Origin of the sequence: Actinokineospora sp. NBRC 105648, from assembly GCF_030269645.1 — a bacterium.
In the GTDB taxonomy this organism is placed as follows: Bacteria; Actinomycetota; Actinomycetes; order Mycobacteriales; family Pseudonocardiaceae; genus Actinokineospora.
The window spans coordinates 1-57,671 of sequence record NZ_BSTR01000006.1; the positions used below are offsets into that span (position 1 = coordinate 1).

Annotated in this window: 32 protein-coding genes (1 of these 32 running past the window's edge); 20 read left to right on the forward strand and 12 right to left on the reverse strand. The window is 73.3% G+C overall.

Annotated elements, in window-relative coordinates:
- Positions 1–339: 339 nt before the first annotated feature.
- The 5 genes from QSK30_RS07790 to QSK30_RS07810 are packed head-to-tail and all read right to left on the reverse strand — an operon-like array spanning position 340 to position 6,069.
- Entirely contained in the window at positions 340–693 is a 354-nt protein-coding gene (locus QSK30_RS07790) for a hypothetical protein (protein ID WP_285500807.1), read from the reverse strand.
- 3 nt (positions 694–696) lie between these two features.
- Positions 697–936 (reverse strand): hypothetical protein, encoded by a 240-nt coding sequence (locus QSK30_RS07795; protein WP_285500809.1) that lies wholly within the window; start codon positions 934–936, stop codon positions 697–699.
- Positions 923–1,447, reverse strand: a complete 525-nt coding sequence (locus tag QSK30_RS07800; protein ID WP_285500810.1) for a tRNase toxin domain-containing protein — start codon at positions 1,445–1,447, stop codon at positions 923–925. The genes QSK30_RS07795 and QSK30_RS07800 overlap by 14 nt, the downstream gene beginning before the upstream one ends.
- Entirely contained in the window at positions 1,444–4,209 is a 2,766-nt protein-coding gene (locus QSK30_RS07805; RefSeq protein ID WP_285500811.1) for an ATP-binding protein, read from the reverse strand. Before QSK30_RS07805 ends, QSK30_RS07800 begins: the two co-directional genes overlap by 4 nt.
- A 3-nt stretch (positions 4,210–4,212) precedes the next feature.
- A complete protein-coding gene (locus QSK30_RS07810) occupies positions 4,213–6,069 on the reverse strand; it encodes a hypothetical protein (RefSeq protein ID WP_285500813.1) in 1,857 nt (618 codons plus the stop codon).
- Between the two features lie 342 nt (positions 6,070–6,411).
- Between QSK30_RS07810 and QSK30_RS07815 the strand changes: the two genes are divergently transcribed.
- Positions 6,412–7,014: a hypothetical protein gene (locus QSK30_RS07815; RefSeq protein ID WP_285501181.1), complete on the forward strand. Its 603-nt coding sequence runs from the start codon at positions 6,412–6,414 to the stop codon at positions 7,012–7,014.
- 36 nt (positions 7,015–7,050) lie between these two features.
- Here the strand turns inward: QSK30_RS07815 and QSK30_RS07820 are convergent, their stop codons facing one another.
- A complete protein-coding gene (locus QSK30_RS07820; RefSeq protein ID WP_285500815.1) occupies positions 7,051–7,512 on the reverse strand; it encodes a VOC family protein in 462 nt (153 codons plus the stop codon).
- Between the two features lie 222 nt (positions 7,513–7,734).
- The gene (locus tag QSK30_RS07825) at positions 7,735–9,840 is read right to left on the reverse strand and encodes a M6 family metalloprotease domain-containing protein (protein WP_285500817.1); all 2,106 of its coding nucleotides are present in this window, start codon (positions 9,838–9,840) and stop codon (positions 7,735–7,737) included.
- A gap of 287 nt (positions 9,841–10,127) precedes the next feature.
- On the opposite strand from QSK30_RS07825, the gene QSK30_RS07830 reads away from it, so the two are divergent.
- Positions 10,128–10,478: a hypothetical protein gene (locus QSK30_RS07830; protein WP_285500819.1), complete on the forward strand. Its 351-nt coding sequence runs from the start codon at positions 10,128–10,130 to the stop codon at positions 10,476–10,478.
- A gap of 394 nt (positions 10,479–10,872) precedes the next feature.
- Here QSK30_RS07830 and QSK30_RS07835 read toward each other — a convergent pair whose 3' ends face one another.
- Positions 10,873–11,505: a hypothetical protein gene (locus tag QSK30_RS07835; RefSeq protein WP_285500821.1), complete on the reverse strand. Its 633-nt coding sequence runs from the start codon at positions 11,503–11,505 to the stop codon at positions 10,873–10,875.
- Positions 11,506–11,823: 318 nt separating this feature from the next.
- Here QSK30_RS07835 and QSK30_RS07840 point away from each other — a divergent pair, with 318 nt between their 5' ends.
- The gene (locus QSK30_RS07840) at positions 11,824–13,875 is read left to right on the forward strand and encodes a catalase (protein WP_285500823.1); all 2,052 of its coding nucleotides are present in this window, start codon (positions 11,824–11,826) and stop codon (positions 13,873–13,875) included.
- A gap of 62 nt (positions 13,876–13,937) precedes the next feature.
- Here the strand turns inward: QSK30_RS07840 and QSK30_RS07845 are convergent, their stop codons facing one another.
- Positions 13,938–14,198, reverse strand: coding sequence for a hypothetical protein (locus QSK30_RS07845; protein ID WP_285500825.1), 261 nt, complete (start codon positions 14,196–14,198; stop codon positions 13,938–13,940).
- Between QSK30_RS07845 and QSK30_RS07850 the strand changes: the two genes are divergently transcribed.
- A complete protein-coding gene (locus tag QSK30_RS07850; protein ID WP_285500826.1) occupies positions 14,188–14,631 on the forward strand; it encodes a sigma-70 family RNA polymerase sigma factor in 444 nt (147 codons plus the stop codon). The genes QSK30_RS07845 and QSK30_RS07850 overlap by 11 nt on opposite strands.
- 47 nt (positions 14,632–14,678) lie before the next feature.
- Here the strand turns inward: QSK30_RS07850 and QSK30_RS07855 are convergent, their stop codons facing one another.
- Positions 14,679–15,842 carry an AI-2E family transporter gene (locus QSK30_RS07855; RefSeq protein WP_285500828.1) on the reverse strand — a complete coding sequence of 388 codons (1,164 nt, stop codon included), beginning with the start codon at positions 15,840–15,842 and terminating at the stop codon, positions 14,679–14,681.
- Positions 15,843–16,218: 376 nt separating this feature from the next.
- On the opposite strand from QSK30_RS07855, the gene QSK30_RS07860 reads away from it, so the two are divergent.
- The 3 genes from QSK30_RS07860 (at position 16,219) to QSK30_RS07870 (ending at position 18,966) form a co-directional block, all read left to right on the forward strand.
- Entirely contained in the window at positions 16,219–17,241 is a 1,023-nt protein-coding gene (locus tag QSK30_RS07860) for an acyl-CoA dehydrogenase family protein (protein WP_285500830.1), read from the forward strand.
- 99 nt (positions 17,242–17,340) lie between these two features.
- Positions 17,341–17,844, forward strand: coding sequence for a peptide-methionine (S)-S-oxide reductase MsrA (gene msrA, locus QSK30_RS07865; protein WP_285500832.1), 504 nt, complete (start codon positions 17,341–17,343; stop codon positions 17,842–17,844).
- A gap of 549 nt (positions 17,845–18,393) precedes the next feature.
- Positions 18,394–18,966 (forward strand): hypothetical protein, encoded by a 573-nt coding sequence (locus tag QSK30_RS07870; RefSeq protein WP_285500834.1) that lies wholly within the window; start codon positions 18,394–18,396, stop codon positions 18,964–18,966.
- Between the two features lie 156 nt (positions 18,967–19,122).
- On the opposite strand, the gene QSK30_RS07875 is transcribed toward QSK30_RS07870, so the two are convergent.
- Complete coding sequence (locus QSK30_RS07875; protein ID WP_285500836.1) at positions 19,123–20,568, reverse strand: MATE family efflux transporter; 1,446 nt, start codon at positions 20,566–20,568, stop codon at positions 19,123–19,125.
- Positions 20,569–20,660: 92 nt separating this feature from the next.
- Positions 20,661–21,101, reverse strand: coding sequence for a MarR family winged helix-turn-helix transcriptional regulator (locus QSK30_RS07880; protein WP_285500838.1), 441 nt, complete (start codon positions 21,099–21,101; stop codon positions 20,661–20,663).
- Between the two features lie 106 nt (positions 21,102–21,207).
- On the opposite strand from QSK30_RS07880, the gene ligA reads away from it, so the two are divergent.
- The 13 genes from ligA to QSK30_RS07950 all read left to right on the forward strand — a co-directional run.
- The gene (gene ligA / locus QSK30_RS07885) at positions 21,208–23,202 is read left to right on the forward strand and encodes an NAD-dependent DNA ligase LigA (protein ID WP_285500840.1); all 1,995 of its coding nucleotides are present in this window, start codon (positions 21,208–21,210) and stop codon (positions 23,200–23,202) included.
- Positions 23,203–23,653: 451 nt separating this feature from the next.
- Positions 23,654–26,602 (forward strand): AfsR/SARP family transcriptional regulator, encoded by a 2,949-nt coding sequence (locus tag QSK30_RS07890; protein WP_285500842.1) that lies wholly within the window; start codon positions 23,654–23,656, stop codon positions 26,600–26,602.
- Between the two features lie 323 nt (positions 26,603–26,925).
- Positions 26,926–28,215 (forward strand): helix-turn-helix domain-containing protein, encoded by a 1,290-nt coding sequence (locus tag QSK30_RS07895; RefSeq protein WP_285500844.1) that lies wholly within the window; start codon positions 26,926–26,928, stop codon positions 28,213–28,215.
- The gene (locus tag QSK30_RS07900; protein WP_285500846.1) at positions 28,212–29,690 is read left to right on the forward strand and encodes a lyase family protein; all 1,479 of its coding nucleotides are present in this window, start codon (positions 28,212–28,214) and stop codon (positions 29,688–29,690) included. Before QSK30_RS07895 ends, QSK30_RS07900 begins: the two co-directional genes overlap by 4 nt.
- Positions 29,687–30,934 carry an ATP-grasp domain-containing protein gene (locus QSK30_RS07905; protein ID WP_285500848.1) on the forward strand — a complete coding sequence of 416 codons (1,248 nt, stop codon included), beginning with the start codon at positions 29,687–29,689 and terminating at the stop codon, positions 30,932–30,934. Before QSK30_RS07900 ends, QSK30_RS07905 begins: the two co-directional genes overlap by 4 nt.
- A 97-nt stretch (positions 30,935–31,031) precedes the next feature.
- A complete protein-coding gene (locus QSK30_RS07910; protein ID WP_285500849.1) occupies positions 31,032–31,466 on the forward strand; it encodes a cobalamin B12-binding domain-containing protein in 435 nt (144 codons plus the stop codon).
- Positions 31,463–33,766 (forward strand): amino acid--tRNA ligase-related protein, encoded by a 2,304-nt coding sequence (locus tag QSK30_RS36805; protein WP_352231554.1) that lies wholly within the window; start codon positions 31,463–31,465, stop codon positions 33,764–33,766. The genes QSK30_RS07910 and QSK30_RS36805 overlap by 4 nt, the downstream gene beginning before the upstream one ends.
- Positions 33,763–35,049: a glutamate synthase-related protein gene (locus QSK30_RS07925; RefSeq protein WP_285500851.1), complete on the forward strand. Its 1,287-nt coding sequence runs from the start codon at positions 33,763–33,765 to the stop codon at positions 35,047–35,049. The genes QSK30_RS36805 and QSK30_RS07925 overlap by 4 nt, the downstream gene beginning before the upstream one ends.
- A gap of 98 nt (positions 35,050–35,147) precedes the next feature.
- Positions 35,148–36,101 carry a GHMP family kinase ATP-binding protein gene (locus QSK30_RS07930; RefSeq protein WP_285500853.1) on the forward strand — a complete coding sequence of 318 codons (954 nt, stop codon included), beginning with the start codon at positions 35,148–35,150 and terminating at the stop codon, positions 36,099–36,101.
- A gap of 4 nt (positions 36,102–36,105) precedes the next feature.
- On the forward strand, positions 36,106–37,158 hold the full coding sequence (locus tag QSK30_RS07935; protein ID WP_285500855.1) for a PLP-dependent cysteine synthase family protein: 1,053 nt from the start codon (positions 36,106–36,108) through the stop codon (positions 37,156–37,158).
- A gap of 42 nt (positions 37,159–37,200) precedes the next feature.
- A complete protein-coding gene (locus tag QSK30_RS07940; RefSeq protein ID WP_285500856.1) occupies positions 37,201–37,413 on the forward strand; it encodes an MbtH family protein in 213 nt (70 codons plus the stop codon).
- A gap of 58 nt (positions 37,414–37,471) precedes the next feature.
- Positions 37,472–46,885 (forward strand): non-ribosomal peptide synthetase, encoded by a 9,414-nt coding sequence (locus tag QSK30_RS07945; RefSeq protein ID WP_285500858.1) that lies wholly within the window; start codon positions 37,472–37,474, stop codon positions 46,883–46,885.
- Positions 46,882–57,671, forward strand: partial view of a non-ribosomal peptide synthetase gene (locus QSK30_RS07950; protein WP_285500860.1) — the 5' portion only. 2,401 nt of this gene lie beyond the right edge of the window; only the first 10,790 of its 13,191 coding nucleotides appear in the window; its start codon is at positions 46,882–46,884; its stop codon lies off the right edge, out of view. Before QSK30_RS07945 ends, QSK30_RS07950 begins: the two co-directional genes overlap by 4 nt.

The following is a 57,671-nucleotide window of genomic DNA, read 5'->3' on the forward strand; positions in this document are numbered from 1 at the left end:
CGGTAGAACCGGCCCGCCACCTGGGCGAACAGTTCATCCAACCCGGCCACCCAGGCGTCAAGATCCTCATCAGTCAACACAAGATCGACAACCTACACCACGAAGATCACCAAGTGCGGCTGGAGTACTAGGGCGCACCGACCCGTGAGTCCCGCTCGATGTCGCGCGAGAGGCGTCCACGGGGATTGTCGGCGCGGGCCGCCGGGCGATTGGTCGAACAAGAAGGATCCGGTGAACTCCACATCGAATCAATTCCCGAATAGGTGAGGGCCGAGCGTCGTCCGGCAGTCCTCCCGTGCTTCTCGGGTGGGCTGCCGGATGGCGTTTGGGCGGCCGTGTTCACCAGGCCGGGGTGTACCGGCCGCCTTCGGCGAACTCCGCTTGTGCCTCGTGCCGGGCGTAGATCTTGGTGCTGTCGTGCACGACGGCCATGCCCTTGTCGGCGTCGTACCCGGCGCGGTCGCCGGTGTGGGTGTCGACGTGGGTGAGGTTCGGTCGCTGCGCGTCCAGGTACTCGGCGAGCCGTTCCGGGTCTTGGCCGACGCCGGGGATGTGGTCCCCGCCGCCGTGGCGGTGGTGGTCCACGCCCGCGCGCACGTCGGCTCCGTACCGCTCGGCGTCCCGGTCGCCGGGCTCGGCCGGGCGCTCGGCGTCGACCGGGGACCCGGCGGTGTCGCCGCGTTCCAGGCGCACGGGTCAGGCCATCCGCCCGCGGGCCACGTCGATCGCCCACAGCACGAGGGCCACCGGCACGTCGCCGATGTCCGGGTTGACGGTGAGCACCACGTCGTCCCAGCCGCCATCGTCCGGCCGGGCGATGGCGAGGATGGCGCCCTTCGGGTACTGCTCCTCGTCGCTGAACTCGAGGATGTACTCCGTCGAGTCGCTGGTGTCGGAGAACGTGACGTGATCGGGCCGGAACTCAATGTTGATCATATTCCTCCTTCTCGTCCAGCAGTGTCACGAACCCGCTGCTCTCGTCGGTCCGGATCCCCCGTCCGGTGCTGTCCCTGACTTCTATCGTCGGCCGCCACTCCCCGCCTATCCGTCCACGGCGGACCTCCTCCGTGCGCCCATCGTCCTTCAGGATCTTGTCCACCTCAACGCGGCCGAGCTCGTTCCACGCTTCCGGGGTCCGCTTTCCCTCAGGTAAGGGCCACTGCCCGGTGTTGGAGTCCCGGCTCGCGTGCTTGTGCAACGCCCGGCCACCGCGCTCCAGCTGGCCCCCCTTGTCGGCCGGGTCCAACTCAGCCGCGGAGGCGCGGGCCACCTCGTCGTCGAGCAGGCCACGCCGTTCCACCGCCTCCGTGTCGACCAGCTCCTCGGCGGGGACGCTGTCGCGGGTGCCGGTGCGCTCAGTGCTCTCCGCGCCGCGGCGCGCTTCCGGGCCGTCGGTGGCCTCCACCGCCGGGGACTCAGCCGACTCGCGGCCGGAATCGATCCTCACGACTCCCGCCGATCGAAGACGGTGAGCGCCCACCCGGTGCGCATGTCCAGGAACCGGGTGGCCTCGTTGAGCCGGGCGCGCTCGGTGGCCGCGCGGCTGAGCCGGGCCGCCGCCTCGGCCACCGCGGACCCGCCGGTCACCACGGAGTGGTCGGGCAGCCAGGAGTCGGGGTGGCCGCGCAGCGCCTCCAGCTGCTCGCCCGCGGTGTCACCGCGCAGGTGCAGGCCGCGGGCCGCCCACGCCGCGGTCCGCGGGTGCGGTGGCCCGGCCGCCGGGGACGCCTTGAGCGCGATCATCACGTCGACCCATCTGAACGTGCCCGCCTGCCAGCGGGTCTCGCCGCCAGTACACAGCGGCCGACCGCCGTCGAGCTGCCGCAATGCCGTCGCCGCAACGTGTTCGGCCAGGGCCTCGGGTTGGTAGTGCCGGGACAGGCCGCGGTATCGGGTGCCGATCGCGATCTGCGCGCGGTGGGCGACGGCGCACTCCACGGTCCGCCGGTCGTCGGCGGCAAGGCCGTCGAGCCACCCCCGCTCGGGCACCGGCACCTGCCTGCCGACGACGTGGGCCGCGGTCAGCAGTTCCAGCCACAGGACCAGCCGCGGGTCGGTGGCCAGGTACACGGCGCGGTTGACCTCCCGCAGCGAGCACGCCCGAGTGCGGCAGAGCGGCCCGCAGGCCGCGCCGCGCGGGCGCAGGATCGCCGCGGGCGGTCCGGGCCGGACGGCCTCGCGGTCCTCGCCCAGCGGCACCGCGATCCGGATCGGCCGGTCCATCCCGTCGCTGAACGCGACCGCCCGGCCCGCGGGCAGCGAGACCACGTGCCGGGACTGCGCCTCGTCCAGGTTCACCGTGGCGCCCAGGACCTCGCGGTCGTCGGCGGCGGGCAGCCGGTGGATGATCTTCAGCGCGGTGTTCTTCAGCACGTCCGGGACGATCTTCGACGGGATCTGCTCGGCGATCACGATGCCCTCGCCGTAGGCGCGGATCTCCGCCAGCAGCGCGGTGAACAGCTCCACCGCGTGCGCCGCGGGGCTGCCCGGCGCGACGTTGCGCAGCAGCCGGTGCGCCTCCTCGATGACGGTCACGTGCCGCAGACCGGGGTTCGGCGTGTGCCGGACGCGCAGGTGCTCGTGCAGCCGGATCAGCACCGCGCCGATGAGGAACGCCTTGTCCTGGTCGTTGCCGACGTCCTCGATCTCCAGAACGACGTTTCGCCGCAACAGTTCCGCGACGTCGAGCGGGTGGCCGCCCTCGAAGAAGCGCCCCGGTGTGCCCAGCCGCAACGAGCCCAGGCGCACGTCGATGAAGCCGCGGACGTTGTCGGTGATCTCCTTGCCGTACCCGATGCCCGCCACCACCTCCAGCGCGGTGCGCCGCAGGTCGGCCAGGTCCGGGTACTTCGGCGTCACCCCGGTCAGCCGCGACTCGCCCACCACCGGGTCCCAGCCCAGGTCGGTGTAGCAGCGGGTGAGCGCGTGGCTGAGCACCTGCGGGAACGGTTCGTCGGCGTCGAAGGCGGCCAGGAACAGCGCGCGGACCAGGTCGATGTGGGTCTGGATCGGGAACCCGGGCTCGGGTTCGAGCGGGTTGAGCCCGACCGGCGGCGCGTCCGGCGCGCCCGGCCGGATCACGGTGACCTCGCCGACCCGGCCCGCCATGGCCGCGTACTCGGCCTTGGCGGGCTCGATCACCAGCCACGGCACGCCGTGCCGGTGCACCTGCTCGAGCAGGTGCCGCACGGTCTGCGACTTGCCCGCGCCGGTCGCGCCCGCGACGAAGGTGTGCCGGTTGAGCGTCTCGGTGGTGACGGTGAACGGGCCCACGGGCTGGTCGGCGTCGTCGAGCACCGTGCCCACCGCGATCGGCCCCGCGGTCTCCGGGGTGACGTCGAAGTCGACGAGCTCCACCAGGCGCAGGCCGGGCAGTTCGCGGCGCGGCGGCCGGGCGAGCACGGCCAGCAGCTCGCTGGTGCCGCGGAACGGCGTGGCGTGCCCGTCGGGCCGGTCCACCAGCGTGGCCAGGGCGTCGGCGAACGAGCTGACCGCCCACCCCGGCGCGAGCGCGTACGGCTGGTCGTCGAGGTCGGACGAGCCGCACAGCAGCGCCGCCGCCCGGCGGGCCGCCACCGCGGTGTCGGCCCCGACCAGCACCCGGATCCGCCACAGGCCGGTGCCGCGGGCGCGGGACAGCTCGCGGTAGCGCCCGGTGGCCCGGTCCAGCGCGACCCGCCCCGCCTCGTCCCGCTCGCGCAGCCGCAGGCTGGGCAGGCGCGCGGCGAGCGCGGCCAGCTCCAGGTCGACGTGCTCGGCGGGCACGGGTTCGGCCGTGACCAGCCAGACGAAGGCGGTGCCCAGGTGCGCCACGTAGTCGTCGAACCCGCCCCGGCTCTGCCGCGCGGCCTGGTCGGGCGTCCACAGCGCGTCGGACTGCCCGGTGCAGGCCACCCACGCCGGGTGCGCGGCCCACGACCGCAGCACCTCGCCGGTGTCCACGACCTCCGCGCTGCTGCCCGGCGGGTAGAGCAGCGTCACCGGGCCGCGTGCCGCGGGGAAGGCCGGACGACCGCCGACCAGCACGCGCAGCCGCAGGTCGCCGGGCAGCCGTTGCCACGCCGAGACCAGCACCCCGTCCGCGTCGAGCTCGGAGTACGCGGCGGTGAGCGCGGCGAACAGCTGGGCGGGCACCGGGTCCGGCCGGTCGGGGTCGCTCGGCCTGCGCGGCGCGGTCAGCACCCGGTGGAACACGACGCCGTCGAGCACGCCTCACCCCCGCCGCGGGGTGATCGCGACCCGCGGCCGCAGGGGGATGCCCGGGTCGCAGTCGCCCATCGTGACCCGGCGCCCGTCAGGACCGGTCTCCACCAGGATGAAGGCGGTCGGCGGCAGGCCCTGCACCCTGGTCGGCTCGACGGTGTACTCGTAGACCCGCGACACCGCGGTGCTGGTGTTCTCGGTGTCGGTGTAGGACTCGGTGACCGCGTAGCCCCAGCTGTTGGTGCGCGAGGTCGCGGTGCCCGCGGACTCGCCGGTGCTGCCCGCCTTGCGGTCGAACACCGAGGCGTTCTTCGGCTTGTTGAGGTGCGTGCCCTCGTTGCTGGAGGTGCTGTTCTGGTTGCCCCAGTTCTCGCTGTTGCCCTCGGTGAGACTGGTGCCGACCTGGTCGGTGACCTGGTTGAGCACGAAGGTGTGCTCGCGGCCGATGAACTCGGCGGCCGCCTTGGCCTCCTCCGGGTTGCCCATCCGCATCAGGATGGTGGCGCTGCCGACGCCGCCGAGCAGCCGCGTCAGGTCGCCGCGCAGGTGCTCCAGCAGCAGCACGAGCCGCACCCCCACCCGGCGCGCGTGCTTCGCCAACGCCTCCAGGCCCTCGACGCCGATGTGGTCGGCGTTCGCGACGAACACCACGTCCCGCTCGCCGCGGCGCGGGTTGGCGCGCAGGGCGTGCAGGATCCGTTGGAACAGCAGGCGGTCCAGGAAGTCCTTGCGGTCGGGGTGCGGGCCCGCGCTGGTCAGCACGGTCAGACCGGACACCGCCCAGGTGAGCGGGGCGGCCGTGTCCGCGTGCGCGGCCTCGTCCACGTGCAGCAGCTCGGTCAGGTAGGTGAGGGTCTGCAAGGCGTTCGCGACCCGCTCGGTGGTGCCCACCAGCCCGATGCGGCCGGTCAGCCTGCCCGCCTCGGTGAGGTCGAGCAGCTCGGCGGTGGTCCCGGCGTAGTCGTGCCCGCGTACCAGCCGCAGGGCCGCCGCCAGCCGGGCGAAGGTGATCGGGCCGTCGAGGCACTCGGCCACCGTCTTGAGCACGTCCGCGTCCACGATCCGCAGGTCGCTCGCCTCGGACGCGGACCGCATGGTGGCCACGGCGCCCGCCACGACCTGGGCGACGTCGGCGGGGGAGAGGCCCTGCAGCAGCGAGCCCCCGACCGGGTCGTGGGTGAGCGTCAGGTCCGCGGCGGGCACCCCCACCTGCCGGGCCAGCCCGACCAGTCCGGCGGCGACGCGCTGCTCGCTGAAGTCGACCACCAGGACGTTGCCGCCCGAGCGCAGCACCGAGCCGCCGACGGTGGTGATCAGGCCCGCCCACCCGGCCCCGGTCCCGCCGAAGACGTCCACCCGGGTGGTCCCGCTGATCGGGCGCAGCGGGAACCACTCGTCGGCTTGATCCTGGCGCGCGCGGTCGGCGTCCCGCTGGGCCCGCTGCCACGCCCACTCCCGCTGCCGCCGCTCGAACCGGTCGACCCGCTCCGCCCGGTCCCGCAGCCCCTCGGCCAGCCGCGCCCTCGGCACCAGCCACTGGCGCGCCACCACGACCGACATGCCCGCCAGGAACACCCCGCCCGCCAGCACGCCGCCCACGGCCAGGTCGCCCAGCGCGGTCGCCACACCCACACCGGTCGCGAGCACCGGCAGCGCCCGCAACCTGGCGCGGCGGAACGCTCGCGCGCGGACCAGGCTCGCGGGCTCCTTCCACACCGGCTGTGGTTCGTCCGGTCCCTCGACGGGTGCGGGTGCGGGCGCGTACTCCCACCCCCACCGCTCGACCGGCGAGAAGACCACCCGCGCGAGCTCCTTGGTGGCCGCGGGAGTGGGTTCGGGCAGATCGCCACGCCATGGCACCGACACGCCACACCCCCCGGAGGCCCCTGGATCCCGAGGTTCACCGTACGACGTACAATCGAGCCGGGGACGAGTGTCGACGTCGACTCCACCCGATTGCGCGGTTGTGGGTTCCTTCGGGGTTCGGCGGTGTCGCTGAGTGACCGCCGGGACGGTCCACCGGTCGGGCCGGACCGCCCACGTCGACCTCAGCGCAATGGCCGATCGCGGTCAACCCACCCGCCCGTTTGGCAATTTCCCACGTGCCGCCGGTTCTGCGCGCGCTTCAGGCGTTAATCGAGTTGTGCTAATTTTTCGAGAATGCGCCTAAAGTCAATCAACGGTCGGGCAAAAGGCTCGTTCGCCAAGATGTTCGCCGCGTTCGCTTATGTTCTCGCGCTTTCCCTATTCGGTTCGGGTGCGGTCGCGCACGCGGCCACGACCGACGTCCCGGCCGGGCGGAGCTGTGCCTGCACCGCCCCGTCGATCGACCGCTACCAGCAGTGGCTGGCCTCCGGCGAGGGGACCACGGTGCCCGCCAGTGGGAGCCTGCTGGTGCGCGAGGGCCGCGGGTACGCGGCCAAGGTCACCCTGCTCAAGGCCGAGTGGCACGTGATCGTCGTCTGGCTGGGCAACAAGTTCGAGGCACAGGCCAACCTCTCGACGTCGTCGGGCTTCTGGCTCACCTACAGCGCGACCGACGACCTCTACCTCCAGCTGCGCCCCGCCTCGCACTGGAGCGGCGGCGACAAGTGGCTCACGCTGGTGCCGTCGACGGGCGGAAAGGTCGTGCAGAAGTTCTTCAGCTTCACCCCGGACAACTGGACGTGGCTGCCCGAATTGGGCAAACCGTCCTACTCCTTCGCTTCGGCACTGAGTGAGGCGCGTGGGTTTGTCTTCGTCGGCAAGACCCCGAACAAGCTCGACTTCCGCGGACTGCGCGTCGACGGCTACCAGCCGCCCTGCGTATAACGGCCCAGCGCGCGATTCCGCCGCTGCCCGAAAAGGTCAGTCCAGGCAGAACTCGTTGCCCTCGGGGTCGGCCAGGATGATGTGGCCCGCGCTCAACGGGGGCGCGGGCTCGACCCGGTGCACCCGGCTGGCCCCGAGGGCGACGAGCCGGTCGGCCTCGGTCTCCAGGGCCGCCATCCGCTCGTCGCCCCGCAGGCCGGGGGCCGCGCGGACGTCGAGGTGCAGCCGGTTCTTGGTGATCTTGTCCTCGGGCACCTTCTGGAAGAACAGCCGCGGCCCGCGCCCGTCCGGGTCCTCGACGGCCGAGCTCGAGTCGCGCTGCTCCGGCGGTACGCCGACCCGTTCGAGGAACTCGTCCCAGGCGTCGAGCGGGTCGGCCCCCTCGGGCACCTCGACCCCGGGCGGGGCGGGGTGCACGTAACCCAGCGCGTCGCGCCAGAAGCAGGACAGCGCCCGCGGGTCGTGGGCGTCGAAGGTGACCTGGAACTCGCGGCTCATCGGGTTGCTCCATTCGTGGTGTGCCGTGGACAGTCTCGACCGACCGCGCACCGCTCGCACGGTGCGGGTCGCGCCTCGTCCGCGTCCAGGAGCGACCCTGGCACACCTTGCGGACAGGACCGGTCCGCGATCCCCACCCGCTTCCCAACGCGCCGTCCCCTTGACCGGACCGGTCAGGGGGACGGCGCGTTGGGCGCCCGCGGTGGCTCAAGGTGCCCGGTGTCAGCGGCCGACCACCACGCAGGTGGTGGTCGCGGTCGCGGCGGGGTTGCTCTCCGAGGTGGCGGTCAAGGTCACCTTCGTCAGCGGCGGGCCGCCGTCGCGCTTGACGTGCACCGGTACCTGGACCTCGCGGCCGAACTTCGCCGTGGCCAGTGTGTTGGGTACCTGGACGCTCCAGCCGCGGCCCTCGGCGGTGGCCGAGACCCGGTAGACGTCGTTGTCGAGGTAGGCGCTGACGTCCTCCGGGTGCTGCCCGGCGGGCTTGGCGCCGCGACCGGTGTTGATCAGCGGGAACCGGCAGGTGGCCACCCCGTCCGGGCCGGTCCGGCTCACGGTGGGCAGCACCCGGACGCCTCGCCTCTGCGGTCCCGCGCCGTCGAGCGACCGGATGGCGACGGTGTAGGACAGCACGCCCTTGGTGTCGCGTTTGACCTTCAGCACGTAGAAGTGCAGCCGGTTGGCCTGGTCGACGTACTCGTACTCGCTGCCCGAGCCGGTGCCCGCGTGGAACAGCGCGTCGGAGAGCTGCCGGTAGTCGCCGATGGTGATGGGCACCTTGCGCCCGTCCGGCAGCACGTAGTTGGTCATGCCGATGTCCTGCGGGTTGGCGTCGACCACCCAGGCGAACGGCGCGTCGTCCTCGTCCTTGGTCTTGGCGAGCAGCACGCCCGCGTCCGGGGTGAACGAGTCCGAGCCCATCCGGTCGACGACCTCGACGGTGTAGTTCTGGTACCCGCCGCCGTCGCAGTACGGGTTGGTGCTGACCTCGCACGCGGGGGTGTGGTCGCCGGTGCCGAACGCGATGTTGACCCCCGAGAGCCCGCGTGGCCCCGGTTGCACCGCGCGGGCGGTGATCTGGGCGACCACCACGCCGGAGTCGGCGAGCGCCTCGCGGGAGAGCCGCAGCACGTTGCGCTCGTCGACGATGCCGAGCTTGATCTTGTTGCGCAGGATGTGCTGCGCGCCCATCGACGCGCCCCCGGTCGCCGGGATCGCCCAGCGCGAGTGCGGGCCGCCGGGCCCGTTGAACGAGCCGCGGGAGAGCATGTCCCAGATCCCGCTGTAGTCGCGGCGCGGTGGGTTGGCGTACGGGTTGTTGTAGTTGTCCCCGATGCCCAGCAGGTGGCTCAGCTCGTGCGCGTAGACGCCCTGGCCCGAGCTCTCGGCCTGCGTCGACGAGCCGTCGCCCGCGTTGGGCCACAGGGTGGAGCCCGACGCCCACGAGGTCCAGTCGACGTAGCGGGTGCGGGTCCAGTTCGGCAGGGTGTCGTCCGGCGGCCCGAACGCGTCGGACACGTCCTCCTTGGTCGCGAACTTCATCCTCCCGAACTCCTCCCAGGTGCTGGTCTCGTCCTGGCCCGCAGAGAGGAAGTAGACGAAGTCGAACCCGGCCGGGACCTCGGGCCCGACGTCGGCGACCCAGCCCGCCCGGCCGTCGGTGCGCAGGTCGCGGTCGCACTTGTCGCCGGTCGGGCAACCGGTGCCGGACTGGAACTCCAGCGCGTACTCGTGATCCTTGCCGGGCAAGGTGTAGGGGCCGAACGCCTTCAGGTCGACGCCGTAGCGCCCGCCGGAGTTCTCCATCCAGTACTCGTGCACGGTGTGGCCGTGGTTGAGCGCGCCCGGCTTGTTCAGGAAGTCCTGGTAGAACTGCCCGACGCGGTCGCGCGGGATGTCGTGCGCCTCCGTGCTGGGGTTGCCGAACACCGTCGAGTGCGACGGCTGGGTCACGACGAACGGCTGGTTCGGGTAGTCCAGCAGGACCAGCGCGCCCTTGAACGTGCGCTTCGTGCCCTTGGCGGCCGGGTCGGCCCAGGTGGTGCCGGGGATCTTGCGGTAGTCCCGCTCCCACGTCATGTGGTCCGGGTTCACCCAGTTCTGCGGGTCGACGGGGCCGGGGAACCCGGCCTGCGCCGCGACCCGCGCGCCGTCCGGGGACTGCTGCCACGGCTGCTGCTGCGGCCAGTGGTCGTACTGCCAGGGGTGTGCGGGTTCATCGGGTGGGGCGGCGAGCGCGTCGGTGGCTCCCGTGGTCAGCGCCGCGACCGAGAACAGCGCGGTTATCAGGAGCAGGGGACGCCTACGACGAACCCGGGTGAGGTGCATGCCGCCTCCGAAGTGTCGGTTAACCCATGCTAACGGCCGGAGGGGCTCGGGAAACCGTTGCCAGTTAACGGAAGTCGTGGGCTCCGTCGAGGTGCCGCGGCGCGCTGCGGTGATGAACGCGGTTCAACTGGAGGAGACCGGGTTTTCAGACCGTTCGGTCGGCTTCGTTCGGTCATCTGGTGCGCGGGGCGGTGCTGAATGGGCGATTTCGCCGGTGGCCCAACGCTTGTACCGTCGACCGTCCGACTCCCGGAGTGGTCCGGCGCGGTGAACCTGAAGGGCTTGACATGAAACTTGCCACCCTAGTGGCGTCCTGCGCGGTCGCGGGCACCTTCGTAGTGTCCGCCGCGTCGACCGCGGGCGCGGTCACCCAGGTCGGCGTGACCTGCTGGAGCGGCAGCTCCCAGTACGTCTGCAACTCCAGCGCCTACGACTTCTACGACGAGGAGAACGGCCGCGTCAGCTGGCGGGTCAACAACCAGACGCTCCAGTACAACCGGAACCGGGAGACCACCGGCGCACGCCTGTGCACCCCGGGGGAGCTGATCACCGCCGATGTCTACTACCAGGACGGCTACGGGTCCGCGCGGGCTTCGGACACCGTGATCTGCAACGCCGGGCCGATCTTGCAGGAGTGACCTCGCGGTGGCTCGTGCGTATGGGCTGCCCGATTTTCTAGCATGGCTCGATCTAGTGAACTCGCTTCGTGTGGGGCCCCTAGAGCACCGCGGTGGTGAAAAAAGGGCGGGTGAAGGGCATTCCCCACCACACGGCGAGTTTAGCGGTGCTCTCCCCCCACACGAAGCGAGTCCACTAGATCGAGCATCCGTAGCGGGTGTTGCGTTCCAGCGGGGTTGGCTTGCCGCACTGGCGATCGGGGGTGGCCCGCGCGCTCACCGCCGGTCGGGATCCAAGAGTCCATGTACTAATCCGAGAGTCCACTGTGTACTTGAGTGCGGTGGGAGTCGGCCGCGTGAGGACTGAGACCGCCCCTTGTGGGTAGGCGCGCGCCTGCCCACAAGGGGCTTTCCGCTAGTAGACCTCGAGTCCGACCCGGATGCCGTCCGGGTCGTAGCCGTCGGAGTCGATCGCGTACTGGCTCTTGCCGCCGCCCTGGCTCGCCCACGGGGTGAAGGCCGGGACGCCCGCGATGCCGCCGTCGACGGCCTCCACCGACAGGCGGAAGTCGTCGGGGGTGAACGGCGCGGTCCACGCCCGGGTCTCCACGATGACCCGGTAGCCGTCGGGGTCGTAGCCGTCGTCGTCGGTGGCCAGCGGGGAGGTGCCGCCGCCCTGGCTCGCCCACGGGGTGAACTCGGCCGGGCCGAGGTGCCCGTCGGACTCCCTGGCCTGCACGCCGATCCGGAAGTCGACCGCGCCGAGCACCCCGCTGGGCGCGGCGGCCAGGTCGACCAGCACCGCGTCCGGGTCGTAGTAGTCGCTGTCGGTCGCCCAGTCCGAGGTGCTCCCGCCGAACTTCGCGTAGGTGGTGAACTTCTCCACCCCGGCCCCGCCGAACCCGCCGCCGTCGGCCACCTGCAGGCCGACCCGGAAGTTCGGCAGGGTGGCCGCCTGCGCCGAGGCCGCCGGGACCGCGACCGCGGTGAGCGTCGCCGCCGCCACCGCCAGCCCCGCCAGCGTCGAGCGCACTGCCCGCTGTGCCATCTTTCCCCATCCTCGCGGGAGGTTCCCGCGTCCGGCTAAAGATGATCATGGCTGGGCCGGTGCGCAGAGGTGCCGTTCGGGGGCGGCTTCGATGATCTTCTCCTCTTACGCCGCAAGGGGTTCATCGGCTCTGTTGAGTTGTCTGCACCGTTCGCCCCAGCGCGCGGGGGCTGGACGGTCCGCGCCATCCCGCGGCCGCGGCGGCCGTACCCGGTCGGGTGGCCTGGCGATGTGGCCTGGTTGGACTCCCCGCCGGTGGGTACCCGGGTACCGCCGGGGCCGCCGGTGCTCGTCCCCGTCCGACCGAGGAGATGCCCGGTGCCTTCGAAGCGCAAGCAAGTCCGACCCACCACCGCCCCCGTGGCGCGGACCGCGCGCGGGGCCGAGGGCGACGAGCTGACCACCGCGCACGGGTTGCGCCTGTCCGACACCGACCACTCGCTCAAGGCGGGCCCGCGCGGGCCGTCCCTGCTGGAGGACTTCCACCTCCGGGAGAAGATCACCCACTTCGACCACGAGCGGATCCCGGAGCGGGTGGTGCACGCGCGCGGTGCCGCCGCGCACGGGGTGTTCGTCGCCAACGGCGCGGCCGCGTCGGTGACCAAGGCGGCCTTCCTGGCCGAGGCGGGCCGGGAGACGCCGGTGTTCACCCGGTTCTCCACCGTGCTGGGGTCGCGCGGTTCGGCGGACACGGTGCGTGACGTGCGCGGGTTCGCGGTGAAGTTCTACACCGCCGAGGGGAACGTGGACCTGGTCGGCAACAACATGCCGGTGTTCTTCATCCAGGACGGCATCAAGTTCCCCGACGTCATCCACGCGGGCAAGCCGCACCCGGACCGGGAGATCCCGCAGGCGCAGTCGGCGCACGACACCTTCTGGGACTTCGTTTCCCTGCACACCGAGGCCACCCACCACGTCCTGTGGGCGATGTCCGACCGGGGGATCCCGCGCTCGTACCGCACCATGGAGGGCTTCGGCGTGCACACCTTCCGGCTGGTGGCCGCCGACGGCGCGACCTCGCTGGTGAAGTTCCACTGGAAGCCGGTAGCCGGGGTGCACTCGCTGGTCTGGGAGGAGGCCCAGCTCGCGGCGGGCACGGACCCGGACTTCCACCGCCGGGACCTCGCCGACGGCATCGACGCGGGCGCGTTCCTGGAGTACGACCTGGGCATCCAGGTGCTGCCCGACAGCGCCGAGGAGACCTTCGAGGGCATCGACCTGCTCGACCCGACCAAGATCGTGCCGGAGGAGTTGGCGCCGGTCCAGGTCATCGGCAGGCTCACGCTCAACCGCAACCCGGACAACTACTTCGCCGAGACCGAGCAGGTCGCCTTCCACACCGGGAACCTGGTGCCGGGCATCGAGGTGACCAACGACCCGCTGATGCAGGCGCGGCTGTTCTCCTACCTCGACACCCAGCTCACCCGGCTCGGCGGCCCCAACTTCACCCAGCTCCCGATCAACTGCCCGCACGCCGCGGTGAACGACAACCTGCGCGACGGCATGCACCAGACCCTCGTCCACAAGGGACAGGTCGCCTACCTGCCCAACGGCATCGACGGGGACCTCCCGCGGGTGAGCGACCAGGGTTACGTCCACCTCCCGCGCGAGGTCGAGGGCCCGAAGGTGCGGGCGAACCCGGTCTCCTTCGAGGACCACTTCTCCCAGGCCACCCTGTTCTACCGGAGCCTGACCGAGGTCGAGCGCGTGCACCTGGTCGAGGCGTTCACCTTCGAGCTGGGCAAGTGCTACGAGCAGCCCATCCGCGAACGAGCACTGGCCCAACTGGCCAATGTGGACACAGACCTGTGCGCGGAGGTCGCCGCCGGCCTGGGTCTGAAGGCACCCAAGGGAAAGCCCGCCAAGGACGTCACCCCCTCGCCCGCGTTGTCCATCGTCGTGACCGAGCCCGGACCGATCACCGGCCGCGTCATCGGGGTCTTGGCCGTCCCGGGATCCGACCTCACGGGCATCGCACGCTTGCGTACGGCCGCGAAGGCCCGGGGAGCGGTGGTGCGCGTGATCGCCCCCATCGGCGGCATCCTCTCGGCCGACGGCAAGGAAGAAATCATCGAACGGACGCTGTTGACCACCCGGTCCATCGAGTACGACGCCATCGTCCTCGCCGACGGGACCGGAGAGTTCAAGGACATCAAGTCGACCGTGCTGCTGCAAGAGGCGTTCCGCCACTGCAAGACGATCGCCGCGTGGGGGAGTGGTGAACAGGCCCTCTTGGCAGCCGGCGTCGACACCACCGCGCCGGGGATCGTCTTGGCGGCCAAGTCGACCAAGGCGTTCACCACCGCCGTCCTCGACGCCGTCGGCCTGCACCGCGCCTGGGCCCGAGCCGACCACGTGATGCAGAGCTGATCCCGTGAGGACCGCGCTGGGTCCACGAGATGGGTGCCACTCGGCCCAGCGCGGGTGATCGCCTAGTCGGACATGGTGATCACGACGCGTGGGCGGGGGTCGGTGGGCGTGTTCCACGCCTGTTCGACCTCGCTCAGCGGTACCGGGACCGCTGCGGCGGTGAAGGTACCCGCGGTGAGTTCGTCGATCAGGGCGGGCAGTTCGGCGACGATGCCGCCGTGCTGACCGAGCCTTGGCCGCTGCCCATCAACCGCGGGTTGGCGCCCCGCAGCGCGGCCGCGGGCAGGGTGATGTCCTGGCGGCGGGACTGGCGTGGAGGACATCCAGCTCACCGGTCGCCGGTCGGTCGCCGAGGAGATAGTGCAGGAGGCGTTGCTGCGCTGCCTGCGGCGGTGGCGTCGGGTGCCGGCGGACAACGCGGTCGCCTATGCCCGCAAGGCGATCTACCACGAGTTCCTGCGGGTGGCGAAGCGAAAACCACAGGTCCCGCTGGACGAACTCACCGAACAGCTGGACCTGGAGGACTTCTCCGGGGCGGTGGTCGACCGCGACCACGTCTTGATCATGTTGCAGCAGTTGCCGCCCCGGCAGCGGGCCGCGGTGCTCGCGCGGGTGGTGCACGACCTGTCCGAGGCGCAGGCCGCGGTCGAGCTGGACTGCTCGGTCGGCACCGTGAAGTCGCTGACCAGCCGGGGGATGGCCCGGGTCAGGCAGCTCTGGGATGACCAGGGCGCGCTCCGGAGGACCGCCACCTGACCGCGCGTGCGGGCGACTGTCCTCTTAGGACATACCGGTGCGGGCGCTCAGGCGCGGTCCAGTCGTGGGTAGAGCACCTCCTCGGCGACCAGCAGCACGGCGGCGGCGACGGGGATGGCCACCAGCGCGCCGACCACGCCGAGCAGGGCGCCGCCGAGGATGACGGCCAGCACGGTCACCAGGGCGGGGACCTTGACCGCGTTGCCGATGATCCTGGGCACCAGGACGTAGTCCTCGACGAGGCGGTAGAGGACGAAGAACCCGATCGTCGCCAGGCACACCGGGCCGGACACGGTCAGCGCGACCAGGCTGGCGACGGCGCCGCCGATGATCGAGCCGATGACGGGCACCAGGTCCAGCACGGCGACGGCGATGGCGAGCAGCAGCGCGAAGGGGACGTTGAAGACCAGCAGCCAGATCAGCGTGGTCGCCCCCGCGATCACCGAGATCACCACGTTGCCGAGCACGTAGCCGCCGACCTTGGCCGAGATCGCGTCGCCGATCAGGATGGCGCGGGGGCGGCGGGAGTTCGGCACCAGGCGGTAGAGCGCGACCCGGATCCGCGGCAGGTCCACCACGAAGTAGATCGTCAGCACGATCAGGATGAGCAGGTCGCTGACCGCGCCGAACACGGCGAGGCCCGCGTCCAGCAGCCCGGCGCCGCCGCTGAGCGAGTCCTCGACCGCCTGCCGCAGGTGGAAGCGGTCGTTGAGCTTGCCCAGCCACGAGCTGTTGTCCTGGGCCTGCTGGAGGTACTCCGGTGCCCGCTGGACCAGTTGGGTCGCCTGTTCCACCACCACCGGGATGGCCGCGGCGAGGAACCCGCCGATCACCGCCGCGACGCCCAGGAACACCGTGGTGACCGCCAGCCAGCGGGGCAGGCGGTGCCGGACCAGCCAGGACACCAGCGGCTCCAGGCCCACGGCGATGAACAGGGCGACCCCGACCAGCAGCAGCATCTCCCGCAGCCCGGTCAGCACCAGCACCAGGCCGTAGGTCACCGCCACCCCGGCCGCGGCGTAGAGCCCGATCAGGAACGGCGAGCGGCGGTCGAACCGCTTGCCGATCGTTCCCAGCGGCCGGTCCGAGTCGCTGATCCGGGCCGCCTCGGCCTCGGCGTCGGCGACCGGGCCCTCGGCGGTGGCGTCGTGCGGTTGGCCGACCTGGTCGTGGTGGGCGTGGTCGGCATCCGAGTCTGCGAACGAGGACATGGTCGCGGTCCTGACTCCACGAGGCACCTGAGCGGCACCTGGTGTCGGCAGGGTAGTCAGCGGGCGGCCGGGCGAAACCTCGCCGAGGTCGGACGATCATTCCGGCGGGCGACTGCCCAGCCGGGCCCGGGCTCGCCGCCTGCCGCCCGATGAGTTCCGCCACCGCGCTCGGCAGCGTCGTCTCGAAGCTTCGCGGCGTTCTTGGCCGCGCACATGACGACCTCCGCGCCGATCGGGGATGCCGCGGGGCGGTGCCGCCCTGGGACCGCCGACCGGCAGTCCCGGTCGCGGCCGCTTGACTGTCCACACCAGACTGATCGGGTCTGGGGTGGCGTCGTCGCGACCCCAGCGAGCCGGGCCTGGGTAGCCTGGGTCCATGTCCGATCTGGTGGAGCGCGCCAAGGAGATCGCCGACGACGTGCTGTTCCCGGCCGCGGCGGCGGTGGACGCGAGCGGCCGGATCCCGGCGAGCCACTTCGAGCTGCTGGCCGCGGAGGGGTTCTACGGGCTGTCGGCGCCACCTGAGGTGGGTGGGCCGGGTCTGGGGTTGCCGGAAGTGGCCGAGATCCTCGAGGCGCTGGCGGGCGGCTGCCTGGCCACCACCTTCACCTGGGTCCAGCACCACGGCGTGGTCCTGGGCCTGGCCGCGGGGCAGGCGGCGGCGCGCGAGCGGTACCTGGCGGACGCGGTGCGCGGCGTGCTGCGTGGCGGGGTCGCGTTCGCGGGCGCGGTGCCGACGCCGCCCCGGCTGCGGGTGCGCCAGGTGTCCGACGGTGTTGTCTACGACGGCGAGGGCCCGTTCGTCAGCGGTTGGGGCATCGTCGACGTGCTCCAGATCTCGGGACGGGACGGCGACACCATCGTCCACAGCCTGATCGACGCCCGTCCGGCGGACGGCCTGACCGCCGAGCCGCTGGCGCTGATCGCCGCGCAGGCCACCAACACCGTCCGGTTGCGCTTCGACGGTTTCCACGTGCCTGCCGACCGCGTGCTGGCCACCGTCGACCACGCGACCTTCCTGGCCAACCAGACCGCTGGGTCGCGGCTGAACGGCTGCCTCGCCCTCGGCGTCGCCGAGCGCTGCCTGCGGTTGATCGAGGAGACGGGCGAGGACGAGGTGGTGGCCAGGCTCCGCGCGCAAGGGCAGTCCGTCCGCGACTGCTTGGACGCCGGACTGACCGACGCGGTGTCGCTGCTCGCCGCGCGCGCCGCGGGCAGCGAGTTCGCGCTGCGCGCCGCGTCGGCCCTGGTGGTCGCCACCGGTAGCGCCGCCGTGCAGGTCGGTCACCCCGCCGAACGCCTCCTGCGGGAGGCGACGTTCACCCTGGTCGCCGGGGGCAGGCCGCCGGTGCGGGCGGGCATCCTCGACCTGCTGAGCGCCTCGTCCGGGAGCGGGTGAGAGCGGTCGTCGGGATGAAGTGCGGGCCGTCCGGCGTTGGACAGTGCGTACCGAGCAGAACGAACGCGGATCGACCAGATCCGGGAACGGAGTGACCAGATGGCCCCGGTGACCGAGCGAGCCGTCCTCGCGGGCGGGTGTTTCTGGGGTGTGCAGGACCTGTTCCGCAAGCACCCGGGCGTCGTGTCCACCCGGGTGGGTTACACCGGCGGCGACGTCCCCAACGCCACTTACCGCAACCACCGCGGCCACGCCGAGGCGATCGAGGTCGTCTTCGACCCGGCCCGGCTGACCTACCGGCAGGTCCTGGCGTTCTTCTTCCAGATCCACGACCCGACGACGCGCGACCGCCAGGGCAACGACATCGGCAGCAGCTACCGCTCGGCGATCTTCTACGACACCGACGAGCAGAAGCGGGTCGCCGAGGCGACCATCGCCGAGGTCGACGCCTCGGGCAAGTGGCCGGGCCCGGTCGTCACCGAGGTCACCGCTGCGGGCGACTTCTGGCTGGCCGAGCCCGAGCACCAGGACTACCTGGAGCGCTACCCGGCCGGGTACACCTGCCACTACATCCGGCCCGAGTGGCGGCTCGGCGAGGTCTGAGCGCGGGAACCGGCGGCGTGCCGCTCGGGAGCGGTGGTCGAGGCGACCACCGACCCGGTCGGCGCGTGGCCGGGTCCAGCGGGCCGTCGGCTCGGCCACTGACCGTGGTGACTGAAGTAGGCGGCTATGGGGGAAATGTCGCACACACAGTCATTTGGCAGTTGCCGTTGGTAACCACCCGTGGGTACGGTCGGTGGGGCGCCCGAGGGCGCCTGCCCGCCGCGAGCGGGTGTTTCTCGACACCGGTGACCTGACGGCTGTGGTGGGCGCGGACGACTGAGCCGCGTCCGCTGATCGGGTGCGACGTGCGAACTGGGGAGTTCACGCTGGTGGGGTTCGGTCGGGCCGCGACGGGTTAGCCGAGGTGGGTCCGGCCGCTCGGCGCGTTCGCCGGGGCCGCGTGATCGACGGCGGGGTCGACCGGTGTCCGGTCGATACCGCACGTGGAGAGCTTTTCCTGGCGCAGCAGTCGACTCGGGGTCGATGGTCCCTTGTGGACAATCGACCGGACCGTCACCGGTGCTGCCGACGGAAGAAGGAGATCTCCAGGTGAAGAGGCTTTTTCGAACGGCGTCCGTGCTGGTCGCGGCGGTCGCGGCGCTGGTCGCCGGGAGCGTGGCGGCCCAGGCCGAGGCGACCGGCGCGGACCGGTTCGCCGCCCAGGGCAGGGCCGCCGGGCTGACCGCGGACCAGTCGGCCTGGTTGCGGGCCGAGGTCGACCACACGATCGCTGTGCTCGGCGGCAAGCAGGTCGGGCTCAACAAGGTCGACGTGGACGGGGCGGCGCAGGTGTCCATCGCGTTGCCGGGTGAGGCGCACCCGCGGGACTTCGCCGCCACCCGCGGCGCAGCGGCTGTCGTGGCGGCGTGCTCGCCGCGCGCCGCCTACGGGTACTTCTGCGCCTACTCGGACACGAACCTGCAGGGCAGCCAGATCGCCATGTACTCGTGCCGCCAGTACGAGATCCCGTGGGTCAGCGTCGGTTCGTGGCACAACAACCAGACCAGGGGCACGGTGGCCAAGTTCATGGTCCCGGAGGGGCCGGTCGTCCAGACCTCGGTGGCCCCGTCCGACGACTGGCTCTACGACTGGCAGCCGATCAAGTGGGTGCGCAACTGCTGACGGCCTGAGCCGGGCGGTGCCGGGTGCGGCGGGACAGTCCGCCGCACCCGGCACCGCCGCGCCCGCGGTCGTCTCAAGTGGACCAATCGGTCTGGACATCCCGTCCTGCCAACCGATCTCGGCCGCGGTGAGCCGCCGGCGGATCCGGTCCCGGGCTCAGGCCTCGGCGTGCTCCAGCACCTCCTCGGCGCGTTCCGGGCTGCCCTCGGCGAGGCCCTGGTCGATCGCGCGGCGGGAGGTGAGCCACAGCAGGACCCCGACGAGGAACACGATGACCTCGGTGACGGTCAGCGCCCAGATGATGCCCGCGAGGCCGAACCAGACGTTGCCCAGCAGCACGATCGGGATGAACAGGACACCCTGGGACACCGACATCACGATCGCCGCCACCGACCGGCCGGTCGCCTGCAACAGCGAGGTGATCAGGCCGGTGAAGCCGTTCACCACCATGGCCACGAGTTGGGCGGTGAGGATGGTGACACCGATCGCGAGGACCGAGTGGTCCGCCGAGAACGCGGTGAACACCTGCTCGCGGAACAGGAACACCGTCGTCGAGAAGACCAGGACGATGCCGCCGACGGTGATCGCGGAGACGCGCAGCGCCGAGGTGAGGCGGTCCCGGTCGCCCTTGCCGTAGGAGTAGGCGAGCAGCGGCAGCACGCCGATCGTGACGCCCATGACCAGGAACTCCGGGATCTGCGCGATGCGGACCGCGATGCCCATGGCGGCCAGGGCGTTGTCGCCGTAGGCGACCGCGAGGTTGTTGAGCACCAGCGAGGTGACGATGAGGAACGAGGACTGGAGCAGCTCGCCGACGCCGACGCCGAAGACCGGCTTGATGACGTCGGGCGCGAGCGTGAACCAGCGCGGCGCGAGGCTCACGTGCTCGCTGTGCCGGTGCAGCCACCAGGCGAAGTAGGCGACGACGCCGAGGTTCGACAGGCCCATCGCCAGCGCCGCGCCCGCGACGCCCCAGTGCAGCACCAGGATGAACAGCACGTCGAACACGACGTTCGCGATCGTGGACGCGATGAGCCCGACCATCACCTGGCGCGCGGCGCCCTCCGCCCGCACGATCTGCTCGAGGCAGAACGACGCGGCGAGCACGGGCACGAAGGCGAGCATGACGCCGATGTAGGCGCTGGTCGCGGGTGCGGCGGCGGCGTCCGCGCCGAGCAGCGACACGAGCGGGTCCAGCAGGAGCAGCCCGGCGCCGCCGAACACGGCCCCGGCGATCACCGAGCCCCAGACGGCGAACGACGAGACGTGCTTGATCTCGTCGGCGCGCGCGGGATCGCGCTCGGCGGCGCCGAGCAGTCGGGAGATCAGCGCCCCGCCGCCGACGCCGAACACGCCGCCGACCGCCATGACCAGGCCGAGGATCGGGGCGCCGAGGGTGATCGCGGCGAGCAGCGCGGTGTCGTGCAGCGAGCCGATGAAGCCCGCGTTGACGAGGTTGTAGACGGCGCCGACGATCATCGCGGCGGCCATCGGCACGCACAGGTGGATCAGGGCGCGGATGATCGGCGCGGCCGAGAGGTACCAGCGGTTGGTGCCGACGGCGTCCGCTTTCACCGGGGTTTCGAGGTTCGTGGTGCTCATGGCTGCTCCTTCTCCGGGCAGGTTCGAGCGCGCGCCGGCGAACGCCGGCACGGCGAGGGGTGTCTCAGGGGGCGCGGCTGGCCGCGCGGTGGTTACGGTCTGGTCGGTTGCGCCAGTTCCGCGGTGATCTTCGTGAGCAGGGCGTGCAGCGTGGCCCGCTCGTCCTCGTCCAGCGGGGCGAGGATCTTCTCGTCGGTGGCCGCCATCGCGGGGTCGAACCCGGCGATGAGCTCGACGCCCGCCTGCGTCGCGTAGACGCGCTTGCTGCGCTCGTCGCCGGGCTCAGTGCGCCGCTCGACGAGACCCCGGCGCTCGAGCCCCTGCAGCAGGCTCGAGACGCTCGCGGCGCTCGTGCGGGTCATCTGCGCGATGTCGCGCTGGATCGCACCGGGGTGGTCGACCAGGTAGCCGAGCGTGAACCCCTGCTCGAAGCTGAGCTCGCGCTCCCGGACCCAGTCCTCGGCGGCCTTGCGCTGGGCCCACATGATCCAGCGGACCAGTTCGAGGGCGGTGCTGAGCTTCGGTGCGTCCATGCTGAGAACTCTAACTGTAAGGGTTCTAACTGTCAACGATCGAACTGGTTGCCGGCCGCGCCTGAGCCCGGCCGGGGTGTCGTTGGCCAGCGGTAATGTCCTCGCCGTGAACGCGCAGGAACGGATCCAAGAGCTCGCCGACCGGGTGGTGGTGCTCCGCGACGCCTACTACCGGGGCTCGCCGCTGGTGGCCGACGCCGAGTACGACGCGGTCGAGGACGAGCTGCGGGGGCTGATCGCGGCCAACCCGGGGCTGGCGCCGGACCCGAACCCGCTGGACCAGGTCGGCGCGCCCGCGGTGCTGCATGCCCCGGTGCGGCACTCGCGGCCGATGCTCTCGTTGGAGAAGGCGACCACGCCCGAGCAGGTCACGGCGTTCTTCGCGCGTTTCCCCGGGCAGTCGGTGGTGGTGATGCCGAAGCTGGACGGGCTGTCGCTGGCGCTGGTCTACGAGGACGGACGGCTGGCCCGGGCGGTCACCCGCGGTGACGGCACCACCGGCGACGACGTCACCCCGCTGGTACGGGCGCTGGCCGACGGCGTGCCGGAGCGGGTCGACGCGCCGGGCCGGGTGGAGGTGCGCGGCGAGGCGGTGATGCTGCGCTCGACCTTCGCCGCCTACAACGCGGCGCACCCGGACAAGCCGCTGATCAACCCGCGCAACGCCGCCGCGGGCACCCTGCGGGCCAAGGACCCGGCCACGGTCGCGGGCCGCGAGCTGTTCTTCTTCGCCTTCGACCTCGACACCGCTGAGGCCGACACCGCCGACGCGGACTTGGAGCGGGGGTTGCGCGCGCTCGGGTTCAGCGTCGCCGACATGCGGCACTGCGCCGACGCGGCGGCCGCGCACGAGGTGATCACCGCGATCGAGACCGGGCGCGCCGGGCTGGACTACGACCTCGACGGCGCGGTGCTGCGGCTGGCCGACCGGGTCGCCTACGCCGCGGCCGGGACCCGGTCGAGCTCGCCGCGCGGGGCGCTGGCGTTCAAGTTCGCCGCCGAGGAGCGCACCACCGTGCTGGCGGACGTGGTCTGGGACGTCGGCAAGACCGGCAAGATCGCCCCGGTCGCGCACCTGGAGCCGGTGTTCGTCGGCGGCACCACGGTCACCAAGGCCACCCTGGCCAACCAGGAGGTGATCAAGGCCCGGGGCATCCGGATCGGCGACGTGGTCCTGGTCCGCCGGGCGGGCGACGTGATCCCGTTCGTCGCCGGGGTGCTCGACGAGTCCGCGCGCACCGGCGCGGAGCGGGAGATCGTGCCGCCGGTGGTGTGCCCGTCGTGCGGCCAGGCGGTGGTCGAGCAGGGCAACAGCCGGGAGCTGTTCTGCGTCAACCTCGGCTGCCCCGCGCAGACCGTGCGGCGGCTGGTGCACTGGGCCTCGCGGGCCGCGGCCGACATCGAGGCGGTCGGTCCGGTGTGGATCGAGCGGCTGGCCGAGGCGGGCCTGCTCGAGCAGCCGTCGGACTTCTACGCCCTGACCAGGGAGCAGCTGCTGGAGTTCGACCGGGTGGGCGAGGTCTCGGCCACCCGCATGGTCGACTCGATCGCGGCGAGCCGCGGCGTGGGGCTGCGCCGCGCGCTGATCGGGCTGGCGATCCCGAACGCCTCCGAGGGCACCGCCACCCGGCTGTGCCGCGCGGGGTTCGGGTCGCTGGAGGAGGTCGCCGACGCGGGGGAGGACCGTCTGGTCGAGGTGGAGGACATCGGCCCGAAGGTGGCGGCGTCGCTGCTCGAGCACCTGGGCAGGTTGCGCCCGGAGCTCGAGCGCCTGCGCGACCGCGGGGTGTCGCTGGACGTGCGCGCGGAGGACCTGCCGCCGGTGGTCGCCTCGGACGCGCCGCTGGCGGGCAAGACGGTGGTGGTCACCGGGGCGATCAACGACCCCCGCTCGGGCGAGAAGGTCCCCAGGCCGACGTTCCAGCGGCTCTGCGAGAAGGCCGGGGCGACGACCGCGTCCTCGGTCTCGGCCAACACCGACCTGCTCATCACCGGCGCCGACGTCGGCGCGAGCAAGCTGACCAAGGCCGAGAAGCTCGGCGTCGAGGTGGTGGACCAGGGCGAGATCTGGCAGCGGCTGATCGCGGCCAAGATCGTGTGAGGGGTCTCCCGCCGCGGTGACCACTTGGGTGTGACCCCGGTGCGTCGGTCGTGGACCCGCGCCGGGCGGTCCACACCAGACGGGGTGTCGCGGACCGACCGACCCCGCGGGGCTCGGCCTGGGCCCACCCCGCCGCCCGCTCCCGGTTGCCCGGCCGCCGATCGCGCCGGACTTCTGATACCGCAATTCCGACAGAGTGGCGAGTTCCGGTAAATGGGGACAACAGGGTGTCACCGGATTAGCGGTTCTACCGCCGATCGGCGGCAATTGCCCGCGCCGTCTTCACTCGCTCGGACCATGGGTCGCTCGCCGCCGGTTGATATCCTTTCCTATTCGCCGGAATCGCAGGTCACGGTTGTGCCCGGTCGGCGAGTATCAGGTATTTGGTGATGGCCTCGCGGCAGCAATCTGCTTACAGTGAAACCGACGCCGCCGTCCACAGGGGGAGCGAGTGAGCCCGAGCCAGGGGGTGCCCGCCGCGGTGCCGGACTACCGGATCCTGGGTCCGCTTGAGGTCGGCACGGGCGCGACCACCCGGCTGCGGGTGGCGCCGGGGCGACAGCAGGTGGTCCTGGGCGCGCTGCTGCTGGAGCCGAACCGGGTCGTCAGCATCGCGCAACTGGTCGACACCGTCTGGTACGAGGACCCGCCCGCGACCGCGCGCACCCAGGTGCAGATCTGCGTGTCCTCGCTGCGCGCGAAATTGGCCGAGGCCGAGTGCGGGGCGACCATCATCACCCGTTCGCCGGGCTATCTCCTGCGCGTCGAGGAGGACCGGGTCGACCACCACCGGTTCGTCGTGCTGGTTTCCGAGGCGACCGCGTTGACCGCCGCGGCGAAATGGGCGGAGGCGGCCGCGGTGCTGCGGTCGGCCGACGCGCTGTGGCGGGGGCCCGCGCTGTCCGGGATCCCCAGCCGCATCCTGCAGGTCCGGGCGGGCCAGCTCGACGAGAGCAGGCTCAACGCCGTCGAGTCGCGGTTCGACCTGGAGCTGCGCCTGGGCCGGCACCACCAGCTCGTCGGCGAGGTCGCCGCGCTGCTCAACGAGCACCCGCTGCGCGAGCGCGCCCGCGGCCAGCTGATGCTCGCGCTGCACCGCGCGGGCCGCCAGAGCGAGGCGCTGCGGGTCTACCGCGACGGTCGCGAGCTGCTGGTGGAGCAGTTCGGCCTGGAGCCGGGCGACGAGCTCCGCAGGCTGGAGCGGGCCATCCTGGCCGACGACGACACCCTGCGCGTCGTCCCGGTCGGCCGGACCGTGTCCACCCGGGACGGCGCCGTGCGGATCGGCGTCCGGGTCGTCGACCCCGCCGAGTCCGCCGACCCCGCCGGGTCCGACCGGGACACCGCCGCGCCCGCGGCGGCCACACCGGACCGCGCGGTGCCCGCGGAGGTGCCGCTGCAGCTGCCCGGGGACATCGCCGACTTCGCCGGGCGCGCCGACCTGGTCGCGCGCACCGAGGGGCTGCTGCTGGCCGGCGCGGGCCGCGCGGCCACCCGGGTGGTCGTGCTGCTCGGCAAGCCCGGCATCGGCAAGTCCGCGCTCGCGGTGCACGTGGCCCACCGGCTGCCCGCCGCCGACTTCCCCGACGGGCAGCTCTACTGCGACCTCGGCGGGACCCGGGCCCGCGCGGTCGGCCCGGCCGAGGTGCTGGGCCGGTTCCTGCGCGCGCTGGGCGTGGCGGGCTCGTCGGTGCCCGACGCGCTCGACGAGCGCGCCGAGATGTACCGCAGCCTGCTCGCCCGCCGCCGGATGATCGTCCTGCTCGACGACGCCGCGGCCGAGACCCAGGTGCAGAACCTGTTGCCGGGCACCAGCGGCTGCGTCGTGCTGATCACCAGCCGGGCCCGGCTCACCGGGCTGGCCGGTGCCCGGCTGGTCGACGTGGAGGTGATGGACCCCGCCCAGGCCCACCGGCTGCTGACCACGGTGGTCGGTCAGGAGCGCGTCGACGCCGAGCCGGTGGCCGCCGCCGAGCTGATCGAGGTGGCCAGCGGGCTGCCGCTGGCGCTGCGCATCCTGGCCGCCCGGCTGGCCGCGCGGCCGAGCCGCTCGCTGGGCTGGATGGTGCGGCGGCTGGTCGACGAGCACCGCAGGCTCGACGAGCTGGCCCACGGCGACCTGGCCGTGCGGGCGAGCGTGGCGCTGAGCTACGACAGCCTGCCGCCCGACGCCCGCAGGCTGGTGCGCAGGCTCAGCGTGCTCGACGTGACGAGCTTCCCGGTGTGGGTGGCCGCCGCGCTGCTCGACGACGACTCCCCGCGCACCGCCGACCTGCTGGAGCTGCTGGTCGACGAGCAGATGCTGGAGGCGGCCGAGGACGCTGGCGGGCTGCGCTACCGGTTCCACAACCTGATCCGGCTCTTCGCCCGGGAACGCCTGGAGGCCACCGAGACCCAGGGCGAGCGCCGCCGCGCGGTCAGCCGGGTCGCCGACGGCTGGCTCGCCCTCGCGGGCGCGGCGCACCGGCGCGTCTACGGTGGCGACTACGCGATCCTGCGCGGCGTCGAGCCGCGCTGGGTGCCCGCGCCGGAGTACCTCGACCAGGTGCGCGCCGATCCGTTGGGGTGGCTGGAATCCGAGCGCGCGACGCTGTGCGCGGCGGTGGAGCTGACGGCGGCCGCCGGGCTCGACGAGACCTGCTGCGAGCTGGCGATCACCCTGGTGACCCTGTTCGAGTCCGGCTGCCACTTCGAGGACTGGGAGCACACGCACCGGCGCGCGCTGGAGGTGGCCGAGGCGGCGGGCAACCGGCGCGGGCTCGCCGTGCTGCGCTGCTCGCTGGCCTCGCTGCACCTGAGCCGGGGCAGGCTCTCGGCGGCCCAGGAGCTGCTGGAGCCGGTGCTGGTGGAGTTCACCGACCTGCGCGACGTGCACGGCCAGGCCATGGCCCGCCGGAACCTGGCGCTGGTCGACCACCTGCGCGGCGACCTCGACCCGGCGCTGATGGGCTACCGGGTGGCGCTGGGCCAGTTCCGCGCCGCGGGCGACCCGGTCGGCCAGGCGCACGTGCTCTGCCAGATCGCCCAGCTCGATCTCGACGCCGAGCAGCTGCCCGACGCGGAGGCGAACCTGTTGGCGGCGCTGGAGATCTGCGGCCGGGTCGGCAGCGGGCGGGTCGAGGTGCAGGTGCGCTACCGGTTGAGCGGGCTGCTGGTCGCGCAGGGCCACTTCGACCAGGCGGACGCGGAGCTGGCCGAGGTGCTGGCCGCCGTGCGGTCCACCGGGGACGTGGTCGGCGAGGGCCGGGTGCTGCACCGGCTGGGGACGGTCAAGGCGCTGCTGGGGCGGACCGACGAGGCGGTCGCCGTGCTCACCGACGCACTGGCGCTGCGGGAGCGGACGATGGATCTCAGCGGTGCGGCCGAGATCCGCAAGGAGCTGGCCAAGCTCACCGGGTGAGCCCGCGGTGGCGGCTCAGCCGCCCCACGGGGTGTCGCCGAGGTTGGTCCGGGCGGCGCCCCGGCCGATGGCGGTGACTGCGGTGCCGGTGGTGAGCGCGGTGGTGGCGGTCATCGGATTCCCCTTTTCCCCGGGTCGGTATTCGCTGTCCGACCGTCTGTGCCAACAGTAGAAACGCCCGGCATCGCGGCGTTATCGCCAATGCGGCGGGCGCGGGCCCGCCCGCTTGGTCACGCGATAACGGGGTGATAAGCGCGTGCTGATGCTGGAGACACGGGGCGCCGCGACCTGGTTCGGCGTGGGAGAACGTGATGGGAAGTGAAATGCGCATACCGCACACGCGTCGGGAATTCGGCGAATTGCTCAGGGTCCACCGCATCCGCAGGGCCGCCACCCAGCACCAGCTGGCCGGGCTGTCCACGGTCAGCGTCCGGGCCATCCGCGACCTCGAGCTCGGCAAGGCGCACCGGCCGCGCCGCGACACCGTGCGGCTGCTCGCCGACGGTCTCGGGCTGACCGGGCGGGAGCGGGTGGAGTTCGAGACCGCCTCGGCCGCCCCCGGCTGGGCCACGCCCGCGCACGACCTCACCTCGGCCCCGCCGCCCGCGCCGCTGGACGCCGTCGTCGGCCGCGCCGCCGAGGTGGCCGTGCTCACCGAGCTGGCCCGCTCGGGCAGCCAGCGGCTGGTCACCGTGGTCGGCCTGCCCGGCGTGGGCAAGTCGCGGGCCGTGCTGGAGGTGGCGGGCGCGCTCGGCGACCTGCCCGTGCTGTGGAGCGCCGCGGCGGTCGCGCCCGCGCCGGACTCGCTGGCCGCCTTGGTCCGCACCGCGCTCGGCTCGTCCTTCCGCGGCCTGTCCCGGGGGGCCGACGTGGCCGCCGCGCACCTCGCCGAGCTGGTCGGCGACACCGCCGCGGTGCTCGTCCTGGACGGGTACGACCGCGACGACGTCGACCGCGACGCACTCCCCGAGCTGTTGCAGCGCTGCCCCGGCCTGCGGATCGTGCTCACCACCCGCACCCCGTGGGGGCTCGCGGGGGAGCGGGTGTTCCCACTGGGACCGCTCCCCGTGCCCGCCCTCGACGCCGATGGCGACCCGGTCGCCCTCGGGGCCGTCCCGGCGGTCCGGTTGCTCGTGTCGCACCTGTCGCGATTACAACCCGGGTTCGCCCTCACAGCCAACACCGCGACCGGCGTGGCCGCGCTCTGCCGCGCGCTCGACGGCATCCCCCTCGCGCTGGAGGCCGCCGCCGCCGCGTTGACCGTCTACCCCTTGGCCGCCCTGGCCGAGGAGCTGGCCGACGACCCGTTCGGCGTCGCGGGCGAGCAGCTCGACACCCACCTGCGCCGCGCGGTCGCCACCCTCGACCCGGCGGTCGCGGCGCTGCTGGCCCGGCTGGTCGGGCTGCGCGCGGGCTGGTCGATGGTCGACGCCGTGCGGGCCAGCGGGCTGCGCCCTGGTGCCTGCGCGCCGCTGGTGCGGGCACTGCTCGTGCGCGGCCTGGTGCGCTGCGCCGACGACACCGACCGGACCCGGTTCACCGTGCTGGGGCTCGTCGTCGCGCACCTCCGCGCCGCGGCCGCCCCGGTACTCACCGCCAAGGAGGCGATGTGACCACCACGCTCGACCCGGCCGCACGAGACCGTGCCACTCGGGAAAGCGCCGCACTCGAGACCGGGAGGCTCTCGACGGGCCTGCGGGCGCGCACCGCCGCCATGGTCTTCGGCACCACCCCGGCGGAGCTGGCGGCGGAACTGCGCCTGATCTCGACCGTCGACCTGGCGCACGTGGTCATGCTCGCCCGGCAGGACCTCCTCGACGCCGACACCGCCGGGTCGCTGCTGCGGGAGATCCGGGCGCTGCGCGCGGAGGACTTCGCTTCCCTGCACGGCGTGCCCGCCCCGCGCGGGGCGTACCTGATGTACGAGAACCAGCTCGCCGCCCGCCTCGGCGACGACGTCGGCGGCAAGCTCCACACTGGACGGTCGCGCAACGACCTCAAGGCCACCACGACGATCCTGGGCCTGCGCGCCTGGCTCACCGGGTTCCTCACCGAGGCGCTGCGGCTGGAGTCGGTGCTGCTGGGCCGGGCCAGGGCGCACCGCGAGGTCGTCATGCCGGTGTACACGCACTTCCAGGCGGCGATGCCGATCACCTACGGCCACTACCTGCTCGGCGTCGCGGTGGCGCTGGGCCGCGACCTCGACGCCGTGCTCGCCGCCGCCGAGGGCTTCTCCCGGTGTCCGATGGGCGCGTGCGCGGTGGCGGGCACCGACCTGCCGCTCGACCCCGCGCTCACCGCGCGCCTGCTCGGGTTCTCCGACGGTCCGGCGCACGCGGTCGACGCGGTCGCCAGCCGCGACGTCCTGCTGCGGGTGCTGGCCGCGGTCGCCGGGCTGGGCATCACGCTGAGCAGGCTCGGTACCGACCTGCAGCTGTGGAGCAGCGCGGAGTTCGGCCTGGTTGCCTTCCCCGACCGGCTCGTCGGCGGCAGCTCGGCGATGCCGCAGAAGCGCAACGCGTTCCTGCTCGAACACGTCAAGGCCAAGGCGGGCGCGGCGATCGGGGCCTGGACGGCCGCGGCGGCGATGACGAAGTCGACCCCGTTCACCAACACCATCGAGGTCGGCACCGAGGCCGTCGCCGCGGCCCGGCCGGGCTTGGCGGCGGTGGCCGGGGCGGTGCTGCTGTGCCAGGTCTTGGTCGGCGGCGCCACTCCGGTCGCCGATCGGATGAGCGAGCGGGCGGAACGCGGTTTCACCATGGCCACGGCAGCCGCGAACCGGTTGGTGCGCGCGGGGACCCCGTTCCGCGCCGCGCACCACGCCGTGGGCGCCGCAGTCCGTACCGCAGTAGCCACCGGCACAACAGACCTGGGCGACCTCGGGCTCCCCGCGAGCGCACTCCCCTCGGTGGTCGCCGAGACCGACCGGGGCGGTGGACCAGGCGCATTCGATTCGATCTTCGCCGAGGCCGCCGCGGCGGCCGCCGGGCGCGCCGCACTCGCCCGTGGGCACCGCGAAGCCTTGCTGGCGGCGGACTCCCACCTCGACGCCGAGGTCACCGCGCTCGCGGGCGGTGCCCGATGACCGCCTGGTTCGTGCTCGTCGAGAGCAACACCACCGGTTCCGGTCAGGTGTTCTGCGCCCGGGCCCGGGCGAGGGGGCTGCGGCCGATCGTGCTCACCGCCGCGCCCGGCCGCTACCCGTACCTGGACACCGACTCGGTCGACCGGCTGGTGGTCGACACCGGCGACGCCGCCGCGGTGCTGGCCGCGTGCCGGTCGCTGTCGCGGGTCGTGGGGATCACCTCCAGCTCCGAGTACTTCATCGCCACCGCGGCCGAGGTCGCCGCGGACCTCGGCCTGCCGGGACCCGACCCGGTGGCGGTGCGCTCGTGCCGGGACAAGGCGTGGCAGCGCGCCACCCTGGCCGGGGCGGGGATCGCGGTGCCCGGGTTCCGGGTCGTCACCACCGACGCGGTCGACGGCGTGCTCGCCGCGCGCGAGCTGGGTTTCCCGGTCGTGGTCAAGCCCGCCACCGGGTCCGGCTCGCTCGGGGTGCGGCTGTGCGCCGACGAGGACGAGGTGGCCCGCGCCGTCGGGGTCCTGCTCGCCATGACCACCGACGAGCGCGGCGCCCCGCGTGAGCCCGTGGTGCTGGTGGAGCGGTTCGCCCGCGGTAGGGAGTTCTCCGTGGAGACCGTGGGTGACACGGTCGCGGGCATCACCGGCAAACACCTTGGCGCGCAACCGTTCTTCGTGGAGACCGGGCACGACTTCCCCGCACGCGTGCGCGACACCGAGCGCGACGAGCTGGTCGAGACGACCCTCGCGGCGCTCAGCGCGCTCGGCGTCGGCTGGGGCGCGGCGCACACCGAGCTGCGGCTCACCCCGACCGGGCCGGTGCTGATCGAGGTGAACCCCCGGTTGGCGGGCGGCATGATCCCGGCGGTGGTCGCCGCCGCGACCGGGCTCGACCTGGTCGACGCCTGCGTGGCGCGCGCGTGCGGGGAACCGCCGCCGACCGCGGTGGGTGGTCCGGGGGCCGCGGCGATCCGGTTCGTGCTCGCCCGCGGGCCGGGCGTGGTCAGCGCCGTCAGCGGCCTGCGCGAGGCCGCCGCCCTGCCCGGGGTGGCCGCCGCGCGGGTCACGACCGCCGTCGGCGCGCGGCTCGGCGAGCCGACCGGTTCGTTCCAGGACCGGGTCGGCCACGTGATCACCACCGCGGCCACGGCCTCGACCGCCGCCGCGCGGGCGGAGGCCGCGCTCGCCGTCGTCGGGGTCGCCGTCTCCCGGGCCGCGCGCGCAGACGCCGTGCGGCTGCCGCGCTAACTGCCGGTCGGGGCGGCTGCCCGGACCTACCGTTCTCTTAGGACCGGAAACCCCGGGAACCCAAGCCGGACAACGACTCTTGTGAGCGTGGATGATGATGTCCCCACTGTCGGGGGAGCCGGTCGTGATCAGCGGCACCTCCTCGGACTCGCACACCTGGAACCTGGTCTACCTCCAGTTGCTCGTGCGGGAGATCGGCCACCCGGTGCTCAACCTGGGCCCGTGCGTGCCCGACGACCTGCTGGTCGCCGAGTGCGCGCGGGCGCGGCCGCGGCTGGTCGTGATCAGCACCGTCAACGGGCACGGGTTCACCGACGCCGTGCGGGTGGCGCCCCGGCTGCGGGCCCGCCCCGAGCTGGCGGGTACCCCGCTGGTGATCGGCGGCAAGCTCGGCATCCACGGCGACGACGGCACCGCGGCGGCGCGCCGGGACCAGCTCTTGGCGGCCGGTTTCGACCGCGTCTACGCCGAGACCGAGCTGGCCGCCTTCGCCGACGACCTCGCCCAGTTGCGCGCCAGGGTCGCGTCATGACCGCCGCGGCCGGGTCTTTCGGCGCGTTCGTCGCCCAGGCCAGGGCGGCCGGGCGGCTGGTGGTGCAGCCGAGGATGGGCTTCAGCGACACCGCGACCTCGCGGGCCGGGTTGCTGGCCACCAAGCGCGTCGCCGCGACCACCGTCGGCACCCTGACCATCGACAGCTACACCCGCGTCGGCGACGTCGCCGCGGCCGACCGCGCGCTCGCCGCGGGCGTGCCGCTCAACGGGTTCCCGATCGTCTCGCACGGCGCCGAGCGGACCGCGGCCGTCCTCGACGGCGTCCGCGACACCGGTTTCCCGGTGCAGGTGCGCCACGGTTCGGCGCGCCCGCAGGAGATCGTGCGCACCTCGCTGGCCGCCGGGCTCACCGCGACCGAGGGCGGGCCGGTGTCCTACTGCCTGCCCTACAGCCGGATGCCGCTGCGGGAGGCCGTCGGGCACTGGTCGCGCACGGCGGAGATCCTGGCCGCCGCGCCCGGCGGCGGCGCGCACGTGGAGACCTTCGGCGGGTGCATGCTCGGCCAGCTCTGCCCGCCCAGCATGCTCGTCGCGATCAGCGTGCTGGAGGGCCTGTTCTTCGCCCAGCACGGCCTGCGCAGCGTCTCGCTGAGCTACGCCCAGCAGGTCGACGAGGAGCAGGACGAGGAAGCCGTGCACGCGCTGCGCAGGCTGGCCGCCGAACTGCTGCCCGGGGTGGACTGGCACGTCGTGGTCTACACCTACATGGGCCTCTACCCGAAGACCCCGCACGGCGCGGCGGCCGTGCTGGAGGCCAGCGCCCGGCTGGCGGTGCGCTCCGGGGCCGCCCGGCTGATCGTCAAGACCGAGGCCGAGGCCTGGCGGATCCCGACCATCGCGGAGAACACCGCCGCGCTGCGGCTGGCCGCCGAGGTGGCCGCGGCCACCCGCTGGGCCGACGCCGACCCCGACCCGGCCGACACCACCGTGCACACCGAGGCCCGCGCGCTGGTCATGGCCGTGCTCGGGCTGGCCGACACCGTCGCCGAGGCGCTGCCCGAGGCCTTCCGCCTCGGCTACCTCGACGTGCCCTACTGCCTGCACCCGGACAACGCCGGCCGGGCCACCGGCGAGATCGACCCGACCGGGCGGCTGCGCTGGGCCGACACCGGCTCGCTGCCCTTCCGCGCCGGGCCCGCCACCGCGGGTCGCGGACCGACCTCCACCGGCCTGCTGGCCGCGCTCTCGCACCTGCAACGCCGCTACGACCGCGTGCCCGCCACCGCGGGCGCGGTCGACCGGCCCGTCCTGGGAGTACAGATGACCATCACCGCACCGGGTCCGACGACCACCCAACCCGGCTACCTGCCACCGTCGCCGCCCGAGCACCTGGCCTCGCCGGTAACCCGCGCCGCGCTGCGCGTGCAGCAGCAGGTGCTCACCGCCGCGAGGTCATTCCTCGCGGGCGAGGAGTTCATCGAGCTGCTGCCGCCGGTGATCGGCCCGGTGACCGACCCGGGCGTGCGCGGCTCCAAGCAGCTCGACGTGGACTACTACGGCCACCGCTACAAGCTGATGACCAGCGGCATCCTCTACAAGCAGGCGTCGCTGCTCGCCTTCGACAAGCTGTTCTTCATCGCCCCCAACGTGCGCGCCGAGCCGGTGGAGACCTGCAACACCCGCCGCCACCTCGCCGAGTTCCACCAGATCGATGTGGAGATCTCCGGCGGCACCCGGGCCGACGCGCGCAGGCTGGCCGAGCGGCTGCTGGTGCACGTCGTGCGGCACGTGCTGCGCACCGCGGGCGACGAGCTCACCGCGCTGGGCCGCGACCCGGTGGTCTTCGCCGAGCTGCTGCGCGAGCCGTTCGACGTGCTCACCCACACCGAGGCGGTGGCCGCGCTGCACGACCTGCAGTACCCGCAGAGCGCCGACGCCGAGATCGAGTGGGAGGGCGAGGAACTGCTCTCGCACAAGGCGCGCAGGCCGTTCTTCGTCACCGACTACCCCAAGGGCTCGCGCGGGTTCTACGACCGCGAGAACCCCGAGCGGCCCGGCACCCTGCGCAACTTCGACCTGATCGTGCCCGGCGGGTACGGCGAGCTGGTCAGCGGCAGCGAGCGCGAGTCCGACTACGCCACCATCGTCACCCGGATGCGGGAGACCGGGGAGAACCCGGCGAAGTACAAGTGGTACCTGGACATGGTCCGCGACGGCATCCCGGCCAGCGCCGGGTTCGGGATGGGCCTGGAGCGGCTCACCCGGTTCCTCACCGGGCTGGACTCGGTGTGGCAGGTCAACGCCTACCCCAAGGTCCCGGGTCTGGTGGCGCCGTGACGGTCCGGGCGCACGGCCTGCCGGAGGCCGCCATCCGGGACCGGGCCCGCTCCGGTGCCGCCGCGGTGTTCCCCGAGCTGTCGGGCTACGGTGAGCAGGTCTACGGGGAAGCACCCGATCGGTCCACTGTGGACGAACTGGACCGGACCCGGCTGGTGCCGCCGGTGTTCATGCCGCGCAGGCTGGAGAAGCTGATCGAGCTGGGCCGGGAACCGGTCTACTCCGATGTGGACACCCGCACCTCGGTCGGCGGGTTCACCGCCACCCTGCCGCTCTACCTCTCGGCCTTCGGCTCGACCCAGCTCGGCAGCGCCGGGCTGGGGGTGGCCGCGGCCCGGCAGGCGGGCGAGCTGGGCATCCCGATGGTGATCGGGGAGAACGTGGTGCCGGTCAACGGGTACGGCCGCGACACCGCCGACGCGGGCGCGGTGCTGCTGGCCCGGGTCCGGGCCTACCTGGAGCGCGTGCCCGACGACGTGGGCGGGGTGGTGGTGCAGCAGAGCACCGAGGACGCCGACGCCGAGGTGTGGAACCTGGTCTACAGCGACCCGGCCGTGGCGCCGCTGCTGGCCGCGGGCAGGCTCGCCTTCGAGCTGAAGGTGGGCCAGGGCGCCAAACCCGGGCTCGGCGGGATGACCGTGCTCGGCGCTGAGGCCGCCCGCCGGGTCGGTGACCAGTTCGCCCTCGCGGCGATCTTCGCCGACGACCGGGTGCTGCGCTCGAGCAGTCCGGGCACGTTCACCGACGAGATCCTGCGGCAGCAGATCCGCCTGATGCGCAACAACTTCCCGCGCGCCAGGGTGTGGGTGAAGCTGCCCGGCGCCCGGGACGTGGCCGCGGCCGCCGCGGTGGCCTGGGCGGCGGGCGCGGACGCGGTGACCGTCGACGGCGCCGAGGGCGGCAGCGGGTGGGCGCCGACGGCGTTCCTGGACACCGTCGGCCTCCCGCTCGCCGAGTGCCTGCGGCGGGTCGGCGTCCCGGGCGGCTGCCTGCTGGCCAGCGGCCGGGTGTGGGAGGGCGCGCGGGCGGTGAAGTGCCTGGCCCTGGGCGCCCGCGCGGTCGGCCTCGGTCGCGCGGCCCTGGTCGCGGTGGACGAGGACCCCGACCGCGGGCTGGTGCGGCTGGTCGAGGCGCTGGCCCTGGAGATCCGGTTGTTGACGAGCGCGCTGGGCAAGTACACGACCGGCGCGCTCGACGCCGACGACCTGTGGCTGCCGGGCACCCCGGCAACCGCCGACGTGCTGCCCACGCGGGTGCCCGACGCGGCCCCTGGGCTCGGCTAGTTTTCCACTACGGCTTCCACCGGCACGGTTTTCCTTGCCACAGCAGCGAAATCGCCCAGTTACCTCGCGAAGAGACGGGCTGCGGAGCGGACATGACGATGAGCGAGAAGTGGTACCCGACCGCCGCGGGCGAGTCGGCGATCGGGGTGGTCGAACCGCCACCGGCCCGCACGGGCGTCGCGACGGCGAGCACCCACCACGGCGAGATCCTGCAAGGGGTGTTCGCCGGTGCCGACGGCAGGCTGCACCGCGGCCTGCTCACGATGCCCTGCGACCTCTACCGGACCCGGGCCACCTACACCCCGGTGAACCTGCCGTCGGTGGTGGTGCGCCAGGTCGACAAGGTCAAGGCGCGCCGGGCCGCGGAGGAGACCTTGGCCGTGCTCGGGTGGCCGTGCACCGGCGGCTACCTCGACCTGCGCGGCGAGGTGCCCGCCTCGCGCGGGTTCGGCTCGTCCACCAGCGACGTGCTGGCCGCCATCCGCGCGGTCCAGGACGCCTTCGACTGCGCGCTGCCCGACTGGCTGGTGGCGCAGCTGGCGGTGCGGGCCGAGACGGCGTCGGACTCGTTGATGTTCGGCGACACCGCGGTCCTGTTCGCCCAGCGCGAGGGGATCGTGCTGGAGGACTTCGGCAGGCGGCTGCCCCGGCTGGCCGCGGTGGGCTTCGGCACCAGCAGCACCGGGTCCGGTGTGGACACGCTGGCGCTGCGACCCGCCGAGTACGGCCCGCCGGAGATAGCCCGGTTCCACGAGCTGCGCGCCCGGCTGCGCGCGGCGCTGGCCGCGGGCGACGCGGCCGGGCTCGGCGCGGTCGCCACGGCCAGCGCCGAGATCAACCAGCGGCATCTGCCGGTGCCCGGCTTCGACCGGATCGCCGCGCTGGTGGCGCGCACCGGCGCGGTCGGCCTGCAGACCGCGCACAGCGGCGACATCGCCAGCCTGCTCTTCGACGCCGACCAGCCGGACCACCGGCGCCGGTGCGAGCTGGCCAGGCGACTGCTCGCCGGGATCGGCATCGACGACGTATGGCTCTTCACGACGGGTGGATGAGGACATGACCGTGACCACGAGCACCAGCCCCGACACCGCGCGCAAGGCGTTCCCCTCGGTGGTGGAGGCCACCGAGCTGCCCAGGATCATCGAGCTGGGCGCCAACCTCTACGCCGCGTCGTTCACCCTGATGAAGCTGCTGCCCGCGCGCTTCATCATCGACCGGGCCCGCCGCGACGGCCTGCTCGCCCCCGGCGGCCTGGTGATCGAGACGTCCTCGGGCACCTTCGGCCTCGGCCTGGCGCTGGTGTGCCGCCGGTACGGGCACCCGCTGATCGTGGTGGGCGACCCGGCCATCGACGCGAACCTGCGCACCCGGTTGGAGCTGCTGGGCGCCCAGGTGGAGATCGTCGACGCCTTCGACGCCCCCGGCGGCATCCAGGGCGCCCGGCTGGCCAGGGTGCGCGAGCTGACCGAGCGCAACCCGGGCAGCTACGTGCCCGGCCAGTACGACAACCCGGACAACCCGGCCGCCTACGACGTGGTCGCCGACCTGCTCGCCGACACCCTCGGCCCGATCGACCGGCTGGTCGGCCCGGTGGGCTCCGGCGGGTCCACCGGCGGGCTGGCCGCCGCGCTGCGGCTCGCGGGGCAGGACACCCGGCTGTCCGGTGTGGACACACCCGGCAGCGTGATCTTCGGCGACCGCAACGGCCCCCGGCTGCTGCGCGGCCTGGGCAGCAGCATCCACGCCGGGAACGTGCACCACACCGCCTACGACGACGTGCACTGGGTGGGCGCGGGCGCGGCCTTCCACGCCACCCGCGAGCTCTACGCCACGCACGGCATCTTCGCGGGTCCGACCAGCGGGGCGTCGTTCCTGGCCGCCCGCTGGCACGCCGCCCAGGACCCGGGCGCGGTCACCGTCGCGATCCTGCCCGACGACGGCTACCGCTACCTCGACAGCGTCTACTCCGAGACCTGGTTGCGCGCCAACGGCCTGGCCGGGGTGACCGCGCCCGAGGCGCCGAAGTCGGTGACCGACCCGACCGACCTGGACGAGCACTGGTCCCACCTGCGGTGGGGCCGCCGCGAGTTCGACCCGGCCGCCCGCTGACCACCACGGATCCGATTACCCGAACCGAAAAGGAGTGTCCACATGAGCAGCAACCCGTTCGACAACGAGGACGGCGTCTTCCTGGTCCTGGTGAACGAGGAGAACCAGCACTCGCTCTGGCCCGAGGCGGTCGAGGTGCCCGCGGGCTGGACCGTCGTGCACGAGCGCGACACCCGAGCCGCCTGCCTGGACTACATCGAGCGCACCTGGACCGACATGCGCCCGGCCTCCCTCATCGTCGCGATGGGCGGCTGACGCAGACCCGATCGCCGGGACCCGGTCCCGGCACGCACCAGACGAGGGGTGGATCTCCGTGGTTCCGTTGTCGTTCGCGCAGGCGCGCTTGTGGTTCTTGGACGAGCTGGAGGGAGGGGGTGGCTCGGCGTACACGGTCGCGGTGACGCTGCGGCTGAGCGGCTCGCTGGACCCGGCCGCGCTGCACGGCGCGCTGGTCGACGTGGTGGACCGGCACGAGGTGCTGCGGACGGTGTACCCGGCCCCCGAGGGCGTGCCGCGCCAGCACGTGCTGCCCGCCCTCGGTGGGTCCGCAGTCGACGGGTCCATTGTCGACATGTCTACAGTGGACCTCGCCGGTGTGGGTGAGTCGGCGGCCGAGTGCGAGCGCCGGGTGGCCGAGGCCGCCCGGATGACGTTCGACCTGGCCACGGAGATCCCCCTGCGGGCGACGCTGTTCGCGGTGCCGCCCGAGCACCCCGGCGGTACCCAGCAGCACGTGCTGCTGCTGGTGCTGCACCACATCGCCTTCGACGGCTGGTCGCTCGCGCCGCTGGTGCGCGACCTCGGGCTGGCCTACTCCGCCCGGCTCACCGGGGGCGCGCCGGGCTGGCCCGAGCTGCCCGTGACCTACCAGGACTACACCCTCTGGCAGCACGACCTGCTCGGTGCCCAGGACGACCCGGACAGCGTCGCGGCCACCCAGCTCGGCTACTGGGCCGACCAGCTCGCCGGGCTCCCGGAGGAGCTCGACCTGCCGCTGGACCGGCCGCGGCCCGCGGTGGCCAGTGCCGAGGGCGACGTCGTGCACGCCGAGGTCGCCCCCGCGACCACGGCCGCGCTGACCGGGCTGGCGAAGGCCAGTGGCGCGTCGCTGTTCATGGTGCTGCGCGCGGCGTTGGCCGTGCTCTACACCAAGCTCGGCGCGGGGACGGACCTCGCGTTCGGCTCGCCCATCGCCGGGCGCACCGACGAGGCGCTCGAGGACCTGGTCGGGTTCTTCGTCAACACGGTCGTCTTGCGCACGGACACCTCCGGCGATCCCGCGTTCACCGACCTGCTCGACCGGGTCCGCGAGACCGACCTGGCCGCGTTCGCCCACCAGGACGTGCCGTTCGAGCGGCTGGTCGAGGTGCTCAACCCGGCGCGCACCACCGCCCGGCACCCGCTGTTCCAGACCTTGTTCGCCCTGCAGAACAACGCCGCGGCGGGACGCGAGTTCGCCGGGCTCGACGTTCGGGTCGACGTGCGCTCCGGCGGCACCGCCAAGTTCGACCTGCAGTTCGAGCTGGTCGAGCACCCCGACGGCCTGCGGCTGGCCCTGGAGTACGCCACCGACCTGTTCGACCGCCCGACCGCGGAGCTGCTGGCCCGGCGGTACCTGCGGGTGCTCGACCAGGTCGCCGCCGATCCCACCCGCGCCCTCTCCCGGATCGACGTGCTCGACCCGCCCGAACACCACGCCCTGACCGTGGCCTACAACGACACCCCCGCCGCGGCGTCCGGGTCGCTGACCGGTCTGTTCGAGGCCAGGGCCGCGCTGACCCCGGACGCGGTGGCGATCCGCTGCGGCGCCGAGGAGTTGACCTACGCCGAGGTCAACGCCAAGGCCAACCGCTGGGCGCGGCACCTGCGCGCCCGGGGCGCCGGGCCGGAGCGGTTCGTCGGGCTGGCCATCCCGCGCTCGGCCGCCGCGGTGGTCGCCGTGCTCGCCGTGGCGAAGTCCGGCGCGGCCTACGTGCCGATCGACCGCGCCCAGCCCGCGGCCCGCGCCGCCGCCGTCATGGCCGCTGTGAACCCGGTGCTGGTGCTCGACGCCGAGCCGCCCGCGTCGGTGCTCGCCGGCTACTCGCCCGTCGACCTGGACATCGCCGTCGGGCCGGACGCGCTCGCCTACGCGATGTTCACCTCCGGCTCCACCGGCGTGCCCAAGGGTGTGGCCGTGACCAGGGCGAACGTGGTGGCGCTGGTGCGCGACCACGCCTGGGGCCGCGGTCACGAGCGGGTGCTCTGCTACTCGGTGCAGGCGTTCGACGCCTCGGTCTACGAGACCTGGGTGCCGCTGTGCGCGGGCGGGTCGGTGGTCGTGCTGCCCGATGGCCGGGTCGACACCGACGTGCTCGCCGGGGTCATCGGCTCGGGGGCGGTGACGGCGGCGTACATGACCACCGCGCTGTTCGCCGCCATGGCCCAGGACGAGGCCGAGGCGCTGGCGGGCTTGGAGGTGGTGTGGACCGGCGGCGACGTGCTGTCCCGTGAGGCCCTGCGCCAGGTGCTCCGGCAGTGCCCGGGGACGACTGTCACGCACGTCTACGGGCCCACCGAGACCACGGTCTTCTGCAGTCACGAGTCCTTTCAGGACACTGACGTCGACCGGTTGTCGCTGGGCGCGCCGATGGACGGCACCGCCATGTACCTGCTCGACGCCGACCTCCGGCCGGTCCCGGTCGGTGGGCTCGGCGAGCTCTACGTCGCGGGGTCGCACGTGGTGCGGGGCTACCTGGGTCAGCCGGGGCTCACGGCGGCGCGGTTCGTGGCGTGCCCGTTCGGCGGCCGGATGTACCGCACCGGCGACCTGGCACGGTGGCGGGCCGAGGGCGTGCTGGAGTTCGTCGGGCGCGCCGACGGGCAGGTGAAGCTGCGCGGGTTCCGCATCGAGCTGGGCGAGATCGAGCGCGCGCTGACCGCGGTGCCGGAGGTCGACCAGGCCGTGGTGATCGTCCGGGAGGACCGGCCGGGGGACAAGCGCCTGGTGGCCTACGTGACCGGCACCGGTGACCCGGCGGGCCTGCGCCGGGCCTTGGCCGACGTCGTGCCCGACTACATGGTTCCCTCGGCGTTCGTCGCGCTGGAGTCATTGCCGCGCAACGCGAACGGCAAGCTCGACCGTGCGGCGCTGCCCGCGCCGGACACCGCGAGCACCAGCCGGGCGCCGCGGACCGGGACCGAGGAGATCCTCTGTGGGCTCTTCGCCGAGGTGCTGGGCGTGCCCTCGGTCGGGGTCGACGACGGGTTCTTCGACCTGGGTGGGCACTCGCTGCTGGCCACCCGGTTGATCAGTCGCGTTCGGACGGTCCTGGCCGCCGAGCTGGGCATCCGCGACCTGTTCGCCCGACCGACCGTGGCCGGGCTCGCCGGGCGGTTGCGGGCGGCCGACCGGCAGCCGCCACGCCCGGCCGCGCGCCCCGACCCGATGCCGCTATCGCCCGCCCAGCACCGGTTGTGGTTCCACGACCAGCTTGAGGGTGCGGGCGCCACCTACAACATCCCGCTCGCGCTGCGGCTCAGCGGCAAGCTCGACCGCACGGCGCTGGTCGGCGCGCTGGCCGACCTCACCGCGCGCCACGAGACCCTGCGCACGGTGTTCCCCGCCGTGGACGGCACCCCTGTCCAGCGCGTCCTCGACCAGGCCGATGTCGAACTGACCTGCCTCGACGCCGATTCGGACCGACTGGAGGACCTGCTCGACCAGGCGGCCAGGCACACCTTCGACCTGGCGACCGCCCCGCCGATCCGGGCGTGGCTCTACGCGCTCGCCCCCGACGAGCACGTCCTGCTGCTGGTGCTGCACCACATCGCCGCCGATGGCTGGTCGCTCACCCCACTGCTCACCGACCTGGCCACCGCCTACGCCGCCCGAGCGGCCGGTGGCGCTCCACAGTGGACTCCGTTGCCGGTGCAGTACGCCGACTACACGCTCTGGCAGCGCGAGCTGCTCGACCGGGTCGCCGACGAGCAGCTCGGGTTCTGGACCGGGGCGCTCGCCGACCTGCCCGAGGAGCTGGGCCTCCCGCTCGACCGCCCCCGCCCGCTGGTGGCCTCCCACCGCGGCGAGGTGCTGCCGCTGGCCATCGACGGCGACCTGCACCGCGCGGTCAGCGACCTCGCCCGGCGCCGCGGCGTGACCGTGTTCATGGTGCTGCAGGCCGCGTTGGCCGCCGTCTACACCAAACTCGGCGCGGGCACCGACATCCCGCTCGGCGCCGCGCTGGCGGGCCGCTCCGACGAGGCGCTCGACGACCTGGTCGGCTTCTTCGTCACGACCGTGGTCCTGCGCACCGACACCTCCGGCGACCCCACCTTCGCCGAGCTGCTCGACCGGGTCCGGGAGACCGACCTGGCCGCACTCGCCCACCAGGACGTGCCGTTCGAGCAGGTGGTGGAGGCGGTCAACCCGGTGCGCACGGCTGCCCGGCACCCGCTGTTCCAGACCATGATCACCGTGCAGGGCGCCGCCGACGCCGCCTTCCCCGGCCTGACCGCGACCCTGGACTCGCGCGCGGCGGGCGCGGCCAAGTTCGACCTGACCTTCGCCTTCACCGAGCGGCGTGCGGCCGACGGCGGGCCCGACGGCATCGGCGTGGACGTCGAGTACGCCGTCGACCTGTTCGACCGGTCCACTGTGGATTCTCTGTCGGCCCGGCTGCTCCGGGTCCTGGCCGCGGTGTGCGCCGACCCGCTGGCGCGGCTCTCAGCTGTGGACGTGTTCGCCGCCGACGAGCGGGCCGCGCTGGTGCACGGCTACAACGCCGTGCCACCCGCGCCCGCACCGGCCACCGTGGCTGGGCTGTTCACCCGGCAGGTCGCCGCGACACCGGACGCGGTCGCCATCGGCTTCGACGACCGCGAGGTCACTTACCGCGAGCTCGAAGCGCGGTCCGGTCAGATCGTGGGATTGTTGTGCGGCAACGGGGTCCGCCCCGGCGACGCGGTCGCGGTGCTGATGGCCCGCTCGGTCGACGCCGTCGCGGTGGTCGTGGCGCTGGCCCGCCTCGGCGCGGTCTACGTGCCGCTGACCGAGCACTACCCGCTCGACCGGGTGCGCTCGATCGTGGCCGACACGCGACCGGTGGTGCTGGTGGCCGACGACGCGGCCGCGCCGAACGTGCGCGACCTCGGTGTGCCCGCGCTGTCGGTGGCCGAGGCGGTGGTGGAGGTCGCGCCCCCGGAGCCCGCGCCGGAGTCCCTGCTCTACGTCATGTTCACCTCGGGGTCGACCGGGCGGCCCAAGGGCGTCGCGGTGACCCACGCCAACGTGGCCGACTTCGTGCGCGACAGCGCGTGGTCCGGCTCGTACGACCGGGTCCTGTCCTACTCGGTGCCCGCCTTCGACGCCGCGGTGTTCGAGACGTGGGTGCCGTTGTGCTCGGGCGGCCGCGTGGTCGTCGTGCCCGAGGGCCCGGTCGACACCCAGGTCCTCGCCGGGGTCATCCGCTCCGGCGCGGTGTCCGCGGCCTACATGACCACCGCGCTGTTCGCCGCGATGGCCGACGCGGAGCTGGACGCGCTCGCCGCGCTGTCGGTCGTCTGGACCGGCGGCGACGTGCTGTCCCGCGCCGCCGCGGCCCGGGTGCTCGACCACTGCCCGGACACCTCGGTCGTGCACGTCTACGGCCCCACCGAGACCACGGTGTTCTGCAGCCACGAGACCTTCGGCCCTGGCAGGCCGCTGACCGGCGCGCTGTCCCTGGGCACGCCGATGGACGGCACCGCCATGTACCTGCTCGACGCCGACCTCCGGCCGGTCCCGGTCGGCGGCACCGGTGAGCTGTACGTCGCGGGGTCGCACGTGGCCCGTGGCTATCTGGGTCAGCCGGGGGTCACCGCGACGCGGTTCGTGGCGTGCCCGTTCGGCGGACGGATGTACCGCACCGGCGACGTCGCCCGGTGGCGGGCCGAAGGGGTGTTGGAGTTCATCGGCCGGGTGGACAGCCTGGTCAAGGTCCGCGGCTTCCGCATCGAGCTGGGCGAGGTCGAGCACGCCATCGCCGCGCTGCCCGGCGTCGGGCAGGTCGCCGTGGTCGTGCGCGAGGACCGCCCGGGGGACAAGCGCCTGGTCGCCTACGTCACCGGGCACGCGGACCCGGCCGCTCTGCGCCGCGGGCTTGCCGCGACGCTGCCTGAGTACACGCTGCCGTCGGCGTTCGTCGTGCTGGAGTCATTGCCGCGCACCGGAAATGGCAAGCTCGACCGGCAGGCACTGCCCGCGCCACGGCACGAGTCGGGCGACGCTCCGGCGCGCTCGCCGCGCGCGGTGGCCCTCTGCGGGCTGTTCGCCGAGGTCCTGGGTGTGTCGTCGGTGGGCGTGGACGACGACTTCTTCGCCCTGGGCGGCCATTCCCTGTTGGCCACCCGCCTCGTCAGCCGGGTGCGGACGGTCTTGGGCGCCGACCTGGCCCTGCGGGACCTGTTCCTCACCCCGACCGTCGCGGGACTGTTGGAGCGGTTGCGGGAGACCGAACACCGCCCCGGCCCGCGACCGGTGCCTCGGCCGGACCGACTGCCACTGTCCTACGCGCAGCAACGCCTCTGGTTCGCCGCCGCGGTGGGTGGGGCGGGAGCCGCCTACAACATCCCGCTCACGCTGCGGCTCACCGGCCCGGTCGACCCCGACGCGCTGGCCCTCGCCTTCGCCGACGTCATCGGGCGCCACGAGCCGCTACGCACGATCTTCCCCGCGGTGGAAGGCGTTCCCCACCAACGGATCCTGGACCGGCCCACCACCGGACTGACCGTGGCCGAGGTGGCCGAGTCCCGCGTCGCGGAGCTCGTGGCCGAGTACGCCCGGCACGAGTTCGACCTCGCCACCGAGGCGCCGCTGCGGTTCGGGCTCTACCGCACCGGGCCGGACCGGCACGTGCTGCTGCTGGTGCTGCACCACATCGCCTGCGACGGCTCGTCGCTGGCCCCGCTGACCCGCGACCTCGGCGCGGCCTACGCCGCGCGGCTGGGCGGGAACAGTCCACAGTGGTCGGACCTGCCCGTGCAGTACGCCGACTACACGCTCTGGCAGCGCGGGCTGCTCGAGGACGGTTCGCTCACCGCGCAGACCGAGTTCTGGACCCGCGCGCTCGCCGACCTGCCGGTCGAGCTCGACCTGCCCGACACCCGGCCGCGGCCCGCGGTCCCCAGCCACACCGGCGGGGTCGTCACCGCCGCGATCGACGCCGACCTGCACCGCGACCTCGCCGTGCTCGCCAGGGCCGAGCACGCGACGGTGTTCATGGTCCTCCAATCGGCGTTGGCCGCCCTCTACACGGCGCTGGGCGCGGGCACCGACATCCCGATCGGGTCGCCGGTCGCCGCCCGCGGCGACGAGTCCCTGGACGACCTGGTCGGGTTCTTCGTCAACACCCTCGTGCTGCGCGCCAACACCGCGGGCGACCCGACCTTCGCCGAGCTGCTGCGCCGGGTCCGCGACACCGACCTGGCCGCGTTCGCCCACCAGGACGTGCCGTTCGAGCGGCTGGTCGAGGTGCTCAACCCGGACCGCTCCAGCGCCCGGCACCCGCTGTTCCAGACCATGCTCACGCTGCAGAGCACCGGCGGGGTGGCCCCGGACCTGCCCGGTCTGGTCGTGGAGACCGACTTCGGCGGCATGGGCGGGGCGAAGTTCGACCTCACCGTCGCCGCGACCGAGCGGCACTCCGACGACGGCCTGCCCGCCGGGATCTCGCTGGCGGTCGAGTACGGCGACGACCGCTTCGCCCGGCCGGGCGTGCGGACCCTGCTGGACCGGTTCCTCCGACTGCTGGCCGCCGGGGTGGCCCGGCCGGGTGCGCCGCTCTCGGCGCTCGACGTGCTGTCGGGCACCGAGCGCGACCTGGTCGTGCGGGCCTGGAACGACACCGCCGTCGAGGTCCCCGACACCACCGTGACCGGCCGCTTCGAGCAGCAGGCCGCGGCGACGCCGGACGCGGTGGCCATCGTCTCCGGCACCGACGAGCTGACCTACGGCGGGCTCGACGCCCGCGCCGCCCGGCTGGCCCGCCACCTGGTGGACCTGGGGGTGGGGCCGGACGCGGTGGTCGGTGTCTACCTCGAGCGCGGTGTGGACCTGATCGTCGCGCTGCTCGCGGTGCTCAAGGCGGGCGGGGCGTACACCCTGCTCGACCTCGAACACCCCGTGGAGCGGCTGCGGTCGGTGTTGCGCGGGGTCGGCGCCGGGGTGGTGCTCACCCGGGCCGGACTGGGGGAGCGGCTGGCCGACCCGGGCACCCGCCTGGTGGACGTTCTGTCCACAGTGGATACCGAGGGCGACGCGCCGTCGGTACCGGTGGACCCGGCGGGGTTGGCGTGCGTGATGTTCACCTCCGGCTCGACCGGCACGCCCAAGGGCGTGATGACGCCGCACCGGGCGCTGGTGTCCACGCTGGTGAACCAGGACTTCATCGACTTCGGCCCCGGCGAGGTGTTCCTGCAGTGCTCCCCGGTCCCGTGGGACGCCTTCGCGCTGGAGCTGTTCGGCGCGCTGTTCCACGGCCGCACCTGCGTGCTGCTGCCGGGGGAGCGCACCGACCCGGCCGCGGTGCGGGACCTGTTGCGCGACAAGGGGATCACCACCGCCTACCTGTCGTCCAGCCTGTTCAACTTCCTGCTCGACGAGTACCCGGGCGTCTACGCCGGACTGCACCAGGTCATGACCGGCGGGGAGTCGCTGTCGGTGGCGCACGTGGCCAGGGCGCGGGCGGAGTACCCGCGGCTGCGGATCGTCAACGGGTACAGCCCGCTGGAGAACACGATCTTCACCGTCTGCCACACCGTGCGGCCCGAGGACATCACCGCCACCACGATCCCGGTCGGCAAGCCGATCGCGAACAAGTCCACCTTCGTGCTCGACGAGCACCTGCGCCCGGTGGCCCCCGGCGTGGCCGGTGAGCTGTACATGGCGGGCCGGGGCCTGGCGCGGGGCTACGCCGCGCAGCCCGCGCTCACCGCGGGCCGGTTCGTGGCCTGCCCGTTCGGCGCCCCGGGGGAGCGGATGTACCGCACCGGCGACCTGGTGCGCTGGACCGCGGCCGGTCTGCTGGAGTTCCTCGGCCGGGTGGACGACCAGGTCAAGATCCGCGGCTTCCGGGTCGAGCCCGCCGAGGTGGAGCACGTGATCGGCGGGCTGGCCGGGGTGGCCAAGGTCGCTGTGATCGTCCGGCAGGACACCCCGGGCGAGAAGCGCCTGGTGGCCTACCTGGTGCCCGACGGCGCCCTCGACGTGGCCGCCGTGCGGGCGACCGTTGCGGACCGGCTGCCGGACTACCTGGTGCCCACCGCGTTCGTCGTTCTCGACGCGTTGCCGTTGACCCCCAACGGGAAACTCGACCGCAAGGCACTGCCGGAACCGGTCCGCGTGGACACCGGTGGCCGCGCGCCGGAGACACCGCAGGAGAAGGTCCTCTGTGGACTGTTCGCCGAGGTGCTCGGGCTGCCGTCGGTCTCGCTCGACGGGCACTTCTTCCACCTGGGCGGGCATTCGCTGCTGGCCACCCGGCTGGTCAGCCGGGTCCGCACCGAGCTGGGCGTGGAGCTGGGCATCCGCGAGGTGTTCGGCAACCCCACCGTCGCCGGGCTCGTCCCGCTGCTCGGCGGCCTGCGCAAGGCGCGCCCGGCGCTGCGCCGCCGAACGCCCACCGCGACCCCGGCCGGGCGGCCGGAACCGGCCCCGGCGCCCCTGCTGACCCCGCTGATCCCGACCACGAACACGATTGGGCTGTCATGATCCCCTTGTCGTTCGCCCAACAGCGGCTCTGGTTCCTCAACGAGCTCGAGGGCCCCAGCGCCACCTACACCGTGGTCGTGGCCCACCGGATGACCGGCCCGCTCGACCGCGCCGCGCTGAACGAGGCGGTCACCGACGTGGTCGGCAGGCACGAGGCCCTGCGCACGGTGTTCCCCGCCGAGAACGGCGTTCCCTGCCAACGAATTCTCTCCGTGGCCGAGGCGGGCATCGCCCCGCACCTGGTCGAGGTTCCCGACGGCGGACTCGACGCGGCCCTCGCCGCGACCCGCGCGCACCGGTTCGACCTGTCGGTCGAGCCACCGGTCCGGGTGTCGCTGCTGGCGCTCGCCCCCGACGACCACGTCCTAGTGATCGCCGCCCACCACATCGCCTGCGACGGCTGGTCGCTCGCACCGCTGCTGCGCGACCTGGGCACCGCCTACACCGCCCGCCTCGACGGCACCGCGCCCGGCTGGGACGAGCTGCCGGTGCAGTACGCCGACTACACGCTCTGGCAGCGGGACCTGCTCGGCGAGGAGGACGACCCGGACAGCCTGCTCTCCGCCCAGCTCGACTACTGGCGCCACCGGCTCGCCGACCTGCCGGACGAGATCACGCTGCCCTGGGACCGGTCCCGCCCCGCCGTCGCCTCCTACCGCGGCGAGGTCGTCTCCACCCGGCTCGACGCCACGCTGCACGGCGCGCTCCGCGACCTGGCCGCCGCGCACGGCGCCACGCTGTTCATGGTCGTGCAAGCGGCGCTGGCCGCCCTCTACACCAAGCTCGGCGCGGGCACCGACGTGCCGTTCGGCACCGCGCTGGCCGGGCGGACCGACGACGCGCTCGACGACCTCGTCGGGTTCTTCGTCACCACGGTCGTGCTGCGCACCGACACCTCGGGCAACCCGACCTTCGCCGAGCTGCTGCGCCGGGTCCGGGAGGACGACCTCGCCGCGTTCGGCAACCAGGACGTGCCGTTCGAGCGGCTCGTGGAGCTGCTCAACCCCAGCCGCGGCACGGCGCGGCACCCGCTGTTCCAGACCATGCTCTCGATCCAGAACAACGCGAGGGGCGAGGCGGGCTTCCCCGGCTTGGTGCTCACCGAGCTGCCGGTGGCCCTCGACGCCGCCAAGTTCGACCTGGTCATCGCCATCACCGAGGACTTCGACGAGGCCGGTGCGCCGGTCGGGCTGCACGGCGCCGTCGAGTACGCCGTCGACCTGTTCGACCGGGTCACCGTGACCACGCTGCTCGACCAGCTCGTCCGGTTGCTCGCCGCCGCGGCCGAGGACCCCACCCGCACGCTGGACCGGCTCGACGTGCACGCCCCCGACGAGTTCCGGCTCCAGACCACGGAGTTCAACGACACCACCGACATCGACCCCGTGCCCGCACGCGGCTGCCTGGGCGCGCTGTTCGAGGAGCAGGTCGAGCGGACCCCCGACGCCGTCGCGATCTCCTGCGGCGACCGGCGGCTCAGCTACGCCGAGGTGAACGCCACGGCCAACCGGCTCGCCGCTTGGCTCATCGACCGGGGTGTCGGGCCGGAGCGGTTCGTCGCGTTGTCGCTGCCCCGCTCGCCCGAGGCGCTGATCGCCACGATCGCGGTGGCCAAGACCGGTGGCGCCTACGTACCCCTGGCGCGTGACCTGCCCGATGCCCGGCGTGATCACCTCTTGGCCACGACATCCCCGGTGCTCGTGCTCACCGAGCTGCCGCCCGACCTCGACGACCACCCCGTCGAGAACCCCGGCGTCGCGGGCGAGCCGGACGCGCTGGCCTACGTGATGTTCACCAGCGGCTCGACCGGCAAGCCCAAGGGCGTGGCGGTCAGCCACGCCAACGTCGCCGCCTACGCCGCGTCGTCCTACTGGCGCAACGAGACGCACCGGCGGGTGCTGTGCTACTCGGTGCCCTCCTTCGACGGCACCGTGTTCGAGACCTGGGCGCCGTGGTTCGCGGGCAACGAGGTCGTTGTGGTGCCTGAGGGCCCGGTCGACTCCGACGTGCTCGCCGGGGTGATCAAGACCCGCGGTGTGACCGCCGTGTTCATGACCACGGCGTTGTTCGCCGCGATGACCGAGACCGAGATCGGCGCCTTGGGCGTGCTGCGCGAGGTGTCCACCGGCGGCGACATCCTGTCCCGCGCGGCGGTCGACAAGGTGTTCCGCGAGTGCCCCGACCTGCGGCTGATGCACGCCTACGGACCCACCGAGACCACGGTGTTCAGCATCCACGGCCTGTTACCGCGCCCCCTGCCGTCCGCCGTGCCGCTGGGCAGGCCGCTGCCGGGCGCCCACGAGTACGTGCTGGACGAGAACCTGCGGCCCGTTCCGACCGGTGGCACCGGTGAGCTCTACATCTTCGGTACGCAGGTGTCCCGCGGTTACGTGGGTCTGCCCGGCCTCAGCGCGTCGCGGTTCGTCGCGTGCCCCTTCGGCGTCCCGGGCGAGCGCATGTACCGCACCGGCGACCTGGTCCGGTGGCGGCCCGGCGGGGTGCTGGAGTTCGTCGGCCGCGTTGATGGGCAGGTGAAGCTGCGGGGGTTCCGCATCGAGCTGGCCGAGATCGAGCACGCCCTGGACCGCCTGCCCGACGCGGGCCACTCGGTGGTGGTCGTGCGGGAGGACCGGCCCGGCGACCGGCGGCTGGTGGCCTACCTGACCGGCACCGCCGAGCCCGAGGCGTTGCGCCGGGGGCTGTCCGCGACCCTGCCCGACTACATGCTGCCCGTGGCGTTCGTGCGGCTGGAGTCGTTGCCGTACAACTTCAACGGCAAGCTCGACCGCGCGGCGCTGCCCGCTCCCGACTACGAGCAGGGTCGCGGGCGCGCGGCGCGCTCACCCCAGGAGCAGATCCTCTGCGGGCTCTTCGCCGAGGTGCTCGGTCTGCCCGAGGTCGGGGTGGACGACGGGTTCTTCGACCTGGGCGGGCACTCGCTGCTGGCCACCCGACTGATCAGTCGCGTGAGGACGGTCCTGGGCGCGGAACTGACGATCCGCGACCTGTTCCAGGCCCCGACGGTCGCGGGCCTCGGCGAACGCCTGCGCGCCGCCGCCGACACCCGGCCCGCGCCGCGCCGCTACGACCGGCCGGAGCGCCCGCCGCTCTCGCACGCCCAGCAGCGGCTGTGGTTCCTCGGCGAGCTGGAGGGCGTGAACGCCACCTACACCGTGCCGGTGACCCTGCGGCTCACCGGGCCGCTCGACCACGACGCGCTCGCCGCGGCGCTGGCCGACGTCGTGGGGCGGCACGAGACGCTGCGCACGGTCTTCCCGACCCACGACGGGGTCCCGTGCCAGCGCGTCCTGCCCGCGGGCGCTGCGTTGCGCGTCGTGCACACCGACCTCGCCGACCTCGACGCCGCGGTCGAGGCCGACGCGGCACTGCCGTTCGACCTGGCCACCGAGACCTCGCTGCGTGCCACGCTGCACGTCCTCGGCCCCGACGACCACGCACTTTCCGTTGTCGCGCACCACATCGCCGCCGACGGCTGGTCGCTGGGCCCCCTGCTGGACGACCTCGCCACCGCCTACACCGCGCGGATCGGCGGTGGAACTCCACAGTGGACTGACCTGCCCGTCCAGTACGTCGACTACACGCTCTGGCAGCGGGACCTGCTCGGCACCGACGCCGACCCGGACAGCCTGCTCACCCGCCAGCTCGGCTTCTGGGCCAAGTCGCTGGCGGGCGCGCCCGCCGAGGTGACCCTGCCGACCGACCGGCCCCGACCCGCTGTCGCCTCGCACGTGGGCGAGATCCTGCCCTTCACCGTGGACGCGGACCTGCGCGAGTCGGTGCTGCGCTTGGCGAGCGCGCACGGTGTCACGCTGTTCATGGTGCTGCAGGCCGCGCTCGCCACCGTGTGCACCAAGCTGGGCGCGGGCACCGACATCGTGCTCGGCACCGTGGTCGCGGGCCGCACCGACGAGTCCCTCGACGACCTGGTCGGCTTCTTCGTCAACACCCTCGTGCTGCGCACCGACACCGCGGGCGACCCCACCTTCGCCGACCTGCTCACCCGGGTCCGGGAGACCGACCTGGCCGCCTTCGCCCACCAGGACGTGCCGTTCGAGCGGCTGGTGGAGGAGCTGAACCCGCGGCGCACGCCTGCCCGGCACCCGCTGTTCCAGGTGATGCTCACCGTGCAGAACGCCACCTCCGGCACCGGTCCGGCGGAGTTCGCGGGCATCCCCGCCGCCGGGCGCCAGGTGACCACCCGGGTCGCCAAGTTCGACCTCACCTTCGCCTTCGCCGAGTCCGCCGACGGGCTGGCCTGCACCATCGAGTACGCCACCGACCTCTACGACCGGGCCACCGTCGAGACCCTCGCGCGGCGGGTCCGGCGCCTGCTGGGACTGGTCGTGGCGAACCCGGCCGCCCGGCTCAGCGAGCTGGACGTGCTCGCCGCCGCCGAACGGCACGCCCTGGTCACCGAGTACAACGACGTGCCCGCGACACCCGAGCCCGCGCTGTCGGTCGGCGAGTTGTTCGCCCGGCAGGTCGGCACGTCCCCGGACGCCACCGCGGTGGCGTGCGGTGGTTCTCGACTGTCCTATGCGGACTTGGCGGACCGGTCGGCCCGGATCGCCGGGCTGCTGCGGTGGCACGGCGTGCGCCCGGGCGACGCGGTCGCGGTGCTGATGGACCGCTCGGTCGACGCCGTGGCCGCCGTGGTCGCGCTGGCCCGGCTCGGCGCGGTGTACGTGCCGCTGGTGGAGAGCTACCCGCTGGAGCGGGTCCGGTCGATCGTGGCCGACACCGAGCCGGTGGTGCTGCTGGTCGACCGGCCCTCGCGCGGCCAGGGGATGGCGCTGCCGGTGGTCATCGCCGACGACGCGGCCGGGTCCGAACCGGCCCCGGACGCCCCGGTGGACCCCGACGCCCTGCTCTACGTCATGTTCACCTCCGGGTCGACCGGTCGCCCCAAGGGCGTCGGCGTGACCCACCACAACGTCGCGTCCCTGGTCCGCGACTCGGCCTACGCGGGCGGGCCGCGGCGGGTGCTGTCCTACTCGGTGCCCGCCTTCGACGCCGCCGTCTACGAGATCTGGGTTCCCTTGGCGCACGGCGGCCAGGTGGTCGTGGTCCCCGAGGGCCGGATCGACACCGACGTGCTGGCGGAGGTGCTCAGTGCGGGCTCGGTCGATGCCGCCTACATGACCACGGCCCTGTTCGCGGCGATGGCTGAGCACGAGATCGACGCGCTGCGCGCCCTGGACGTGGTGTGGACCGGCGGCGACGTGCTCTCGCCCACGGTCCTGCGCCGGGTGCTCGACCAGTGCCCCGGGCTGACCGTCATGCACGTCTACGGCCCCACCGAGACCACGGTCTTCTGCAGCTACGAGGTGTTCGGCCCGGGCAGGCCGCTGACCGGGGCGCTGTCGCTGGGCACGCCCATGGACGGCACCGCCATGTACCTGCTCGACGCCGATCTTCGGCCGGTCCCGGTCGGCGGCGTCGGGGAGCTCTACGTCCGCGGCGACCACGTGGCCCGCGGCTACGTCGGTCGACCGGGCACCACGGCGACCCGGTTCGTGGCGTGCCCGTTCGGCGGCCGGATGTACCGCACCGGCGACCTCGCCCGGTGGCGCTCGGCCGGGGTGATGGAATTCCTCGGTCGGGTCGACGGGCAGGTGAAGCTGCGCGGGTTCCGCGTCGAGTTGGGCGAGGTCGAGCGCGCGGCCACTGCGGTCGTCGGGGTCGAGCAAGCCGCGGCCGTCATTCGCGAGGATCGCCCAGGGGACAAGCGACTCGTGGCTTACCTGACCGGCGACGGCGATACCGCACGCGTGTTGCGCGCGCTCGCTGACACACTGCCCGAGTACGTGGTCCCGTCCGCGGTGATGTGGCTGGAGTCGTTGCCGCGCAACGCGAACGGCAAGCTGGATCGGGAGGCACTGCCCGCGCCGGAGGTGTCGGTGTCAGCGGTGGCCACGCCCCGGACCGCGCAGGAGGAGATCCTCTGCGGGCTGTTCGCCGAGGTCCTCGGTCTGCCCGAGGTCGGTGTGCACGACGGGTTCTTCGACCTGGGCGGTCACTCGCTGCTGGCCACCCGGCTGATCAGTCGCGTGAGGACGGTCCTGGGCGCCGAGCTGGGCATCCGGGACCTGTTCACCGCGCCGACGGTGGCGGGCCTGGTGGGGCGCCTGGACGCCGCGCCGCGCCCGGCCCTGCGTCCCGCCGTGCGCCCGGAGCGGCTGCCGCTGTCGCCCGCGCAGCGCAGGCTGTGGTTCCTGGAGGGCTGGGAGGGCAGGCGCTCGGTCTACAACGTCACCGTCGCCCTGCGGATGACCGGCCCGCTCGACGTCGGCGCGCTGGCCGCGGCCCTGGACGACATCGCCGCCCGGCACGAGAGCCTGCGGACCGTCCTGCCCGCCGAGGACGGCGAGGCCTGGCAGCACGTCACCGACCTGGGGATGCGGCTCGACACCCGCTCGACCGACCCCGACCGGCTCGCCGACGACCTCGCCGAGGCCGCCGGGTACGCCTTCGACCTGGCCGTCGAGCCGCCGGTGCTGGCCACCCTGTTCACCGTCGCCGAGCAGGACCACGTGCTGCTGCTGGTGATCCACCACATCGCCTGCGACGGCTGGTCGCTCGGCCCGCTCGCCCGCGACCTGGGCACCGCCTACACCGCCCGGGCCGCCGGTGGCGCTCCACAGTGGACTCCGCTGCCGGTGCAGTACGCCGACTACACGCTCTGGCTGCGCGACCTGCTCGGCACCGAGGACGATCCGGACAGCCCCGCCGCCACCCAGCTCGCCCACTGGCGCGCGCGGCTGGCCGCACTGCCCGCCGAGCTCGTCCTGCCCACCGACCGGCCGCGCCCGCCGATCGCCTCGCACCGCGGCGAGGTGGTCCCGATCGTGGTGGCCGCCGACCTGCACGCCGGGCTGCTGCGGCTGGCCAGGGCCAACGGCACGACGCTGTTCATGGTCCTGCAGGCCGCGCTCGCCGCGCTCTACACCAGGCTCGGCGCGGGCACCGACATCGTCGTCGGCACCCCGGTGGCCGGGCGCGGCGACGAGGCCCTGCACGACCTCGTCGGCGTCTTCCTCAACACGCTCGTGCTGCGCACCGACACCGCGGGCGACCCGACCTTCGCCGAGCTGCTGGCCCGGGTCCGGGAGGCCGACCTGGCCGCGTTCGCCCACCAGGACGTGCCGTTCGAGCGGCTGGTCGAGGTGCTCAACCCGGAGCGCTCGAGTAGCAGGCACCCGCTGTTCCAGACCTCGCTGACGCTGCAGAACCGCGACGAGCGGGCGGTTGCCGTGGAGGGAGAACTCACGGCCACCCCGATGTCGGTCCGGTCGGCGGCGGCCAAGTTCGACCTGTCGTTCGCCTTCGCCGAGACGCACGCCGAGGGCGCGCCCGCCGGGCTGGAGGGTGGCGTCGAGTACGCCACCGACCTGTTCGACGGCGGCACCGTCGAGACCGTCCTCGCCCGGCTCGTGCGGGTCTTGGCCCAGGTCTGCCAGGACCCCGCCGTCCGGCTGAGCGACCTGGAGGTGATCACCCCGCAGGAGCGCGAGCGGCTGGTCGGGGACACCGGTGAGCCGTTGTGCACCCTGCCGCACGCCGGGGTGCACGAGCTGTTCGAGCGGCACGCGGCGGCCACACCGGACGCCGTCGCCGTCGAGCACGCGGGCGTGGAGCTGACCTATCGCGAGGTCAACGCCGCGGCCAACCGGCTCGCCCGGCGCCTGGTGGACCTCGGCGCCGGACCCGAGCGGTTCGTGGCCCTGCTGCTGCCCCGGGTGCCCGAGTCGCTGGTGGCGGTGCTGGCGGTGCTCAAGTCCGGCGCCGCGTACGTGCCGATCGACCCGGCCTACCCCGAGGGCCGCGTCCGACAGGTGCTCGAGGGCACCCGGCCGGTCGTGCTGCTGACCGTGCGGGCCGTCGACAACCCGGTGCCCGAGCACCCCGCCCTGGTGCTGGACGAGCTAGATGGCACCGAGCGGGCGGACACCGACCTGCGGGTACCGCTGCACCCGACGGCGTTGGCGTACGTCATCCACACCTCCGGCTCCACCGGCAGGCCCAAGGGCGTCGCCGTCCAGCACGACAGCGTCACCCGCTACCTGAGGTGGTCGGTCGAGCACTACCCCGGCCTCACTGGGTCGGCGTTGATGCACTCGTCGTCGTCGTTCGACCTGTCGGTCACCGGCCTGCTCGGACCGCTGATCAGCGGGGGCCGCGTCCGGCTCGCCGACCTCGACGCGGCCACCGCGCCCGGTCAGGTCCCCACCACCTTCCTCAAGGCCACGCCCAGCCACCTGGCGCTGCTGCTCGCCGGACCGGCCGACTGGTCTCCCTCCGGTGAGCTGGTGCTCGGCGGCGAGGCGCTGACCGGTGACCAGCTCCGCGAGTGGCGCCGCCGCAACCCGGGCGCCACGGTGATCAACGAGTACGGCCCGACCGAGGCCACCGTCGGCTGCGCGGAGTACCGGGTCGAACCCGGTGCCGACCTCGCCCCCGGCCCGGTCCCGATCGGCCTGCCCGGTCGTGGCAGCGCCCTGTACCTGCTCGACGACGACCTGCGCCCGGTGCCACCCGGCGTGCGCGGCGAGCTGTACATCGGCGGCGTCCAGCTCGCCCGCGGCTACCTCGGGCGGCCCGAGCTGACCGCGGCCCGCTTCGTCGCGTGCCCGTTCGGCGCCGGTGGGCGGATGTACCGCACCGGCGACGTCGCCAGGTGGACCCCTGCGGGGGTGCTGGAGTACCTAGGCCGGGCCGATGACCAGGTCAAGATCCGCGGCTTCCGGATCGAGCCGGGCGAGGTCGAGAAGGTCCTCGCGGGCGAGCCCGGCGTCGGGCAGGTCGCTGTCATCGCTCGTGAGGACCGCCCGGGCGATCAGCGACTCGTGGCCTACCTGGTCGGTGACGCGGCTCTGGACGTGGCCGCGTTGCGCGCCGCCGCAGCGGCCGTGCTGCCCGAGTACATGGTCCCGGCCGCGTTCGTCGTGCTCGACGCGCTTCCCTTGACCACCAACGGAAAGCTCGACCGACGCGCGCTGCCCGCACCCGAGTACGCCGCCGACCCCGGTGGCCGGACCGCGGACACCCCGCGCGAGCAGATCCTCGCCGGACTGTTCGCCGAGGTGCTCGGCCTGCCGTCGGTGGGCGTGGACGACGACTTCTTCGCCCTGGGCGGGCACTCGCTGCTGGCCACCCGGTTGATCAGTCGCATCAGGACGGTCCTGGGCGCCGAGCTGGGCATCCGCGACCTGTTCGCCGACCCGACCGTCGCCGGGGTGGACCGCGGGCTCGACCCGCTCGCCGGTGCCCGGCCCGCGCTGGCGGTCCTGGACCGCCCCGAGCGGCTCCCGCTCTCCTACGCCCAGCGCAGGCTGTGGTTCCTCACCGAGCTCGAGGGCGCGGGCGCCACCTACAACTCCTGGCTCGCGCTGCGCCTGGCGGGCCCGGTCGACCCCGACGCCCTCCGGGCCGCGCTCGGCGACCTCTTGGACCGGCACGAGGTGCTGCGCACGGTCTACCCGGTGGCCGACGGCGTGCCGTGGCAACAGGTCCTCGACCCGGCGCCCGCCGCCGACCTGGACCTGGTCACCGCGGCCCCGGGCGAGGTCGAGCGGCTCGTGCTCGCCGCGGCCGAACACCCGTTCCGGCTCGCCGACGGCCCACCGGTGCGCTCCACGCTGATCACCATCGGCCCCGACGAGCACGTGTTCGTGCTCGCCGTGCACCACATCGCCTCCGACGGCTGGTCGCTCGCGCCGCTGACCCGCGACCTCGCCGACGCCTACGCCGCCCGGCTCGACGGCGAACCTCCACAGTGGACTCCACTGCCGGTCCAGTACGGCGACTACACGCTGTGGCAGGAGAAGCTGCTCGGCCGCGAGGACGACTCGGACAGCACGCTCGCCCGTCAGCTCGCGTTCTGGCGCGCGACGCTGGCCGGGCTGCCCGAGGAGATCGCGCTGCCCACCGACCGGCCGCGCCCCGCCGTGGCCTCGGCCGCGGGCGACGTGGTCGACATCGACCTCGGCGCCGACCTGCACGCCGCGCTCGTCGCGCAGGCCAGGGCCCAGGGCGGCACGCCGTTCATGGTCCTGCAGGCCGCGGTCGCGGTGCTGCTGACCGCGCTCGGCGCGGGCACCGACATCCCGCTGGGCACCGCGATCGCCGGCCGCACCGACGACGCCCTCGACGACCTGGTCGGGTTCTTCGTCAACACGCTGGTGCTGCGCACCGACACCTCCGGCGACCCGGACCTCACCGAGCTGCTGGCCCGGGTCCGCGCCGCCGACCTGGCCGCCTACGCCCACCAGGACGTCCCGTTCGAGCGACTGGTGGAGGCGGTCAACCCGGTCCGCTCCACCGCGCGGCAACCGCTGTTCCAGACCATGGTGGCGCTGCAGAACACCAGCGGCGACGGCGTCCTGCGGCTGGCCGGGACCGCGGTGGAGCCGGTCGCGGTGCCGGTCCGGGTGGCCAAGTTCGACCTGTCGTTCACCTTCGTGGAGACGACCGGGCCGGACGGCGCGCCCGCGGGCATCCTCGGCGGCTTGGAGTACGCGACCGAGCTGTTCGACCGGGCGACCGTCGTCGTTCTGCTCGACCGGTTCACCGCGCTGCTCACCCAGCTCCTCGCCGACCCGACCCGGCGGCTGAGCCGGCTGGAGATCACCACCGCGGCCGAACGGGACCGGGTGCTCGACACCTGGAACGGCCCGGTCACGCCCGTGCCGGACACCACCTTCACCGCCGCTTTCGAGGGCCAGGCCCGGCGCACACCCAGCCGGGTGGCCCTGGTCTGCGGCGA

Excerpts from the sequence above, each read along its gene's own strand:
- QSK30_RS07940 (WP_285500856.1), top strand. The coding sequence starts at position 37,201 with ATGAGCAGCAACCCGTTCGACAACGAGGACGGCGTCTTCCTGGTCCTG.
- QSK30_RS07830 (WP_285500819.1), top strand. The coding sequence starts at position 10,128 with ATGAAACTTGCCACCCTAGTGGCGTCCTGCGCGGTCGCGGGCACCTTC.
- QSK30_RS07875 (WP_285500836.1), bottom strand. The coding sequence starts at position 20,568 with ATGAGCACCACGAACCTCGAAACCCCGGTGAAAGCGGACGCCGTCGGC.
- QSK30_RS07845 (WP_285500825.1), bottom strand. The coding sequence starts at position 14,198 with ATGTCCTCCACGCCAGTCCCGCCGCCAGGACATCACCCTGCCCGCGGC.
- QSK30_RS36805 (WP_352231554.1), top strand. The coding sequence starts at position 31,463 with ATGACCGCCGCGGCCGGGTCTTTCGGCGCGTTCGTCGCCCAGGCCAGG.
- msrA (WP_285500832.1), top strand. The coding sequence starts at position 17,341 with ATGGCCCCGGTGACCGAGCGAGCCGTCCTCGCGGGCGGGTGTTTCTGG.
- QSK30_RS07855 (WP_285500828.1), bottom strand. The coding sequence starts at position 15,842 with ATGTCCTCGTTCGCAGACTCGGATGCCGACCACGCCCACCACGACCAG.
- QSK30_RS07895 (WP_285500844.1), top strand. The coding sequence starts at position 26,926 with ATGCGCATACCGCACACGCGTCGGGAATTCGGCGAATTGCTCAGGGTC.
- QSK30_RS07935 (WP_285500855.1), top strand. The coding sequence starts at position 36,106 with ATGACCGTGACCACGAGCACCAGCCCCGACACCGCGCGCAAGGCGTTC.
- QSK30_RS07815 (WP_285501181.1), top strand. The coding sequence starts at position 6,412 with ATGTTCGCCGCGTTCGCTTATGTTCTCGCGCTTTCCCTATTCGGTTCG.
- QSK30_RS07835 (WP_285500821.1), bottom strand. The coding sequence starts at position 11,505 with ATGGCACAGCGGGCAGTGCGCTCGACGCTGGCGGGGCTGGCGGTGGCG.
- QSK30_RS07930 (WP_285500853.1), top strand. The coding sequence starts at position 35,148 with ATGAGCGAGAAGTGGTACCCGACCGCCGCGGGCGAGTCGGCGATCGGG.
- QSK30_RS07795 (WP_285500809.1), bottom strand. The coding sequence starts at position 936 with ATGATCAACATTGAGTTCCGGCCCGATCACGTCACGTTCTCCGACACC.
- QSK30_RS07905 (WP_285500848.1), top strand. The coding sequence starts at position 29,687 with ATGACCGCCTGGTTCGTGCTCGTCGAGAGCAACACCACCGGTTCCGGT.
- QSK30_RS07860 (WP_285500830.1), top strand. The coding sequence starts at position 16,219 with ATGTCCGATCTGGTGGAGCGCGCCAAGGAGATCGCCGACGACGTGCTG.
- QSK30_RS07910 (WP_285500849.1), top strand. The coding sequence starts at position 31,032 with ATGTCCCCACTGTCGGGGGAGCCGGTCGTGATCAGCGGCACCTCCTCG.
- QSK30_RS07825 (WP_285500817.1), bottom strand. The coding sequence starts at position 9,840 with ATGCACCTCACCCGGGTTCGTCGTAGGCGTCCCCTGCTCCTGATAACC.
- QSK30_RS07880 (WP_285500838.1), bottom strand. The coding sequence starts at position 21,101 with ATGGACGCACCGAAGCTCAGCACCGCCCTCGAACTGGTCCGCTGGATC.
- QSK30_RS07820 (WP_285500815.1), bottom strand. The coding sequence starts at position 7,512 with ATGAGCCGCGAGTTCCAGGTCACCTTCGACGCCCACGACCCGCGGGCG.